53 protein-coding genes and 1 pseudogene (2 of these 54 only partly in view) are annotated in these 56518 nt (G+C 70.0%); 32 read left to right on the top strand and 22 right to left on the bottom strand.

Features of this window, described 5'->3' with window-relative positions:
- Both ACUZ2Y_RS15385 and glpX read right to left on the bottom strand, forming a co-directional pair.
- Positions 1–2606, bottom strand: the 5' portion of a protein-coding gene (locus ACUZ2Y_RS15385; protein ID WP_476319300.1) for a M14 family metallopeptidase. The gene continues 562 nt to the left of window position 1, outside the view; only the first 2606 of its 3168 coding nucleotides appear in the window; its start codon is at positions 2604–2606; the stop codon falls past the left edge of the window.
- Positions 2607–2750: 144 nt separating this feature from the next.
- Positions 2751–3815, bottom strand: coding sequence for a class II fructose-bisphosphatase (gene glpX, locus ACUZ2Y_RS15380; protein WP_476319298.1), 1065 nt, complete (start codon positions 3813–3815; stop codon positions 2751–2753).
- Between the two features lie 127 nt (positions 3816–3942).
- On the opposite strand from glpX, the gene ACUZ2Y_RS15375 reads away from it, so the two are divergent.
- A complete protein-coding gene (locus tag ACUZ2Y_RS15375) occupies positions 3943–4518 on the top strand; it encodes a DUF4245 domain-containing protein (RefSeq protein WP_476319296.1) in 576 nt (191 codons plus the stop codon).
- A gap of 144 nt (positions 4519–4662) precedes the next feature.
- Here the strand turns inward: ACUZ2Y_RS15375 and ACUZ2Y_RS15370 are convergent, their stop codons facing one another.
- The 4 genes from ACUZ2Y_RS15370 to ACUZ2Y_RS15355 are packed head-to-tail and all read right to left on the bottom strand — an operon-like array spanning position 4663 to position 7119.
- Positions 4663–4866, bottom strand: coding sequence for an exodeoxyribonuclease VII small subunit (locus ACUZ2Y_RS15370; protein WP_476319294.1), 204 nt, complete (start codon positions 4864–4866; stop codon positions 4663–4665).
- Entirely contained in the window at positions 4863–5285 is a 423-nt protein-coding gene (locus tag ACUZ2Y_RS15365; protein ID WP_476319292.1) for a sugar ABC transporter substrate-binding protein, read from the bottom strand. The genes ACUZ2Y_RS15370 and ACUZ2Y_RS15365 overlap by 4 nt, the downstream gene beginning before the upstream one ends.
- Positions 5286–5287: 2 nt before the next feature.
- Positions 5288–6532 carry an exodeoxyribonuclease VII large subunit gene (gene xseA / locus ACUZ2Y_RS15360; protein WP_476319290.1) on the bottom strand — a complete coding sequence of 415 codons (1245 nt, stop codon included), beginning with the start codon at positions 6530–6532 and terminating at the stop codon, positions 5288–5290.
- On the bottom strand, positions 6529–7119 hold the full coding sequence (locus ACUZ2Y_RS15355) for a lipid droplet-associated protein (RefSeq protein ID WP_476319288.1): 591 nt from the start codon (positions 7117–7119) through the stop codon (positions 6529–6531). The genes xseA and ACUZ2Y_RS15355 overlap by 4 nt, the downstream gene beginning before the upstream one ends.
- A 98-nt stretch (positions 7120–7217) precedes the next feature.
- Here ACUZ2Y_RS15355 and ACUZ2Y_RS15350 point away from each other — a divergent pair, with 98 nt between their 5' ends.
- On the top strand, positions 7218–8177 hold the full coding sequence (locus ACUZ2Y_RS15350; protein WP_476319286.1) for a 4-hydroxy-3-methylbut-2-enyl diphosphate reductase: 960 nt from the start codon (positions 7218–7220) through the stop codon (positions 8175–8177).
- Between the two features lie 249 nt (positions 8178–8426).
- Here the strand turns inward: ACUZ2Y_RS15350 and ACUZ2Y_RS15345 are convergent, their stop codons facing one another.
- Positions 8427–9362 (bottom strand): DUF6542 domain-containing protein, encoded by a 936-nt coding sequence (locus ACUZ2Y_RS15345; protein ID WP_476319283.1) that lies wholly within the window; start codon positions 9360–9362, stop codon positions 8427–8429.
- A 212-nt stretch (positions 9363–9574) separates the two neighbouring features.
- A complete protein-coding gene (gene rmuC / locus ACUZ2Y_RS15340) occupies positions 9575–10462 on the bottom strand; it encodes a DNA recombination protein RmuC (protein ID WP_476331855.1) in 888 nt (295 codons plus the stop codon).
- 194 nt (positions 10463–10656) lie between these two features.
- Between rmuC and ACUZ2Y_RS15335 the strand changes: the two genes are divergently transcribed.
- Together ACUZ2Y_RS15335 and ACUZ2Y_RS15330 are read left to right on the top strand one after the other, a co-directional pair.
- Positions 10657–11802, top strand: coding sequence for an exonuclease SbcCD subunit D (locus ACUZ2Y_RS15335; protein WP_476319281.1), 1146 nt, complete (start codon positions 10657–10659; stop codon positions 11800–11802).
- Positions 11799–14723 carry an AAA family ATPase gene (locus ACUZ2Y_RS15330; protein ID WP_476319279.1) on the top strand — a complete coding sequence of 975 codons (2925 nt, stop codon included), beginning with the start codon at positions 11799–11801 and terminating at the stop codon, positions 14721–14723. The genes ACUZ2Y_RS15335 and ACUZ2Y_RS15330 overlap by 4 nt, the downstream gene beginning before the upstream one ends.
- Here the strand turns inward: ACUZ2Y_RS15330 and ACUZ2Y_RS15325 are convergent.
- Entirely contained in the window at positions 14720–16213 is a 1494-nt protein-coding gene (locus ACUZ2Y_RS15325) for an AlkA N-terminal domain-containing protein (RefSeq protein ID WP_476319277.1), read from the bottom strand. The genes ACUZ2Y_RS15330 and ACUZ2Y_RS15325 overlap by 4 nt on opposite strands.
- A 124-nt stretch (positions 16214–16337) precedes the next feature.
- The gene (locus ACUZ2Y_RS15320) at positions 16338–19571 is read right to left on the bottom strand and encodes a S8 family serine peptidase (RefSeq protein WP_476319275.1); all 3234 of its coding nucleotides are present in this window, start codon (positions 19569–19571) and stop codon (positions 16338–16340) included.
- Positions 19572–19907: 336 nt separating this feature from the next.
- Here ACUZ2Y_RS15320 and ychF point away from each other — a divergent pair, with 336 nt between their 5' ends.
- The 6 genes from ychF to ACUZ2Y_RS15290 all read left to right on the top strand — a co-directional run bounded on the left by ychF (position 19908) and on the right by ACUZ2Y_RS15290 (position 23637).
- On the top strand, positions 19908–20987 hold the full coding sequence (gene ychF, locus ACUZ2Y_RS15315) for a redox-regulated ATPase YchF (RefSeq protein WP_476319273.1): 1080 nt from the start codon (positions 19908–19910) through the stop codon (positions 20985–20987).
- A gap of 61 nt (positions 20988–21048) precedes the next feature.
- A complete protein-coding gene (locus tag ACUZ2Y_RS15310; RefSeq protein WP_476319271.1) occupies positions 21049–21291 on the top strand; it encodes a type II toxin-antitoxin system Phd/YefM family antitoxin in 243 nt (80 codons plus the stop codon).
- A complete protein-coding gene (locus tag ACUZ2Y_RS15305) occupies positions 21288–21710 on the top strand; it encodes a PIN domain-containing protein (protein WP_476319269.1) in 423 nt (140 codons plus the stop codon). The genes ACUZ2Y_RS15310 and ACUZ2Y_RS15305 overlap by 4 nt, the downstream gene beginning before the upstream one ends.
- 58 nt (positions 21711–21768) lie before the next feature.
- Positions 21769–21903 (top strand): hypothetical protein, encoded by a 135-nt coding sequence (locus ACUZ2Y_RS15300; RefSeq protein WP_476319266.1) that lies wholly within the window; start codon positions 21769–21771, stop codon positions 21901–21903.
- Positions 21900–22289, top strand: a complete 390-nt coding sequence (locus tag ACUZ2Y_RS15295; protein WP_476319264.1) for a type II toxin-antitoxin system death-on-curing family toxin — start codon at positions 21900–21902, stop codon at positions 22287–22289. Before ACUZ2Y_RS15300 ends, ACUZ2Y_RS15295 begins: the two co-directional genes overlap by 4 nt.
- A 187-nt stretch (positions 22290–22476) precedes the next feature.
- Complete coding sequence (locus ACUZ2Y_RS15290) at positions 22477–23637, top strand: alkaline phosphatase PhoX (protein ID WP_476319262.1); 1161 nt, start codon at positions 22477–22479, stop codon at positions 23635–23637.
- 40 nt (positions 23638–23677) lie between these two features.
- Here ACUZ2Y_RS15290 and ACUZ2Y_RS15285 read toward each other — a convergent pair whose 3' ends face one another.
- Positions 23678–23974: a 4a-hydroxytetrahydrobiopterin dehydratase gene (locus ACUZ2Y_RS15285; protein ID WP_476319260.1), complete on the bottom strand. Its 297-nt coding sequence runs from the start codon at positions 23972–23974 to the stop codon at positions 23678–23680.
- A 192-nt stretch (positions 23975–24166) separates the two neighbouring features.
- Here ACUZ2Y_RS15285 and ACUZ2Y_RS15280 point away from each other — a divergent pair, with 192 nt between their 5' ends.
- The 3 genes from ACUZ2Y_RS15280 to ACUZ2Y_RS15270 are packed head-to-tail and all read left to right on the top strand — an operon-like array spanning position 24167 to position 27917.
- Entirely contained in the window at positions 24167–25201 is a 1035-nt protein-coding gene (locus tag ACUZ2Y_RS15280) for a thiamine ABC transporter substrate-binding protein (RefSeq protein WP_476319258.1), read from the top strand.
- Positions 25202–25236: 35 nt separating this feature from the next.
- Positions 25237–26796: an ABC transporter permease gene (locus ACUZ2Y_RS15275; protein ID WP_476331852.1), complete on the top strand. Its 1560-nt coding sequence runs from the start codon at positions 25237–25239 to the stop codon at positions 26794–26796.
- Positions 26793–27917 (top strand): ABC transporter ATP-binding protein, encoded by a 1125-nt coding sequence (locus tag ACUZ2Y_RS15270; protein ID WP_476331849.1) that lies wholly within the window; start codon positions 26793–26795, stop codon positions 27915–27917. The genes ACUZ2Y_RS15275 and ACUZ2Y_RS15270 overlap by 4 nt, the downstream gene beginning before the upstream one ends.
- On the opposite strand, the gene ACUZ2Y_RS15265 is transcribed toward ACUZ2Y_RS15270, so the two are convergent.
- Genes ACUZ2Y_RS15265 through ACUZ2Y_RS15255 form a run of 3 tightly spaced genes read right to left on the bottom strand, consistent with a single transcriptional unit; the run spans position 27901 to position 30865 of the window.
- Complete coding sequence (locus ACUZ2Y_RS15265; protein ID WP_476319255.1) at positions 27901–28770, bottom strand: ABC transporter permease subunit; 870 nt, start codon at positions 28768–28770, stop codon at positions 27901–27903. The two genes, ACUZ2Y_RS15270 and ACUZ2Y_RS15265, sit on opposite strands and share 17 nt — an antisense overlap.
- A complete protein-coding gene (locus ACUZ2Y_RS15260) occupies positions 28767–29759 on the bottom strand; it encodes an ABC transporter ATP-binding protein (RefSeq protein WP_476331846.1) in 993 nt (330 codons plus the stop codon). Before ACUZ2Y_RS15260 ends, ACUZ2Y_RS15265 begins: the two co-directional genes overlap by 4 nt.
- 20 nt (positions 29760–29779) lie before the next feature.
- Positions 29780–30865, bottom strand: a complete 1086-nt coding sequence (locus ACUZ2Y_RS15255) for a LolA family protein (RefSeq protein ID WP_476319253.1) — start codon at positions 30863–30865, stop codon at positions 29780–29782.
- A gap of 143 nt (positions 30866–31008) precedes the next feature.
- Between ACUZ2Y_RS15255 and ACUZ2Y_RS15250 the strand changes: the two genes are divergently transcribed.
- From ACUZ2Y_RS15250 to ACUZ2Y_RS15240, 3 genes are read left to right on the top strand one after another with little or no spacing between them, the layout of a single operon-like run.
- Positions 31009–31725, top strand: a complete 717-nt coding sequence (locus ACUZ2Y_RS15250; RefSeq protein WP_187224229.1) for a response regulator transcription factor — start codon at positions 31009–31011, stop codon at positions 31723–31725.
- Positions 31722–33050 carry a sensor histidine kinase gene (locus ACUZ2Y_RS15245; protein ID WP_476319250.1) on the top strand — a complete coding sequence of 443 codons (1329 nt, stop codon included), beginning with the start codon at positions 31722–31724 and terminating at the stop codon, positions 33048–33050. Before ACUZ2Y_RS15250 ends, ACUZ2Y_RS15245 begins: the two co-directional genes overlap by 4 nt.
- Positions 33047–33694, top strand: coding sequence for a (deoxy)nucleoside triphosphate pyrophosphohydrolase (locus tag ACUZ2Y_RS15240; RefSeq protein WP_476319248.1), 648 nt, complete (start codon positions 33047–33049; stop codon positions 33692–33694). The genes ACUZ2Y_RS15245 and ACUZ2Y_RS15240 overlap by 4 nt, the downstream gene beginning before the upstream one ends.
- 47 nt (positions 33695–33741) lie before the next feature.
- On the opposite strand, the gene trpS is transcribed toward ACUZ2Y_RS15240, so the two are convergent.
- Complete coding sequence (gene trpS, locus ACUZ2Y_RS15235; protein ID WP_476319246.1) at positions 33742–34701, bottom strand: tryptophan--tRNA ligase; 960 nt, start codon at positions 34699–34701, stop codon at positions 33742–33744.
- Positions 34702–34891: 190 nt separating this feature from the next.
- On the opposite strand from trpS, the gene ACUZ2Y_RS15230 reads away from it, so the two are divergent.
- Entirely contained in the window at positions 34892–35197 is a 306-nt protein-coding gene (locus ACUZ2Y_RS15230) for a YciI family protein (RefSeq protein WP_476319244.1), read from the top strand.
- Positions 35198–35204: 7 nt separating this feature from the next.
- Here the strand turns inward: ACUZ2Y_RS15230 and ACUZ2Y_RS15225 are convergent, their stop codons facing one another.
- Positions 35205–35378 (bottom strand): hypothetical protein, encoded by a 174-nt coding sequence (locus ACUZ2Y_RS15225; protein WP_476319242.1) that lies wholly within the window; start codon positions 35376–35378, stop codon positions 35205–35207.
- A 204-nt stretch (positions 35379–35582) separates the two neighbouring features.
- On the opposite strand from ACUZ2Y_RS15225, the gene typA reads away from it, so the two are divergent.
- The 10 genes from typA (at position 35583) to ACUZ2Y_RS15175 (ending at position 47741) form a co-directional block, all read left to right on the top strand.
- Positions 35583–37502: a translational GTPase TypA gene (gene typA / locus ACUZ2Y_RS15220; RefSeq protein WP_476319239.1), complete on the top strand. Its 1920-nt coding sequence runs from the start codon at positions 35583–35585 to the stop codon at positions 37500–37502.
- 138 nt (positions 37503–37640) lie between these two features.
- Positions 37641–39317: an ABC transporter family substrate-binding protein gene (locus tag ACUZ2Y_RS15215; RefSeq protein WP_476319236.1), complete on the top strand. Its 1677-nt coding sequence runs from the start codon at positions 37641–37643 to the stop codon at positions 39315–39317.
- A 227-nt stretch (positions 39318–39544) separates the two neighbouring features.
- Entirely contained in the window at positions 39545–41341 is a 1797-nt protein-coding gene (locus ACUZ2Y_RS15210; RefSeq protein ID WP_476319234.1) for an ABC transporter family substrate-binding protein, read from the top strand.
- Positions 41342–41488: 147 nt separating this feature from the next.
- Positions 41489–42487, top strand: coding sequence for an ABC transporter permease (locus tag ACUZ2Y_RS15205; protein WP_476319232.1), 999 nt, complete (start codon positions 41489–41491; stop codon positions 42485–42487).
- Positions 42480–43400 carry an ABC transporter permease gene (locus ACUZ2Y_RS15200; RefSeq protein WP_476319230.1) on the top strand — a complete coding sequence of 307 codons (921 nt, stop codon included), beginning with the start codon at positions 42480–42482 and terminating at the stop codon, positions 43398–43400. The genes ACUZ2Y_RS15205 and ACUZ2Y_RS15200 overlap by 8 nt, the downstream gene beginning before the upstream one ends.
- Positions 43400–44536 (top strand): ABC transporter ATP-binding protein, encoded by a 1137-nt coding sequence (locus ACUZ2Y_RS15195; protein WP_476319228.1) that lies wholly within the window; start codon positions 43400–43402, stop codon positions 44534–44536. The genes ACUZ2Y_RS15200 and ACUZ2Y_RS15195 overlap by 1 nt, the downstream gene beginning before the upstream one ends.
- Positions 44533–45525 (top strand): ABC transporter ATP-binding protein, encoded by a 993-nt coding sequence (locus ACUZ2Y_RS15190; RefSeq protein ID WP_476319226.1) that lies wholly within the window; start codon positions 44533–44535, stop codon positions 45523–45525. Before ACUZ2Y_RS15195 ends, ACUZ2Y_RS15190 begins: the two co-directional genes overlap by 4 nt.
- 116 nt (positions 45526–45641) lie before the next feature.
- Positions 45642–46514: an N-acetyl-1-D-myo-inositol-2-amino-2-deoxy-alpha-D-glucopyranoside deacetylase gene (gene mshB, locus ACUZ2Y_RS15185; protein WP_476319224.1), complete on the top strand. Its 873-nt coding sequence runs from the start codon at positions 45642–45644 to the stop codon at positions 46512–46514.
- Entirely contained in the window at positions 46511–46921 is a 411-nt protein-coding gene (locus ACUZ2Y_RS15180; protein WP_476319222.1) for a hypothetical protein, read from the top strand. Before mshB ends, ACUZ2Y_RS15180 begins: the two co-directional genes overlap by 4 nt.
- Positions 46914–47741: a hypothetical protein gene (locus tag ACUZ2Y_RS15175; protein WP_476319220.1), complete on the top strand. Its 828-nt coding sequence runs from the start codon at positions 46914–46916 to the stop codon at positions 47739–47741. Before ACUZ2Y_RS15180 ends, ACUZ2Y_RS15175 begins: the two co-directional genes overlap by 8 nt.
- Positions 47742–47757: 16 nt before the next feature.
- Here the strand turns inward: ACUZ2Y_RS15175 and ACUZ2Y_RS15170 are convergent.
- Both ACUZ2Y_RS15170 and ACUZ2Y_RS15165 read right to left on the bottom strand, forming a co-directional pair.
- Positions 47758–48024: pseudogene (locus ACUZ2Y_RS15170) on the bottom strand (zinc ribbon domain-containing protein); the annotation flags it as partial.
- A 315-nt stretch (positions 48025–48339) separates the two neighbouring features.
- Complete coding sequence (locus tag ACUZ2Y_RS15165) at positions 48340–49065, bottom strand: GNAT family N-acetyltransferase (RefSeq protein WP_476319218.1); 726 nt, start codon at positions 49063–49065, stop codon at positions 48340–48342.
- A gap of 66 nt (positions 49066–49131) precedes the next feature.
- Here ACUZ2Y_RS15165 and ACUZ2Y_RS15160 point away from each other — a divergent pair, with 66 nt between their 5' ends.
- The 3 genes from ACUZ2Y_RS15160 (at position 49132) to dapC (ending at position 51259) form a co-directional block, all read left to right on the top strand.
- Positions 49132–49722: a TIGR03086 family metal-binding protein gene (locus tag ACUZ2Y_RS15160; protein WP_476319215.1), complete on the top strand. Its 591-nt coding sequence runs from the start codon at positions 49132–49134 to the stop codon at positions 49720–49722.
- 125 nt (positions 49723–49847) lie between these two features.
- Positions 49848–50168, top strand: coding sequence for a ferredoxin (gene fdxA, locus ACUZ2Y_RS15155; RefSeq protein ID WP_476319213.1), 321 nt, complete (start codon positions 49848–49850; stop codon positions 50166–50168).
- Entirely contained in the window at positions 50165–51259 is a 1095-nt protein-coding gene (gene dapC / locus ACUZ2Y_RS15150; protein WP_476319211.1) for a succinyldiaminopimelate transaminase, read from the top strand. Before fdxA ends, dapC begins: the two co-directional genes overlap by 4 nt.
- Before the next feature lie 24 nt (positions 51260–51283).
- On the opposite strand, the gene ACUZ2Y_RS15145 is transcribed toward dapC, so the two are convergent.
- From ACUZ2Y_RS15145 to dapD, 3 genes are all read right to left on the bottom strand, one after another.
- The gene (locus ACUZ2Y_RS15145; RefSeq protein WP_476331843.1) at positions 51284–52540 is read right to left on the bottom strand and encodes a DUF2252 domain-containing protein; all 1257 of its coding nucleotides are present in this window, start codon (positions 52538–52540) and stop codon (positions 51284–51286) included.
- 263 nt (positions 52541–52803) lie between these two features.
- Entirely contained in the window at positions 52804–53739 is a 936-nt protein-coding gene (locus ACUZ2Y_RS15140; RefSeq protein ID WP_476319209.1) for a CHAD domain-containing protein, read from the bottom strand.
- A 13-nt stretch (positions 53740–53752) separates the two neighbouring features.
- A complete protein-coding gene (gene dapD / locus ACUZ2Y_RS15135) occupies positions 53753–54736 on the bottom strand; it encodes a 2,3,4,5-tetrahydropyridine-2,6-dicarboxylate N-succinyltransferase (RefSeq protein ID WP_476319206.1) in 984 nt (327 codons plus the stop codon).
- A gap of 44 nt (positions 54737–54780) precedes the next feature.
- Between dapD and dapE the strand changes: the two genes are divergently transcribed.
- Positions 54781–55848 carry a succinyl-diaminopimelate desuccinylase gene (gene dapE, locus ACUZ2Y_RS15130; protein WP_476319204.1) on the top strand — a complete coding sequence of 356 codons (1068 nt, stop codon included), beginning with the start codon at positions 54781–54783 and terminating at the stop codon, positions 55846–55848.
- Here the strand turns inward: dapE and ACUZ2Y_RS15125 are convergent.
- Positions 55838–56317 carry a hypothetical protein gene (locus ACUZ2Y_RS15125; RefSeq protein ID WP_476319202.1) on the bottom strand — a complete coding sequence of 160 codons (480 nt, stop codon included), beginning with the start codon at positions 56315–56317 and terminating at the stop codon, positions 55838–55840. The two genes, dapE and ACUZ2Y_RS15125, sit on opposite strands and share 11 nt — an antisense overlap.
- A gap of 46 nt (positions 56318–56363) precedes the next feature.
- Here ACUZ2Y_RS15125 and ACUZ2Y_RS15120 point away from each other — a divergent pair, with 46 nt between their 5' ends.
- On the top strand, positions 56364–56518 hold the start of the coding sequence (locus ACUZ2Y_RS15120) for an LOG family protein (protein ID WP_476319200.1). 628 nt of this gene lie beyond the right edge of the window; only the first 155 of its 783 coding nucleotides appear in the window; the start codon lies at positions 56364–56366; its stop codon lies beyond the right edge, outside the window.

Here is a 56518-nt window from a genome sequence, read left to right as displayed (position 1 = left end):
GTGGTGTGGCCGTTCTGGTCTGGCAGCGTCGTCCAGTTGTCCTGTCCGACCGTGTGCGCTTCGACGATCAGGTAGTCGAAGTCCAGTTCGAGGTTGTAGCTCGTCCAGAACGACAGCGTCGCGCCGCCCGCGGGCACCGTGATCGTGCGCGACAGGCGCTTGTACGCCTCATCGGCCCGATCCGACCACATGAACGACTGACCGCTGTGCGGGTCGAACGGGCCCGCGAGGCCACTCACGTACTCGGCCGCGGGCCAGCTCTCCAGGTGCGGGAAGCTGCCCTGCGGGTCGGTCACCTTGAGGAAGTCGCCGGTCGTGATGAACGACGAGTTGCTCGTCTGGTTCTGCGCGCTGTCGGCGCCGTTGATCGTCATCGCCAGACCGGCGAGCGGATCGTCGATCCCGTTGACGGCGAACGGATCCCCTGTGTCGGGGTCGCTGCCGCCGCCGGGCGTGGTGATCGCCGCACCGAAGAAGTACTCGATCGGGTCGCCCTGCGAGTTGCCGGACCCGGACAGCGCGAGGCAGCGTGCCGCCACGGCCGGGTCCGAGCTGCACTGCCGGTTCTCGAACGGGTCGTAGAGCTGCGTGCCCAGGGCTTGCGTGTACTGCTGGCCCGCACGCTGGCCGGTGTAGAGCACGCGCCCGCCCTGGTTGACGAAGTCACGCACTTCGAGCAACTCCTGCATCGCCAGCCGTGACGCGTTGCCCGGGCCCCACCCGGGCTCGCGGGTCACGACGTCGTCACCCGTGTACCAGACGACGGCGTCGTAGTGACTGAGCACGCCGAGGTTGTCGGGTGCGGTGCGGCTGCGGGCGTCGACGTCGTAGACATCGAAGGCGACGCCGTTGGCGGTCAGCGCGTCGGTGTAGAAGGACAGGTACTGCGGCGCGGTGACGCCCGGCTTCGCCGGAGACGCACCCGTGTAGTCCTCGGCCGCGACGATCAGGACTCTGCGGTCGCTGTTGGACGCCACCTGATAGGTGAACGAGTCGCTGACCTGCCCGCCGCCCTCGAACCACACCCGGACGCTGTCACCGGGCGACGCGCCCGTGACTTGCCCGCTGACGACGTGGAAATGGGTGGCGTTGCCCGGCCCGTAGCGCTCGCCACCGGTCCACTCCGACGTCGGCTTCGACTGCACCGCGCCAGTGCCGATCTGGTACTTGAGCGTGACGGCGCCAAGGTTGCGCTTGGCCAGCACGCGAACCTCCTGCGGGTCGCCGTAGGAGACCGAGAAGCGGAAGTCGAACAGTGACTGCTGGCCGTTCTGCGGGTCGATGTCGTCCTGGTCGAGGTAGAACGGCTCGACCTCGATGCCGACCGGCGAGACCGGGTCGGCGGGGTTGCGCGCGGACCGCGCGAGGCCCAGGTGGAAGGGGAGCGTCTTCAGGAACTCCGCCTGGATGAGTGCCTCGTCGTCCGGGAACACGAAGCCCGCGCCTGGGACGCCCTCGCCGAGCTCCGGCGTGTAGGCGACGGTGCCGCCATTCGTGTCGGCGTAGTCGGTCGTCTCGCCGTTGGTGACGTACAGCGTGTCGGCCGACTGGCCGGGGTTGAAGCCCGCGATGGCGGGATTGGCGTCGGTGCCGCCGAGCGCGACATAGAGCGGGTTGTCGGCGTCGAGCGTGCCGACCTGCCAGCCCTGCGGGTACAGCAGCCACTCGCCGAAGGAGTGGATGTTCGACTGGAATCGCGGCTTGACCTTGGTGATCAGCCCCTGCATCGCGCGTGTCTCGGGCTCGGATGCCGCGCTCGGACCGCGATAGGTCTCGTCGGCCGGGTTCGGCGACGATCCCTCGTTGTCGTAGCCCCAGTGCTCGTCGAAGTTGCGGTTCGGGTCGACGCCGTCACCGATGGTGATCTGCCCGTCGTTGTTGTTGTCACGCGCGTTCTTGCGCCACAGGCGTTCGTGATCGAACGAGTACTGGTAGCCGTCCGGGTTCGCGACGACCACGAACCACAGCTCGGTGCTCCGGAGCACCGACTTGATCTCTTCGTCGTCGGCCCGCCAGCGGTCGATGTAGTGGTGGAGCAGGCGGCGGTTCACCTCGGCGCTGATCCACTCGCGCGCGTGCTGCAGCGATGAATAGAGCACCGCCGGTCGGGAGCCGTCGGTCACGCCGCGCGCGCCCTGCGTGAGCTTCAGCGCGATGATGTCGCGACCCTGATGCGTCCGCCCGAGCGTGACGAGCTTGACCAGCTGGGGATTCGCGCGCGCCACCGCGACGAGTTCGTCCCTGATGCCGCCGGGTTCATCCCAGGAGCGCCACACGGTGTAGCCGTTCGCTGCCTGTGCGGCGGCCTGCTCGCTGACCGTCTGGCCCCGCCCGTTCCGTTTGAGGGAGACCTGCACGCCGGAGGCGGCCAGCTTGTCGCGCTGGTCCTCGGTCAGCACGACATCGGCCCGCACACCCGACTGCGTCCGCCGCAGGGCGGCGAGCTCAAGCCCGGGGGCGACCTCCGAGATCGTGTCGGCCTGCCCTTCGACCGTGTACATCTCGAGTGCCGGATTCGAGGGCCGCGCGACCGCGGCGGGCGGCGCCAAGGCGAAGGTGAGGGTGAACGTGGCCAGTGCGATCATCACGCGACGCGTCGAGCGCATGATGCGCCTCCCCGGTGGGGTTCGAAGACGGCTTCCTGCGCCTTGTCAATCGCCCCTGGTCAGACGTTCGTTGCACCCATTCGGCCGGGGTGACACTCCGCATCCGGTGGTGCCCGCTCCGCCGTCGGAGCGGGCACCCGGGACTTATGGGAGTGGCGGGAGTTCCTGGTCGTCGTCCTCCGCCGAGCGGTCGAAGTCGACCGACGCGTACTCGCGCAGCTTGGTCAGCCGGTGGAAGCCGTCGATCATCCGGACCGTGCCGGACTTCGAGCGCATCACGATTGACTGCGTGGTGCAGCCGCCCGCCCGGTAGTGCACACCGCGCAGCAGGTCGCCGTCGGTGACGCCGGTGGCGCAGAAGAACACGTTGTCGCCGCCGACCAGGTCGTCGGTGAGCAGCACACGGTCGAGGTCGTGGCCCGCGGCGATGGCCTTCTCCCGCTCGGCGTCGTCCTTCGGCCACAGCTTGCCCTGGATCGCGCCGCCCATGCACTTGAGCGCGGCGGCGGCGATGATGCCCTCGGGGGTGCCGCCGATGCCGAGCAGCATGTCGACGCCGGTGTTCGGCCGGGCCGCGGAGATGGCGCCCGCGACGTCACCGTCGGAGATGAAGTGGATGCGCGCGCCCGCCTCGCGGACCTCGTGCACCAGGGCGTCGTGGCGCGGGCGGTCGAGGATGCAGACCGTCACGTCGGACACGTCGCTGTGCTTTGCCTTCGCGACCCGGCGGATGTTCTCCGCGACCGGCGCGGTGATGTCGACGACGTCGGCCGCCTCGGGGCCGACCGCCAGCTTCTCCATGTAGAAGACCGCCGACGGGTCGAACATGGCGCCGCGCTCGGCGACCGCGAGGACCGCGAGGGCGTTCGGCATGCCCTTGGCCATCAGGGTGGTTCCGTCGATCGGGTCGACCGCGACGTCGCAGTCGGGGCCGTCGCCGTTGCCGACCAGCTCACCGTTGTAGAGCATGGGCGCTTCGTCCTTCTCGCCCTCGCCGATGACCACGATGCCGCGCATGGACACGGTGTGCACGAGCTTGCGCATGGCGTCGACCGCGGCCTGGTCGCCGCCGATCTTGTCGCCCCGGCCGACCCAGCGGCCTGCCGCCATCGCGGCGGCCTCGGTGACCCGGACCAGCTCCATCGCGAGGTTGCGGTCGGGTGCTTCCCGGCGGCGCGCGGGGGTAGCGCTGGTGGTCGAGGTGGTCATTCTGCCTCCCGGATCGGCGCGGCCTGCGGTGTGAGACCACCTCGCATCCTCCCAGATCGGAGGGGCCGGGGCGGAATCACCAGGGGCGTGCCTCTCGTCACGACGCGCCGCCTGCGACGATGGGGCGGTGGCTCCTCCCCAGCGCCCCGACCGGGCATCGCACACCCTGCGCGACATGCTGTTGTCGCTGCTTGCCCTGTTGTTGATCATCGGGTCGCTGCTCGTGTTCAACCGCGGCTGCTCGTTCAGCCCCGGCCCGCCGGAGGCCGACCCGGCCACGGCCCCCACGGTCGACGCCGCCGTCGACCTGACCCGCTACGCCCGCACGGCCGACTTCGCCATCCGGCTCCCAGCCGTCCCGGGCGAGTGGCGGGCGAACTCGACCAGCTCCGGTCCGGTCGACCCGGTCTCGGTGGTCGTCCGGGTGGGATGGATCACCCCCGGCCACTTCGTCCAGCTCAGCCAGTCCAGCGCCGCGCCCGCGGAGGTTGTGCGGGTCGAGACCGGCCAGGAGTCGGCGCCTACGGGACAGATTGAGGCGGGCGGCCGGTCGTGGCAGGTCTACCCAGGCCGCCGCGACGAACGCGCCTGGACGACGGAGCTTGACGGGGTGACCCTGATGATCACCGGCAACGGCACTGACGACGACTTCCGCACCCTCGCCACCGCCGTCCTCAAAGCCGCGCCGCTGCCTCGGTCGTAGCGACCGTCGCGAGTAAGAGCTCCGGTGAGTTCATGTCTCGCAACCCGCGTCTTGGTATTTCAGTTGGCGGCGGATCTCAGCGAAGCCGGCGTCGGCCAGGTGCCGATTCGGGTCGCGCGCAGCGGATTTCGCGCTGCAACGCCGTCAGTCGGATTCGGCCTCGACGGCGGCCAGGGCGGTCTCGACACGTTCGCGGGCGCCTGCCAGGTGCCGGTCGCAGATCTTGGCCAAGGCCTCACCGCGTTCCCACAGGGTCAGTGAGTCCTCAAGGGACAGTCCGCCCGCTTCCAGCTTCGCCACGACGGACGCCAACTCGTCGCGGGCCTGTTCGTATCCGGGCTCGGTCACCTTGCTGGGCTCCTCATTCGGTTGTGCGCGCGCACCAGGGCGGTGGCGACCGCCTGGTCGAAGCCGACGAAGGCCTCGGCGAAGTCTGCACCATCGTGGTCGGCCACCGCCTCCTCGATGCGGGTGCGGGCCCGATCGATGCGTCCACGGTGGCACGCGCCGTCGCCGTTCCACCACGCGGCGCCCGCGTAGGTCGACGTGGCGTCGGCGAGTTCGCGGAGTCTGCCGGGCAGCGACCGGCCCGCCGTGTCGCAGCCCGCGAGCAGGGCGGTCCAGCACTCGGCGGCCGCGGCGTCGGCGCGGGTGGCCGACGGGTGCAGCGCCGGAAGGCCCGAAGCGGTGGCGACGGTGAGCGGCAGGAACGACGGTTCCCGGTACGACACAGGGAGAACCGTCCTCGGCCGGTCGGTCTCGCTCACGGCTACCTCCCTTCGGCGGGCGCGTCCCGATCGCCGGTGACGACCGCGTGCAGTGCGCCGTCCGCGACCCGGATCCGCAGACGGGTGCCCTCCGGAGCGTCCTCGATGGAGCGGAGAACCCGGGGAGTCCCGTCGGTATCGGTGAGCTGGACGACCGCATACCCGCGAGCAAGCGTGGCGGCTGGCCCCAGGGTCGTCAAGCGGGCCCGTGTCGCGGCGAGCGCCGACTGCTCCGCGGCGAGCCTGCCCAGCAGCGCGCGCCTGCCGCGTTCGGCGAGCGCGTCGACCTGCTCCGCGCGCCTGGCCAGCGGAGTCAGCGGGTCGGCGAGCACCGGCCTGCTGCGCAGCGAGTCGAGCAGGCGGCGTTCGCGGTCCACCCACCCGTGCAGGGCGCGGCGGGCGCGATCACGCAGATGGCGTATCCGCGTGGACTCCTCCGCGACGTCGGGAACCACCCGTTTGCCCGCGTCGGTCGGCGTCGAGCAGCGCAGGTCCGCGACGTGGTCGAGCAGCGGGGTGTCCGGCTCGTGGCCGATCGCGCTGATCACCGGTGTGCGGCAGCCGGACACCGCGCGGCACAGCGTCTCATCGGAGAACGGCAGCAGATCCTCCACCGAGCCGCCGCCGCGGGCGATCACGATGACCTCGACGTCCGGGTCTTTGTCCAAAACGGACAGTGCGTCGAGGATCTGTGGCACGGCCAACGCCCCTTGCACCGCGACGTTCTCCACCCGGAAATCGACGGCGGGCCAGCGGGCCTTCGCGTTCACCAGCACGTCGCGCTCGGCGGCGGACGCGCGACCGGTGATCAGGCCGATCTTGCGCGGCAGGAACGGGGTGCGCTTCTTGCGCTTCGGGTCGAAGAGCCCCTCGGCGGCCAGCAGCTTGCGCAACCGCTCGATGCGCGCGAGCAACTCGCCGATACCGACCGCGCGGATCTCGTCCGCGCGCAGGCTCAGCGTGCCGCGGTTCATGAAGAACGTCGGCTTCGCGTGCACGACCACGCGCGTGCCGTCGGTCAGCGGCGGCTCATGCAGGCGCAGCAAACCGGTCGGGCAGGTGACGGTCATGGACACGTCGGCCGCCGGGTCGCGCAGCGTCAGGAAGGCCGTGCCGGTGCCCGGGCGGGCCGAGATCTGGGTGAGCTGGCCCTCGACCCACACGGTGCCCAGCCGGTTGATCCACTCGGAGATCTTGCGGGCGACCGTGCGGACCGGCCACGGCTCTTCGGCTGTCGACCCCGTCACGTGTGGTCGCGCACCGTCGCGATGCGGCGGGTGAGCATGCCGACGAACGACGGCCGGTTCTCACTCGCCCGCTCGTAGGCCAGCGCCTCTTCGAGGTCGGCCACCGAGAACGCCCGCAGCCGGGCGCGCAGCTGCGGCAGCGACAGGTCGTCGTAGTTCGGGATGGACGCCGGGGGAGACACGGCCGCGGTGATCGCCTGCTCCTCCTGCTCCCACGGGTCCGCCGCGGCGGGATCGTCGGGCACCTCGACGTCGGCCTGCTCGGCGACGGGCTCGTCGTCGATGTCATCGAGATCGTCGTCGGTGACCCGGTCGAACGCGGGGCGGCTCAGGTCGTAGTTGTCGACGTCCTCGTCGAAGGTCGCCCACTCCGGCGCCTCCTCGACCGGGCGCAGCGCGGCCAGGGCCTCATCGCCCTTGATGGCCAACTCGGTGACGTGCTGCTGCACCCGCATCGTCGCCTGCAGGGCCTGGCTGACCACGGTCACCGGCAGGCCCGCGATCTGGGTGGGCAGCTCGCGGGCACGCTCGACCGCGGTGGCCGCGAGCCCGGCCGCGAGGCGCAACGGCAGGGGGAGAGACTTCATGGTCCTAGCCTGCCCGAATCCGGCGGATCTGCACAGCGAGGAGCGGTCGAGACACGGGCCACATCCGGGCCCGGCGGCACGCCCGTACCCTAGGAGCCATGAGTGCTCCGACCAAACGTGTCCTACTTGCCAAGCCGCGCGGCTACTGCGCCGGGGTGGACCGTGCGGTCATCACCGTCGAGAAGGCGCTGGAGACCTACGGCCCGCCGGTGTACGTCCGCAAGGAGATCGTGCACAACCGCTACGTCGTGGAGACCCTGCGCGAACGCGGCGCGATCTTCGTCGACGAAGCCGACGAGGTGCCAGAGGGCGCGCTCGTCGTGTTCTCCGCGCACGGTGTGTCCCCGGCGGTCCACGAGCAGTCGGCCGCGCGAAACCTGCGCACCATCGACGCGACCTGCCCGCTGGTGACCAAGGTCCACTTCGAGGCCAAGCGCTTCGCGAAGGAGGACTACGACATCCTCCTGATCGGCCACGAGGGCCACGAGGAAGTCGAGGGCACCGCGGGCGAGGCCCCAGAACACGTGCAGCTCGTCGACGGCCCGGAGGACGTGGACAAGGTCGTCGTGCGCGACCCGTCGAAGGTCATCTGGCTGTCGCAGACCACGCTGTCGGTCGACGAGACAATGGAACGCGTCGACCAGCTCCGCGAGCGGTTCCCCGACTTGCAGAACCCGCCGAGCGACGACATCTGCTACGCCACCCAGAACCGTCAGGTCGCGGTCAAGGCGATGGCCCCGGAGTGCGACCTGGTGCTGGTCGTGGGCTCGACGAACTCGTCGAACTCGAAGCGGCTCGTTGAGGTGGCGTTGCTGGCCGGGGCGCGGGCGTCCTACTTGGTCGACTACGCGCACGAGGTGGACGAGGCCTGGCTGGAGGGCGTCACCACGGTGGGCGTGACCAGCGGGGCGTCGGTGCCGGACAACCTGGTGATGGACCTGCTGGCGTGGCTGGCCGAGCGTGGGTATGGCGAGGTCGAAGAGGTGACGACGGCGAACGAGAAGATCGCTTTCGCGCTGCCGCCTGAGCTGCGCAAGGACCTCAAGCCGGCGAAGTGAGCTAGGCCTGGCGGCAGGCGGTTCCCGGTTGGGGGCCGCCTGCCGCCTTGTTCTGACACCACTGCCCGAGAGTCGAGGCGGCCACGACGCGGGTGGGAAGTGGGTGGATCAGGAGTTCGGTCTCGATCTTGCCCCGGCTCGCCCCGACCACGCCCCCCGACGCCCCGGCCTCGATCTTGGTCCCTAGTGCGGACCGGGGCGATCTCGACACCGTTTCCTGGCGTTCGGTGGGGACGGGACTCCGGGTGATCAGCGCTCGGTGGGGCGGGGGCGGCGTGGGGGCTGGCGGTTGGGGTCGGGGCGTGGGGGTTTGCGGTCGGGCTGGCCTTCGCGGGGTTTGCCGGTGTCGCGGGCGCGGTTGGGGTCGCGGGTGCCTCGGGCACGGGGCTCTTCGCGTGGGGGGCGGCCTGCTGCTTCGTCCCTGGCCGGTCGTCGCGGACGGTCGTCGCGAGCGGCTCGGTCCTCGCGGGCGGGCTTGTCGGCCGCGGGTCGGGCCGGCTTGCGTTCGTCGCGGGTGGGGCGGGCGCCTCGGGGTGAGTCCTCGCGTGAGGGGCGAGCGCGGTCTTCGCGGGCGGGGCGGCGGGGTGGCCGGGCGGCTTCCTCGTCGCGGGCGGGGCGGGGGCGGCGCGGTGGGGCCGCGAACAGGTCCTCGTCGTCGAGGGGCGGTTCCGGGCGTGGGCGGCGGGCGACGGCGGGCTTCGGGTCGTCGTCCTCGTCGGTGCTGCTCGGGTCGCGCTGGAGGAACATGCGGCCCACACCGATCGCCACGACGACGGCGGTGGTGATGCCCATCGTCGGGAAGTTGCTGGTCAGCGGCCCTACCACGGAGAACAGCAGGCTCTTGAGCCCATCACCGGGCGGGTCCGACGCCAACGTGAGCAGGGTGCCGAGCGCGGTCACGGCGAACACCAGGGGCGGCTGCACCATCGGCCCGAACAGGTTGGCGCGGCGCACCAGACAGATCGCCGCGACGCAGCCCAGGACGTAGGCGCCCTGATAGAGCTTGCCGAGGGTGTCTTGGATCTGCACGTCGATCACGGCGGCCAGCAGGGCCAGCCCGAACGCCAACAGCACAGCGGCCCACCAGGGCAGTCCACGTGAACTGCCGAAGATCGGGCGCTCATCCCACGCGGGCTCGGCGTGGTCATCATCAAGATCGCCGCGGCGATCGCTAGTCGCGGTCACGTCGGTACACGTTAGTCCGTCGGTGTGGGATGGCTGTCATCGTTCGCCCAATAGTGGCCAAGCATGACACCGCGAGTACGCCGTTCGGCTCAACGCGGGCGGGTTGGAAGCCCGTTCGGGGGACCGTCGGGCTTACCTGATGCTCGCCCCCTTCCGTAGCCGGATGAAGACCGCGGGCTGCCGTTCGCCGGGCCGGGCGTCGCTCAACCAGTTCAGTCGAGGGGTAAGCCCTCGGGCACCTCGTGCCCGTTCACCACCGCTTCCTCGGTCCGCCGGATGGCTGGGATCGGCGTCGGGCTCGCGGAGGCGTCGGTCAAAGGGGTGACAGCGGTCCGGAACTGTTCCAGCGCGTCCAGTTCGCGCCGCCGTGCGGAGAGGAAGCGTTGGAGGTGGGTGCTGGACAGGTTGACCGCGTCGACCGCCATGCCCGCGGACCGGTGGGCGGAGGCGGCTCGGGCGCGGACGGTGGCGACGTCGTCGGCGATCGCGCGTTCGGTGGCGGCGAAGAGGGCGGCGGAGGCGATCACGGCGAAGCCGGTGGGTCCGCACAGGAACACGCGGCGGTCCAGCAGCCAGCGCAGGAGGGTGGGGTCGGTGTCCAGGGCCGCGACGACGGCGGCGTCGGACGGGACGAACATGATCGTGCCGTAGATCGCGTCCGCCCACCGCTGGTAGCCCTTGCTCGCCAGTTCGGCCGCGCGGGAGCGGATGTTGCGGACGTGCACGCGCAGGGCGTCGAGACGTTCCTCGGCGTCGTCGGTGTCGACGGCCTCGGCCCAGCAGGCGAGGCTCATCTTCGAGTCGACCGGGACCCGGCGCTCGTCGCCCACCAGCAGCAGCAGGTCGGGACGTGCCGCGCCGCCGCCCGCCACGTCGGTCTGGACGGTGAAATGGATGCCCTCGCGCAGCCCTAAGGCGCGCGCGGTCTCCACGAGGACCTGTTCGCCCAGTTCCCCGCGGCCGCTGATCGACGCGAACGCCACCTCGTAGCGCCGTAACGCGGCCTGGTGCGAGTCGGTCCGGCGCCGCTCGGCCTCGACTTCGGCGCGGGCGGCGTCGGTTCGGCGGACGCTGTCGGAGTACAGCCGCCAGAACAGCATCGCGGCGGCGGCGAGCAGCAGGACGAGCACCGCGGCGACGGTGCCGAGCACGGCGGTCACGGTTTGTCCTCTCCGGTAGGAAACGGCGTGCAGGAAGATCTTTACCTCATACCACCGACAGAACCAGCGTCGAACGAGCGTTCGACCGGCGTGGCTCCCCCGATCGGGGGCATCGGGGCTCTAACTTGGCGGGCATGCGGGTGCTGCACACCTCCGACTGGCATGTGGGCCGCACATTTCACGGCCGAGACCTGCTCGCCGAGCAGGAGACGGTGCTCACCGGCCTGGCCGACATCGTGACCGACGACCGGGTCGACGTGGTCGTGGTGTCCGGCGACCTCTACGACCGCGCTGTCCCCTCCGCCGAGGCTGTCGGCGTCTGCGGTCGCGCGCTGCGCCGGATCGCCGAGGCGGGCGCGCGCATCATCGTCACCCCGGGCAACCACGACTCCGGACCCCGGCTCGGCGCGTTCGGCGAGTTCGCGGCGGCGGGCGGGCTCTACCTCCGCACCGCGGTCTCCGATCTGGACCGGCCGGTGGTGATCGACGACCACCATGGCCCGGTCGCGTTCTACGGAATCCCCTACCTGGAACCGGAAGTCGCCCGCCAAGGCCTCGGCCTGCCCGACCTGCGCACCCACGCCGACGTCCTCGCCGAAGCCATGCGCCGGGTCCGCGACGATCTCGGGCGGCGACCGCGAACGCGTTCCGTGGTCCTCGCGCACGCCTTCGTCACTGGCGGCGAGGTCAGCGACTCCGAGCGGACGATCGCGGTCGGCGGTGTCCCGCACGTGCCGGGTGGGGTGTTCACCGGCGTCGACTACGCCGCCCTAGGCCACCTGCACGGCCCGCAAACGCTTGCGAACCACCTGCGCTACTCCGGCAGCCCCATGGCCTACTCGTTCTCCGAGGCCCGCCACCACAAGTCCGTTTGGCTGGTCGACCTGCACCAGGACGGCCTCGCCGACGTCGAGCGCCGCGCGCTGCCGGTCCCGCGCGAGCTGGCCGTGATCAGCGGCGAGCTGGCCGACGTCCTGGTGGACCCGGCGAACGCGGTCCATGAGGACAAGTTCCTCTCCGTCGAGCTCACCGACCAGGTCCGCCCCCTCGACGCCATGCGCAGGCTGCAGGCCCGGTTCCCGCACGCCGTGCACCTCGAATGGCGGCCCGCGGGCGGCCACCAGCGGCCCCAGCGCTACCCGGAGCTGTCGCAGCGCCGCGACGACGCCGAGGTCGCCTGCTGCTTCGTCACCGACACCAGAGGCGCCGAGCCCACCGAGACCGAGCGCGGACTGCTGCGCGAGGCGCTGGCCGCCGTCGCCGGGAAGGAGCCGGAGTGAGGCTGCACCGGCTGGAAGTCACCGCGTTCGGCCCCTACCCCGGCCATGAGGTCGTCGACTTCGACGTGCTCGGCGCCGACGGCCTGTTCCTGCTCCACGGCGACACCGGCGCGGGCAAGACGACGCTGCTCGACGCGGTCGCGTTCGCGCTGTTCGGCGCTGTCCCAGGCGTTCGCGACCAGGCCAAGCGCCTGCGCTGCGACAACGCCGACCCGGACGTGCACACCGAGGTCGTGCTGGAGCTGACCGTGCAGTCGCACCGGATGCGCATCGTGCGCAGCCCGGAGTACCCGCGGCCGAAGCGGCGCGGCGGCGGGATGACCAAGCAGCAGGCACGTGCTGTGCTGACCTGGGTGTTCGCCTCGCCGAGCGGCTACCCGGCCGAGGGTGTGTCCCGGATCGACGAGGTCGCGCGCACGGTCCAGGGCTTGCTGGGGATGACCAAGGAGCAGTTCTTCCAAGTCGTCCTGTTGCCGCAGAACGACTTCGCGACTTTCCTGCGCGCCGACACCGGTGAGCGCGAGAAGCTGCTGGAGAGGCTGTTCGGCACTGAGCACTTCCAGCGCGTCGAGGACTGGTTCAAGGATCACCGCGCCCAGCGCCGCCGTGAGCTGGACGCCGCGAGCGTGTCGGTGGACGCGCTTGTCGCCCGCATCGCCCAGGAATCCGGCGACGAGCCCGAGGAGCCGAACGAGGAGTGGCTGTCGGGGCTCACCGCCGCACTGGCGACGGCCACCGACGAAGCCCTTGCGGCGCAACAGGAAGCCAACCAGCGACGGGAGGCCGCCGAGGACACTCTCGGCGAGGGGTGTGCCGCGGCGGAGCGGGTGCGCCAGGTTCGGGAAGCGACCGACGCACTGGCCGAGTTGGCCCGCGACGACCGCGCGGCCTGGCGGGCCGAACTGGCCGCCGCCCGCCGCGCGGTACCGGTCGTGGCCGTCGCCGACGAGCTGCACCGGGCCGATAACGCGGCGTCGGCGGCTGAGCGCGCGGAACGTCGATACGTTGGTGTCGCTGAGGAACTCGGCTATACGGGCACCGACGCCCGGGCCGACGCGACGGCGCTCCGAGAGGAAGCAGGCGCTCTGGCCGGCCTGGTCGAGGAGTCCGACCGGCAGCGTCAGGACCAGGCGCGCGTCGCCGAACTGGAAGACCTGTTCGCCGCCGCCGAACGCGAATCCGCGGACCTGGCGAACCGCATCGCCGAACTGCCCGCGCAGATCACGGAGACCCGGGAGCAGCTGGCCGTATCGGCCGCGGCCCGCGCATCCCTCGACGGGCTCAGGGCGCGACGGGACGAGACCGCCACCGCGGTCCGACACGCGAAAGCCTTGCCCACGGCGGAATCCGACTTGGCAGCGGCAGTCGAGACCAACGCGAAGGCTGTTGAAGACCACCAGAACGCCCGTGAGCACCTGCTGGACCTGCGGCAGCGCAGGCTCGACGGGATGGCCGCCGAGCTCGCCGCGGGCTTGGCGCCGGGGGAGTCGTGCCCGGTGTGCGGATCGGCGGAGCACCCGACGCCCGCCCACGCGGTCGGCAGGCTGGTCACCGCCGACGACGAGCGGGCCGCGCAGGCCGAGGAACAGCGCGGGCTGAAGGCGCGGGAGCAGGCCGCTGCCGCGTTCAAGCAGGCGCAGCACGTCGTCGACGGGCTGCGCGAACGCCTCACCGGCTGGACCGACCCGGAAGCCGACGACACCCGAGCCGGGGCCGAGCTGGGCAGGGCAGTGACGTCGGCGGGCCGCCATGACCGGATCAGCCGGACGCTGCTCGACCTCGAAGCCGAAGCCGAGCGCGTTCGATCCAGGATCGCCACGCTGCAACAGGAAACCGTGGCGTGCGACACCGAACGCGCCGCACTCGTTGCCGCCGTGGAGGAACGCGGCCTTCGACTCGACATCGCCAAGGGCGCTTTCCCGAGCGTGGTCGACCGCCGCCGGCACATCGCCGAACTGGCGCAGGCGCTCGACGCGCTGTCCGATGCGCGGGCCCATGCCGTGACAGCCCGAACGCGGGTGGCCGAGCAGCGCGTGATCCTGGTCGACGCGGTGGCCAAGGCGGGCTTCGCGGACGTGACGGAAGCACTCGACGCTGCCCGCGCGGAGAACGTCATCGCCAAGCTGGCGCAGCAGATCGGCGAGGCGGACCAGCAGGAAGCCCGGTTCCGTGGGGTTTTGGACGACCTGGCAGGCACCGATCTGAGTGAGGAAGTCGACCTCACGACGCTGCTTGCCCAAGCGCGAACCGCCCGCGAGAACGCGGAGAACGCAGTGGCTTCAGTACGAGCGGCTGCCCGCCGGGCCGACGAGGTGGCGAAGCTGGCGGACCGCCTGCGCACGGTGTGGGCGGACTTGGCGCCGATGCGTGCGGAGTTCGAGGAACTGGACGCGTTGACCGACGTGGTCAACGGGCGTGGGCAGAACACCAGCCGGATGTCGTTGCGGTCCTACGTGCTGGCCGCGCGGCTGGCCGAGGTCGCGGTGGCGGCGAGCGAGCGGCTGCGGCGGATGACTCAGGGGCGTTTCTGCTTCGTGCACAGCGATGCGGCTGGGTCGCATGGCAAGCGGGGTGGGTTGGGGCTCGACGTGCTTGACGACTTCTCCGGGCAGACTCGGTCCACGAAGACGTTGTCCGGTGGCGAATCCTTTGTGGCCTCGTTGTCGTTGGCGCTTGGGCTTGCTGATGTCGTGGCCGCGGAGACTGGTGGGGCTTTGTTGGACACGTTGTTCGTTGATGAGGGGTTCGGCATGCTTGACGCGCCGACTCTTGATGATGTCATGGGGATTTTGGACGAGCTTCGGGCTGGTGGGCGGGTTGTGGGGTTGGTGTCGCATGTGGAGGAATTGCGGCAGCGGATTCCGGTGCGGTTGCGGGTTCGGAAGTCTCGTACTGGTTCTACGTTGGAGATGACTGCCTAGAGTTGTTCCTGTTTGGGTGGTTCGCCTTGATTTCCTGGCGACGCGGCAGTGCGCCAGAGGTGCATGCCTGCGTAGGAGCGCCAAGGTTGCCAGGCGCGGCCGTGGTCGGCGAGGGCCTCGGCGGTGGGTGGCAGGCCGAGGGCGGCGGCGCCGTTGCGTTGGGCGATGTCTTGTGGCAGTAGGACATCCGGGTCTCCCAGCAACCGCATGGAGACGTAGCCCGCGGTCCATGGCCCGATTCCGGTGAACATTCGCAGCCGGGTCCGCAGTGCGTCCGCGTCGACGCCGACGTGGAGGTCCAGGTCGCCAGTCGCGATCGCTTCGCATACCGCGCGGATTGTCTGGGTGCGGCGAGTGGGGCCTGACAGGACCTCGCCCGCGTGTTCGGCGATCGCTTCCGCTGTGGGGAACAGGGTGGTCAGGTCGCCGTCGGGGGTCGTGAGGCGTTCGCCCAGCGCATCGGTCAGGCGCTGGGTGGCGGTGCGTGCGGCGGCGATGCTGACTTGTTGGCCCAGAAGGGCTCGCACGACCGTCTCCACACCGTCGACGCTGCCGGGGACGCGGATGCCGGGGGTGCGGGCTACCGAGTCCGCCAGTGCCGGGTCGGCGCTGAGAATTTCGTCTATGGCAAGAGGATCGGCGTCCAAGTCCAGGAGCCTGCGCAGTCGGGCGACTGCCGAGCCGAGGTCGCGCATGTCTGTCAGGCGAAGGGTGCATTCGACGTGCCCGGACCCCTGCCGCATCGACGCTGTCGCGGGGCCGTTGGCCAGTCGCAAGGTTCGGGAGTATCCGGCGGCCGAAGCCGACTCCAGGCCCGGGACTGCCCGTGCGGCAAGGAAACCGAGCACACCCGCCGCGTCGAACGGTTCGCGTACGGCCAGTCGCAGGGTGACTCGGCCCGGTGTCGGCTGAGCTCGCCGCGCGGACCGCTTCGCCGCCATGCGCAGTTGGGTCGGCGTCGTGGCGAAGACGGTGCGGATGGTGTCGTTGAACTGGCGGACGCTGGCGAAGCCCGCCGCGAAAGCGATGTCCGCCACCGACAGGGTGGTCGTCTCGATGAGCAGCCGGGCCGAGTGGGCGCGGTGGGCCCGGGCCAGCGCGAGCGGACCCGCGCCGAGTTCGGTGGTCAGGACCCGGGTCAGGTGTCGCTCGGAGTAGCCGAGCCTGCGGGCCAGGCCGGTGACCCCGTCACGCTCGACGACGCCGTCGGAGATCAGCCGCATCGCCCGGCCCGCCAGGTCGGCGCGCAGGTTCCACTCGGGGGAGCCGGGCACCGCGTCGGGCAGGCAGCGGCGGCAAGCGCGGTAGCCGGCGATCTGCGCGGCGGCGGCCGTGGAGAAGAACTCGACGTTGCGCCGCTTCGGTGTCGAGGCCGGGCATGAGGGCCTGCAATAGATCCCGGTCGTGCGGACGGCGAGGATGAACTGGCCGTCGAACCGTGAGTCGCGGGCGGTGACGGCGCGGTACCGCTGTTCGGGATCTTTCAGCACCACACCATGCTGCCGGCGCGGCGGGAACCCCGTCTGGCAGAAATCAGACACGTCGGTGGCCCCGCGAAAAGCGAAAGCGGGGACCTGCGTGCCGGCAGGTCCCCGCTTCGCTGTCGATCAGGTGTTACGAGACGGCCTGGACCACGACGTCACCGGCACCGACGAGAACGTTCGCGTCAGTGCGCACCTCGACGCTGCCGAGGAGCACGCGGCCCGCGGCGGGCGCCGCGTTGGCGGTCACCGTCGCCGGAGCGGTCCACTGTGCGCCCGCGGCGCGGGTGGCGTTGGCGTCGGTCACCGCGATGGCGCCGAACGCCGGGTTCGCGAACACGTCCAGGTAGTTGAACGTGGTCGTGCCCGCGGGAACCGCGTAGCCCTGCACGAGGACGACCCACTGCCCGGCGGCCGGGTTGGTGACCCGGACCTCTTCCTCGGAGTCACCGTCGGCCGACTGGCCCGCGACGACACAGGAACCGCTGGTGCAGTTGAGCAGGAACAGGTCGAGGTCGGCGCCCGCGTCGGACGTGGAGCCGATCTTGACCCGCAGCGAGGTCGATCCCGGCGTGACCGTGATCGGGTACTGCTGCTCCTCCTGGTCGGCGATGCTCGGCGTGGCCTGCTTGGCGCTGCCCAGCGAGGTGCCCACCGCGCGGCCGTTGAACGCCCCGAGGAGGTTCTTCAGCGTGTACGTGCGGTCGATCGCGACACCCGTGGTGGCGGTCGGGATCACGTCCGGGTTGGGCGTGACCGAGGCGCCGAGCACGGACGCGGTCAGGGTGAACGGGGCGTAGGCGGCGTCGGACGTACGACGAGCCTCGACCACGACCTCCCAGACACCGGCCTGCGGGTTGGCCATCGAGCGGCTGGTGGGGCTGCCCGCGGCACAGCTGCCGCCCGGGACGACCGGCGGGTTGTAGCAGCTCAGCGACGAGTTGGCCTCGCTGCCGACGCCGTACGGGTGGAAGCGCAGGAAGCGGATCTGGCCCGCGCCCGCGGTGCTGCCGCCGCCCTGCAGGTCGACCTTGAAGGCGGGGGTGCCGGGCGCGACGTTGAAGAAGAAGCTCTTCGACTCGTTGCGTCCGAGCTGGCCGCCCTTGACGACGGTGAAGTTGTTCTCGGCGGTGAACTGCTCGGCCGCGACGACGGCGTTCATCGTCTGCAGCTCGATGCCCGAGGTCATCGGGCTGTCCAGGTTCAGGATCGCCGAGTGCATGCCGGTCGAGGTCGGCTTGATGGCGACCTTGAACTTGACCGCGCTGTTCTTGGGCAGCGTGACCGAGTTCGCCGACGTGAACGTGCCGTCGTTGCCGTTCCACTTCACCTTGTAGGTGACCGGGGAGTCCGAGCCGGTGGTGCGGGTGAAGGTGTACTCGCGGGTGTAGCTGTCGCCCGCCTTGACGCCTTCACGGTCGTTGATGCCGACGCCGACGCCCGGGGTCTTGAGGAACTGCGACAGGGCGGTGCGGACCGGGACGGACGCGGTGATGTCCGTGCGGCTCGGGTTGGACTTGAGGACCGTCCACGCCTTCTCGGTGTCGATCAGGCCGGTGCCCTGCTCGTAGGCGCCCAGGTTGGCCAGGTAGCGCGCCGACGACTGGAAGGCGGTGCGGATCTGGTCGGCCTTGTGCGAGACGCCCTTGGCCTTGGCCGCGCTCACCAGCAGCGCGGCGGAACCGGCGGCCTGCGGGGAGGCCATCGAGGTGCCGTTGAACATCGCGTAGCCCGGAGGAAGGGCGTAGGTGCCCGCGACGGGCCCGCCCGCCTGCCAGGTAGGCACGGTGGAGATCGCCGAACCGGGGGCGACGATGTTCGGCTTGAAACCGCCGTGCTCGGCCGGGCCGCGCGAGGAGAAGCCGTGCAGCGACTCGGCGACACCGAGGTCGGAGCCGTAGTTGCTCTGCCAGGTCGCCTTGGTGATGTACGAGCCGACGGAGAGCACCTTCGAGGCGACCGACGGGTCGCCGACCGTGTTCGAGCCCGCGCCGGAGTTGCCCGCGGAGATGAACATCTGAACGTTGTAGGTGTCGATGATGCGGTCGTAGAGCTCAGCGCGGGCGTTGTTGCCGTCGTTGAGCGCCGGGAGGCCGCCGACCGACATGTTGATCACGTCGACCTTGGCGTCGCGGGCCGCGTAGATCATCGACTCGATCATCGCGGTGTTGGTGCAGCCGGTGACGAACAGGCAGACCCGCAGCGAGACGATCTTCGCGCCGGGGGCGGCGCCGTTCATCGTGCCGCCGAAGAGGCGGTTGCCCGCGACGATGCCCGCCACGTGCGAACCGTGCGCGCCGGAGACGATGCCGATGTTGACGGCGTCGTTGGCGGGGTTGGTCTGCACGACGAACTTCATCGACTCGCGCACCGGGGTGGCGGGCTTGTCCGTGCCGAAGGTGCCGATGTCGTACTTGACCTTGTAGTCGGTCATCGCGGCGTTGTTCGCGAAGGACTTGTCCTGGTCGGTGTCGACCCAGACGGTCCCGGTGGCCGGGATCCAGGCCACACCGAACTTGCCGTTGCTGCCCGCCGGGTTGCCATCGCGGTTGACGTCGCTGCCGACCTCGCCGCCCAGGCGCGCGTCGCGCTCGTTGAACTCGGCGAAGCGGACCTCGGCCTCAGCCGGGAGACCCACGCTCGCGCCGGTGACCTTGTTGGTCATCAGCAGCCAGGTCGGGTCGTTGTCGGCGTTGACGCCGTTGACGAACTTCGGGTCCGTCGAGGTGACCCAGTCGGTGATCTTGCGCTCACCGGTGCTGGTGGTGTTCAGCGACGCGTGGTCGAGGTCAACACCGCTGTCCACGATCGCGACGGTCGTGCCGCGGCCGTCCCAGGTGGGGTGCTCGCTGACGAACTGGGCCGCGTTGGTGTCCGTCGTCGGCATGTAGGGGTTGGCCATCGGCGTCGAGGGCCCGGGGGCGGGCTGCGGCGTCGGGTCCACGTAGCCGGTCGGCCGCGGGTCGGGAAGCGGAGTGTTCTCCTCGAGGTCCAGGGCGCGGACGCCGGACAGCTCGGAGATCTTCTTCACCTGGTCGGTGGCGATCTCGGCCCGGACGTACCCGAGCTCGTCGGCGCGGTAGTCGACCTTCACGCCCGCCTGCTCGAGCTGGTGGACCTTGCCCGCGCCGTCGCCCTTCTTGGTGGCGATGAGGACAGTGACGGTCTTCTTGCCCTCGCGCTCGGCGGCGGTGAGCAGTTCCTGGTCGTGCTTGTCGAGGCCACCAGGGGCTTCTTCGGCCGGACCCTGGGGGGTCGGGGCCGCGCCGGCACTCGGGACAGTGGCCAGCATGGTGCCAACGACCGCGGTAGCGGCCGCCAAGCCGAGGGCGATCCGGCCACGCCGGCGCCATTCGGGTTGAATCATCCGACTTCCTTCTTCCTCAGCAGGGTGAGCTGGGTGGCGCCTGGACTCCGGTAGGCGGAGGACAGCAGGGCGCTCACGGAGTGTTGTTGAGGCCCCCCGCCCTGACTAGCGTCCATATGGGCTAATCCTCACCAATTAGGCTGGACACATTGCACAGGTTGTGCGTCTATCGCCCGCAGTGGTCACTCCGTTACCCAGCTAATAGCCTCTGACGTGCGTACATCTGTCCCACGACGTTCACCAGTGAGTAACTGGCGGGCTGGGAAGAGTTCGTAACTATTTGGTGCACGGGCGGCGGCGTTAATGTCCCCGAATGGTGTCCGTAGACTGCCACGCGTGAGTTTGACCCTCGGGATCGTCGGCCTGCCCAACGTCGGCAAGTCCACCCTATTCAACGCCCTGACGAACAACGACGTGCTCGCCGCGAACTACCCGTTCGCGACCATCGAGCCCAATGTCGGCATCGTCGCCCTGCCCGACCCTCGCCTGCAGAAGCTGGCGGAGATCTTCGGCAGCGAGCGCATCGTGCCCGCGGTGGTGTCGTTCGTCGACATCGCGGGCATCGTGAAGGGCGCGTCGGAGGGAGCGGGGCTCGGCAACAAGTTCCTCGCGAACATCCGCGAGGCCAACGCGATCTGCCAGGTCATCCGCGTGTTCGACGACCCCGATGTGGTGCACGTCGACGGCAAGGTCGATCCGCTGTCGGACATCGAGACGATCAACACCGAGCTGATCCTCGCCGACCTGCAGACCCTCGACAAGGCGGTCGTGCGGCTGGAGAAGGAGGCCCGCGTCCGCAAGGAGGCGCGCCCCGCGGCGGAGGCGGCGCTCAAGGCCAAGGAAATCCTCGACAGCGGCCGCACCCTGTTCGCCGCGCAGTCCGATGTGGACATCTCACTGCTGCGTGAGCTGAGCCTGCTCACCACCAAGCCGTTCCTCTATGTGTTCAACGCCGACGAGGGCGTACTGACGGACACCGCCCGCCGCGAGGAACTGACCAAACTGGTCGCCCCCGCCGACGCGGTTTTCTTGGACGCGAAGGTCGAGGCGGAACTGCTGGAGCTCGACGACGAGTCCACTTTGGAGCTGCTGGAGTCGGTCGGCCAGACCGAACCCGGCCTCAACGCCCTCGCCCGGGCCGGCTTCCACACCCTGGGCCTGCAGACCTACCTGACCGCAGGCCCCAAAGAGGCCCGCGCGTGGACGATCCCGCAGGGCGCCACGGCACCGCAGGCGGCGGGCGTCATCCACACCGACTTCGAGCGCGGCTTCATCAAGGCCGAGGTCGTCTCGTTCGCCGACTTGGTCGAGACGGGTTCGATGGCGGCGGCGAAGGCGGCGGGCAAGGTCCGCATCGAGGGCAAGGACTACGTGATGTCCGACGGCGACGTGGTCGAGTTCCGCTTCAACGTCTGAGTTGGTCCGCTGCTTGACAACCCGGGTAATGTAGGTACGTAGCTACATGGAGGTGGTTGTCATGGCGGTCATCACTGCGCGCGAATTCAACCAAGACGTCAGCGCCGCCAAGCGGGCAGCTTCGAGCGAGCCCGTTGTGATCACGGATCGCGGTGAGCCGTCGCATGTGCTGCTGTCGATCGAAGAATATCGACGACTCGTGGCCGACGAGCGAAGCATCGTCGACTGGCTGAGCATGGAAGACGATGACATCGACTTTGAGCCGGAGCGGTTGGACGTCGCGTTGAAGGCCGCGGACCTGTGAGCTTTTTACTGGACACGAATGTCGTCAGCGAGCTGCGCAAGTCTGAGCGTTTGGCGGATCCGGCCGTTCGATCATGGGCACGATCTCGGCGCACCAGTGAGCTATGGCTCAGCGTCATCACGGTAATGGAGATCGAAATCGGAATCACTCGCCTGGAGAGGCGAGATCCCGCGAGCGGCAAGAAGCTGCGTGCTTGGCTGGAGAATGATGTGCTGGAAGGGTTCTCGGGGAGAATCCTTCCAGTGGATATGGGTGTCGCACGGCGTGCCGCCGCGATGCGTGTCCCCGATCCACGGCCGGAACGGGACACCTTGATCGCGGCCACCGCGCTGGAGCACAGCCTTATCGTGGTCACCCGCAATGTCGCCGACTTCTCGATCATGGGTGGCGACATCGTGAATCCGTGGTCGGCCACTTGACGTTGTTCAACGTGTAAACCGGTCGTCGGTGTGTTCGTGCCGGAGGTAGCTTCCCGGCATGGACACCACACCGCCGAGCGAGCCCACGCCCACATCGGCTGAGGCCGACGAGGAGCGCGAAGCCCGACTCCGCGCGCTGTCGCGAGCGGGCCGGGAGCGCTACGCCTCGCTGCTGGACCGGTTGTCGAAATGACCGTCGACTATCTCACCGTCGAGGATCTGCTGTCGGTCGCGACGGATCTGAACGCCGATCAGGTCCGCGACCTCGGCCTCCTGGAGTCCGCCGCGCACCGCCCGCGAACCGCGGTGATGGGCGAGGACGCCTACGGCTCCGTGCATGAGAAGGCCGCCGTGCTCCTGCAATCGGTCGTGCGCAACCACGCACTGATCGACGGCAACAAGCGTCTGTCCTGGATGGCGGCGTTCGTCTTCCTCGGGCTGAACGGGCTCGACCTCGACGCCCCGGAAGACGATGCCTACGGCTTGGTCATCGCCGCGTCCACCGGCTCGATCGACCACAGCGAGATCGCCGCACACCTGGCCCAATGGACTCGATCCGACTCGATCAGAGGGCTCTAGCGCGGACTCGGGCCGGTGCTGCCGACGCGCTCCTCAAATCGGAACCGAAGAACCGACGCGACAGTCGTCCTCCCGCCCTTCGCTCCACGGGCACCGCCTAGACGTCTCAACGTCACCCGATCCAGCTACTTTGCTCGACGCACGGAAACCGTGCCGACACGCACAGTGACACGATCGGAGACTGACCGTGGAACGTCGTAACTTCCTCCGCGCGGCCGTCGTCGGTGGCGCCGCCACCGTCTTCGGCGGCGCTGCCTGGGCGCCCGCCTTCGCCGCTCCCGCCCAGCCTGGGCCGAGTCCGTATGGCGCGCTGCAGGCGGCGGACGCCAACGGGATCATGCTGCCCTCCGGGTTCACCAGCCGGGTGGTCGCCCGTTCGGGGCAGAAGGTGGCGGGCACCAACTACACCTGGCACCCCGCCCCGGACGGCGGGCACGTCTTCGCCGACGGCACCGGATGGATCTACGTCTCCAACAGTGAGGTGTCCAGCACCGGCGGTGTCGGGGCGATCAAGTTCAACTCCAGCGGCTCGATCACCGGCGCGTACCGGACGCTGTCCAACACCAACGTCAACTGCGCGGGCGGCGCGACGCCGTGGAACACCTGGCTGTCCTGTGAGGAGGTGACCGCCGGCCGTGTCTTCGAGACCGACCCGTGGGGTGTCAACCCGGCCGTGGTGCGGCCCGCCATGGGCATCTTCAAGCACGAGGCGTGCGCCGCGGACGCCGACCACGGCTACATCTACATGACCGAGGACGTCAGCGACGGCTGCTTCTACCGTTTCCGCCCGAACACCTGGGGCAACCTCTCCAGCGGCACCCTGCAGGTCATGAAGGGCACCAACTCCCAGACCAGCGGTGCTGTCACCTGGGCGAACGTGCCTGACCCCGACGGCAGCCCGACCGCCACCCGCAACCAGGTGTCCGGCGCGAAGCGGTTCAACGGCGGCGAGGGCTGCGTCTACGCGGCAGGCACCTGCTGGTTCACCACCAAGGGTGACAACCGCGTCTGGGCTTACAACGCCAACAATTCGACCATCGAACTCGCCTACGACGACTCGCTGGTCACCGGTGGCACCGCGCCGCTGACCGGGGTCGACAACATCACCCGCGCCACCAGCGGCGAGCTGTTCGTCGCCGAGGACGGCGGCAACCTGGAGATCTGCGTGATCACGCCGAGCGACATCGTGGCGCCGTTCCTGCGGGTCACCGGCCAGAGCAGCTCCGAGATCACCGGACCGGCGTTCACCCCGAACGGGCAGCGCATGTACTTCTCGTCGCAGCGCGGCACCAGCGGGTCGAGCAGCGGCGGCATCACCTACGAGATCACCGGACCGTTCAACACCTGAGCGTGACACCCGGTGCGGCGGCCGACCCGCCGCACCGGGGTCAGTCCCGGATGGCGTCGATGATGCCGTCGATCTCCTCGGCGAGGCCGACGTCCAGGGCCGTGACCGCGTTCTCCGAGTGCGTGCTGCACCGGAAGGTCAGCGTGGCCCAGCGGATGTCGATGTCCGGGTGGTGGTTGTTGTTCTCGGCGACCTCGGCGACCCGGTTCACCACCTGGATGGCCTGCGAGAACCCGTTCAGCTCGACCTCGCGCACGAGCGCACCGTCGCGGAACGTCCAGTCCGGCAGCGTCTCGAGGGCGATGTCAAGTTCCTGCTCACTCAATGGTTGGGGCATGACCCCCATAGTGGCCCGAACCCGGGGCGTACGCTCGTCACCGCCACGGGAGTCCCGGGAAGCGAGTTCGCCGCAAGCGCCGCCCAGGACTGAGAGGAGGGGCGTGCCCTCGACCGTCCACACCTGATCCGGGTCATGCCGGCGCAGGGAGGTTCTCGTGGCGTGTCCACGCCCCGAGGAGGAAACAGATCCATGCGCAGGCTCTTCACCCTGACCGCCGTCGCGTTGTCCGTGGCCATGACCGCGAGCTGCTCGCTGTTCGGCTCCGATGCCACCGACGGCAAGGTCGTCCTGGTCACCCATGACTCGTTCGAGTACGACCAAGCCGTGTTCGACAAGTTCAAGGCCGACACCGGCATCACCGTCGAGGTCCGCAAGAGCGGCGACGCCGGCGCGCTGACCAACCAGCTGGTGCTCACCAAGGCCAGCCCGCTGGGTGACGTGGCGTTCGGTGTGGACAACACCTTCGCCTCCCGCGCCCTCGATGAGGGCGTCTTCGCCGAGTACCGCAGCCCGGAGGCCGACAAGGGCCCGCAGCGCTACGCCGTCGACGACACCGGCAGGCTCACCGCGGTCGACTTCGGCGACGTGTGCGTCAACGTCGACCCGGCCGCGCTGGCCGCCGCGAACGTCCCCGCGCCTGCCTCGCTGGAGGACTTGGCCGACCCCAAGTACAAGGACCTGCTGGTCGTCGAGGACCCGGCGACGTCCTCGCCTGGTCTGGCGTTCCTGCTGGCGACGGTCTCGCAGTACGGCCAGAAGGACTTCCAGGGCTACTGGTCGCGACTCAAGGCCAACGGAGTCAAGGTCGTGAGCGGCTGGGAAGAGGCCTACACCCAGGAGTTCTCGGGCTCGTCGGGCAAGGGCAAGCGACCGCTGGTCGTCTCCTACGCGTCGTCGCCGTCGGCCGAACTCGACGACAAAGGCAAGCCGCGCACGGCCGCGCTGCTCGACACTTGCTTCAAGCAGGTCGAGTACGCGGGTGTGCTGACCGGCGCGAAGAACACCGAGGGCGCCCGCAAGGTGGTGGATCTGCTGCTGTCGGCGGACTTCCAGAGCAAGGTGCCCGACAAGATGTACGTCTACCCGACGCGGGAGGGCGTGGAGTTGCCCGCCGCGTGGGCGGCGACCCCGCCCGCGGTGAACGCGAGCACGCTGCCCGCGCCGGACATCGCGGCCAACCGGGAGCGGTGGATCGAACAGTGGCGCGCGGCCGTTCGCGGCTGAGACTGCCCGACGGCACCGGCCCGGCACTGATCGGGCTGGTGCCGTTGGGCTTTCTGGCGGTGTTCTTCCTCTGGCCCGTGGCCGCGATCATCCAGCGCGGCCTCGGGTCCAGCGGGGTGGGCCGGGTCCTCGGCTCGCCGGACACGTGGTCGGTGGTGCTGTTCACCGTCGCCCAGGCGGCGGCTTCCACGGTGGTCGCGGTCGTCGCCGCGATGCCGGTGGCGTTCTTGTTGGCCCGCTGCGCTTTGCCGGGCATCGCGGTGGTGCGGGCCGCGATCCTGGTGCCGTTCGTGCTGCCGACCGTGGTCGTGGGGCTGGCTTTCCGTTCGCTGATGCCCGACGGCGGTGTGCTCTCGATCGTGCTGGCCAACGCCTTCTTCAACGTCGCCGTGGTCGCCCGGACCGTTGCCGGACTCTGGTCGCACCTGGACCGACGGGCCGAGGACGCCGCCCGCGCGCTCGGCGCGTCGCCGCTGCGGGCCTTCACCTCGGTGACCCTGCCCGCGCTGCGGCCCGCGATCGGTTCGGCTGCCGCGATTGTGTTCTTGTTCTGTGCCACCAGTTTCGGCGTGGTGCTGCTGCTCGGTGGAGCCCGGTACCGCACGCTGGAGACGGAGATCTACCTGCGGACGGTCGACTTGCTCGACTTGTCCGGCGCCGCGGCGCTGTCGCTGATCCAGATCACCGCCGTCGTCTCGGTCCTGGTGCTCGCGGCCTTCGCGCGCCGCCGCCGGGAGACCGCGATGGCGTTGCGCGCCCGCACGGAGACCACCCGGCGACCCCGCGGCGGTGAATGGTGGGTGGCGGGCGCGGCCTATGCCGTGGTGGCGTCGCTGATGGTGCCGATCGTCGCACTGGTCGTCCGTTCACTGTCCACATCGGACGGTTGGGGTCTGGACGGCTACCGGGCGCTGTCCGGCACGGGTTTCCGCGGATCGCTGCAGATCTCCGGCATCGACGCCGCGATAAACTCGCTGCGCGCGGCGACGGACGCGACGCTGCTGGCCCTGGTGCTCGGCGTGTCCGCGTCGGTGGTGCTGGTGTCGCTGGGTCGAAGCCGCGCCCACCCGGGTTTCGTCGACACACTCGACACGGCCTTGATGTTGCCGCTCGGCGTGTCCGCGGTGACCGTCGGCTTCGGCTACCTGATCACCCTCGACGCCCTCCCCGGGGACCTGCGGACATCGGCGGCGTTGGTGCCGCTGGCGCAGGCGATCGTGGTGACACCATTGGTGATCCGGATGATCCTGCCGGTCCTGCGCTCGGTCGACCCGCGCCTGCGACAGGCGGCGGGCTCACTCGGCGCCGGCCCATGGCGGGTGTGGCGCGAAGTCGACATCCCGCTGGCGGGCCGGTCTCTGCTCGCCGCCGCCGCGTTCGGTTTCGTCGTCGCCCTAGGGGAATTCGGCGCGACGAGCTTCCTCGCGCGCCCGGATTCGGCGACGCTTCCGGTGGTGATCGGGAGACTGATCTCGCGCCCGGGGGAGCTGAACAACCAGATGGCCTACGCGGCCTGCACGATGCTGATGGTGGTGACGGTCGCGGTGGTGCTGCTGGTGGAACGCCTGCGAGTCCGTTCGGTGGGGGAGTTCTGATGCTCAAGGTCGACCGGCTGGACGTGGCCTACGGTCCCATTCTCGCGGTGTCTGAGGTGGACTTGGAGATCGCCGACGGTGAAGTGGTGGCGCTGCTGGGGCCATCCGGCTGCGGCAAATCCACCCTGCTGCGAGCGATCGCCGGCCTGGAGCGCCCAACCAAGGGCACGATCTCCTGGAACGGCAACGACCTCGCGGGAATCCCCATCCACCGCAGAGGATTCGGCCTAGTCTTCCAAGACGGCCAACTCTTCCCCCACCGCGACGTCGCGGGCAACGTCTCTTTCGGACTTCGCATGCGGGCCACACAACAACCCCCACCCACCCTGGGGGGCGGCCCCGTGGCCAGTCTATCGGCGAGGGGTGTCGAAAAGGAGGGTCGGCGGGGTGGGCTGTGGATAACTGGCCGGGGCGGCGAAAGCCTGGGGACAACTGCCCGGGTCGACGAGATGTTGAGGTTGGTTGGGCTCAGCGGTTACGGCAGCCGCCGCGTCACCGAGCTGTCCGGTGGTGAACAGCAACGGGTCGCGCTCGCCCGGGCGTTGGCGCCCCACCCGAGGCTGCTGCTCCTCGACGAACCACTGTCCGCTTTGGACCGTGCGCTGCGCGAGCAGCTCGCCATCGACCTCGCGCGGCTCCTCAGGGAATCCGGCAGCACGGCGCTCGTCGTCACCCACGACCACGACGAGGCCTTCACCCTCGCCGACCGGGTCGCCGTCATGCGCGCCGGTCGGATCGTGCAGGTCGGCAAGCCCGACGAGGTGTGGCGCCGCCCGGTCGACGAGGCCACCGCGCGGTTCCTCGGCTGCGACCTCTTCCTCGACGCCACCGCCAAGAACGGCGTCCTGACCTGCGAGTTCGGCGCCGCCCCCGTCCCATGGGCGCCCGACGGCCCGGTGATAGCGGGCCTGCGCCCCGCCGCCCTGCGGGTGGGGGACGGGCCGACCGAGGTGACCGTCACCGCCCGCGTCCACCGGCGCGACCACGTGCGGCTGGTCGTCGACACCAGCGGACGCCAGGTGGACGCCGTCGCCGGGATCGCGGACGCACCCGAGGTCGGCGCCCGGGTGCGGTTGGTCCTCGACCCCGACGGTGTCGCGGTGCTCAGCCGTCGCGGCTGAGCATCCGCGAGAGTGCCAGCGAGTAGCCGATCACGATGTAACAGCCCGCCCGCAGCACGCCTTCCGTCAGCGTCCCGGTCGGCAGCGGGTCGCGGATGACCTCGGGGATGCCCATCCAGCTGGTCGTCATCAGCACCGGGTCCAGCCAGTCCAGCGCCGGGATCGCGCTCAGCACCCCGGACAGGATGACCACGCCCAGCGCGACCACGACCACGATCAACGGGTGCTCGGTCCACGCCGACACCGCCAGCGCGACCGCGGCCAGCGCCCAGACCTGCACCGTCACCAGCAGCACCGTCAGCAGGATGCGCCCCAGGGCCTCGCCCAGCGGCAGCGTCGTGCCCGACATGGTCATCATCCCGTCGCCACCGAGCAGGATGACTCCGGCGATCGTCCCCGTGAGCGCCATCAGCGCCACCACGAACAGCGTCACCGTGGCGACACCGAACGCCTTCACCGCCAGCAGCCGCGGCCTGCTCACCGGGGCCAGCAGCAGCGTGCGCATCGTGCCGCTCGCCGCCTCACCCGCCAGCGCGTCGGCGGCGAGCATGGCGCCGGTCAGCGGCAGCAGCATGTTCAGGCCGATGACCAGCGCGAACACCGGCAGCAGCAGGCCGTTGCCGTCCACCAGCCCGGCCAGGCCCTCATCGACCGAGTTGCCGCTGTTCGCGCTCTGGTCTGCCGCGATCCAGATGCCGATGCCCGCGATCACCGGGACCAAGGCCAGCAGGCCGACCAAGATCAGTGTGCGCGGCCTGCGCAGGACCATCCGCAGCTCCGAGCGCAGCAGCCTGCCCAGCGGGGCGCGCTGGGCGTCGGGGCGCTGGATCTCGCCGAGCGTCATGGCGGTCATCGTGCTTCCTCCGGAATCGGGAGGGCCAAGTCGAACTCGGCGTCCTCGGCCGCGGCGCCGTCCTCGGTCAGGCGGGCGAACAGGTCCTCCAGGCCGGTGCGGTCGCGCCGGACCTCGTGCACCGGCACACCCGCGCGCACCAGCGTCTCCACGACGGCGGGCGCGGTGGTGGCGGTCAGGTCGGCGCGGACGCCGTCCGGGACGGCCCGAGCCGGAATCCGGTTGTCGCGCAAGGCATCCACGGCGAGCGTGATCTCCGGTGTGGTGACCAGCAGGCCCGCGTTGCCGGAGTCGAGCAGCTCCGCCAGCTCGCCCTGGGCGACGACGGTGCCCTGGTTGAGCACGGCGACGTGCGTGCAGGTCGCCTCGACCTCGGCCAGCAGGTGCGACGACACCAGCACGGTGGTGCCCGCGGCGTGCAGGTCGGCGATGACCGCACGCACCTCGCGGGTGCCCGCCGGGTCGAGCCCGTTGGTCGGCTCGTCGAGGATGACGAAGCGGCGGGGGACCAGCAGCGCGGCGGCCAGGCCGAGGCGCTGCTTCATCCCGAGCGAATACCCCTTGTAGCGCCGGTTCGCCGCGCCGGTCAGACCGACCCGCTCCAGCGATTCGCTGACGGCGGCGGGAATCCGGCTGCTGTGCAGGTGCGGTTCGGCCGCCGCCAGCCGCAGCAGGTTCTCCCGGCCGGAGAGGAACGAGTGGAAGCCGGGGCTCTCGACGAGCGCGCCGACCTCGGGCAGCGCGGCCGCCGCGCCGTCGGGCAGGCGGTGGCCGAGCAACTCGACCTCGCCCGCCGTCGGCATGACCAGGCCGAGCAGCATGCGGATGGTGGTGGTCTTGCCTGATCCGTTGGGGCCGAGCATCCCCAACACCGCGCCCATCGGGACGTCGAGGTCGACGTGGTCCACCGCGACCGTGCCGCGGTAGACCTTGCGCAGACCCCTGGTCCGGGCGGCGAGCGGGATGGCCGCGGCGTGAGCCGCGACCATCCCAAGCCCGGTTTCGCCGGTCACTTCGCCCCGAGGGCGTCGACCAGCACCTGCTGCGGCACGGCGCCCAGCGCGGCGCGGCCGTCGGTCGTCACCAGGAGCGTGCCGACCTTGGAGCTGATGACGTACCCGGTGCCGAACGGTCCGGAGACCTCCTTGCCGAACTGCTTGAGCAGCCGCGTCGGGTCGGTGGTGCCACGGTCATCGGTCTTGACCTCGCCATTGAGCAGCCCCGCGGGCACCTTGCCGACCAGGACGGTGTCCCAGCCCTCGCCCACGGACTTGCCGTCAATGCTCGCGAACAGGTCGTCGTGCTCCTTCATCTCGGCCTCGGACGGCTTGTGGTCGCCCGGCTTCGACTCGGTCACCTTCGCGCCCGCGGGCGGGGTGTAGGTGAACAGCGAAGCGTCCTGCGCGCCGGTTTCGAAGTCGGTGAACCCGATCCGCACGGCGGGCTCGGCCTGCCCGTTGGCCAGGACCTCCAGCCGCAGCGGGAGCCGGGTCTCGGAGTCGACCGCCACCCGGACCTCGCGCAGCAGCGTGCGCTCGGTCGGCTTCGGGGTGAGGACGAGCTGGTAGACCGGCCGGTCGGCGACACGCGCGGTGCCGTCGACGGTGATCGTGCTGTCCTTGCCCATCAGCGCGATGAACTCGCGAGCCGCGGTGGACGGGTCGGCCAGCTTGTGTTCCGGCGCCTTCGTCTCGTGCGTCCCGGCCACCATCTTCTGCACCGACCGGTCGGCCGAGTTCCAGATCCAGGTGGTGGTGCCGTCGTGCACGATGGTGCGCTCCGACTCGCCCTGGCTGATCGACACCCGCGCGCGGCCTTCGCCGTCGGTGTAGACGTGCGCGGCCTCCCCACCCGAACGCGCCTGCGGCAGACCCGGGATCGGGAGGCCGAGGTCGCTGGTGAACTCGACGGCCCCCGACATCGCCGGGATCTTCTCGGTCTTGATGACCGACTCGACCAGCGCCTCCGGACTGATCTCCGGCAGCGCGGGCGGCTGTTCGCCCGCGCCGGCGGGCGTGGCGAGCAGGATCAGCCCGACCACCCCCGTGGCCGTCCCCGCGGCCGCGACGGTCAGCGCCGTCCTCTTCCTGTCCATGCTGTTCTCCCCTGGTCCGGGTTGTGTTCCCGCACCACTGAGACTGCACCCGGCGAGCTGAGATGGCGCTGAGAGCGGACCGGTCGCTGAGAACCCGCTGAGAGTGACGCTGCGAATCCGGCGGGGACGGCCATGATGACAGGGTGAAACCTCGGGTTCTGGTGGTTGACGACGAGCTCGGCGTGCGCCGGGCGCTGCAGCGCGGGCTCACCGCCGAGGGCATGGACGTGGTGGTGGCCGCCGACGGGCCCAGCGCGCTGCGGATCGCGCTCACCGGGACGTTCGACGTGATCCTGCTCGACATCATGCTCCCGGGCCTGTCCGGCTACCGGGTGCTGGAGCGGCTGCGCGCCGAAGGTGTCGGGACCCCCGTGCTGCTGGTGTCGGCGAAGGACGGGGAGGTCGACCAGGCCGACGGCCTCGACCTCGGCGCCGACGGCTACCTGGTCAAGCCGTTCTCGTTCGTCGTGCTGGTCGCCCAGGTGCGCGCGGTCCTGCGGCGCACCGCCGAGGACGCCTCCGGTCGCAAGGTTCGCCTGGGCGATCTGGAGATCGACCGCGGCAGCCGCGAGGTCCGCTTCCGCGGCGAGCCGGTGGCGCTGAGCCCCCGTGAGTTCGCCGTCCTCGACGTGCTGGCCGGCCGGGCGGGCGCGGTCGTCACCAAGGACGACCTGCTGCGCGCGGTCTGGGGCGACGAGCAGGCCGCCACCCGCAACGCCGTCGAGGTCTACGTCGGCTACCTGCGCCGCAAACTCGACGCGGCGGGCGCCGACGGCATCGTGCGCACCGTGCGCGGCCACGGCTACCTGGCCTCCACCAGCGAGATCGACGACGTGCTCGACCCGGTCCGGCCCAGGTGAGAGACCCGCGCGGCCTCTGGCTCCGGCGGACGATCCGGTTCCGCGTCACCACGGTCACCACCGTCGTGACGCTGGCCGTGCTGCTGGGACTGGCCGCGGTGACGAGCAAGATGATCGGCCCGCTGCTGGTCAGCTCGGCCGACGCGGAACTCTCGACGTCGCTGTCGGCGGCGAAGACGCGGGTCGAGCGCGGGGAGCCCGCGGCGATGTCGCCCACTCTCCAGGTTCGGGTGCTCGACACGGCCGGGACGCCCGTCGACGGCGGACCGCCGGTGACTCTCGACCCGGAGGACGTGCGGGTCCTCAAAGCGGGCACCCCGGTGCTGCGCGACAACGACACACCGCCGGCGCGTTGGCTCGGGACCGTGGCCACCGCACCCGACGGCAGCCAGCGGCTGGTCGTCGCGGGGACCGGCATCGTCGGCTACGAAGCCGCCCACCACCGAGCCCTGAAATGGCTGCTGATCGCCGCCCTGATCGTCGCCGCCGCCGTGGCCGCGACGACCTGGGTCGCCGTGCGCACCTCACTTCGCCCGGTGGAACGCATGCGCAGCGCCGCGGGCAGGCTCGGCGTCGGCCGCAGACTCCCGATCCCCGAGGCCCACGACGAACTGCGCTCCCTAGCGGGTGCCCTCAACGCCCTCCTCGCCCGCCGCGACGAGGCCACCGACCGCCTCCGCCGCTTCACCGGCGACGCCGCGCACGAGCTGCGTTCCCCGGTGGCGTCCATCCGCGTGCAGGCCGAGGTCGCGGTAACCCACCCCGACCCGGACCTGTCCCAGGAGGTCCTCAGCGACGTCGTCCGGGAAGCGGAGCGCCTGTCGTCGCTGGTGGACGGCCTGTTGACACTGGCCCGCTCGGACGCGGGGGAGGTCCCACCCGCCGAGCCGGTCGACTTGGCGCTCGCCGCCGCCGACGCGGCCACCCGCTGCCGCGGCGACGGTCCCGCCATCCAGCTGCACGTGCCGCCCGCCCCGTGCTGGGTGCTCGCCGCACCGTCCGAAGTGGACTTGGTACTCGACAACCTGCTCCGCAACGCGCTTCGGCACGCCCGAGCGCAGGTGACGGTCACCGTTCTGGTCGCCAGCAAGGCGATCCGCCTTGTGGTTGACGATGACGGCCATGGCATACCGGAGGAACACCGGACCCGCGTGTTCGACCGCTTCTACCGAATCCAGGACGACCGGGCCCGCAGCAGCGGTGGCACCGGCTTGGGCTTGGCCCTGGTCGCGGAGGTCGTGCGCAGGCGCGGGGGAGCGGTGCGGGTGAGCGAGTCCCCGGAGGGCGGCGCCCGCTTCCAGGTCAGCTGGCGGGTCGCCCGATGAGGGCACTGTCCGCCGCGTTCGGCGCGGAGGGGGTGCTGGATCCGTCGAGGCCGGGGCTGGTCGGGGTCGGTGACGAGGTCCGGATCGGGTGGTCCCGGATGCGGATCGTGGAACTCGGCGTGGAAGGTCTGCGCGCGGTTCGGGTGGGTGGGCTTCCCGCGCCACCGCTGGAGATCCCGTCCTCTGGCGGCGCATGGCCTCGGGTCACCGCGCGGGTACACGCGAAGGCGGCGGCGCTGCGGGGCGCGCGGGTCGTGGTCGGGGCGGCCATTGTGCGTGATGGCCGATTGCTGGCACAGCAACGGTCCTACCCGGCGGAGGCGGCGGGCTTGTGGGAACTGCCCGGCGGCCGCGTCGAGCCGGGTGAGTCCGATGTGGACGCTGTGCGGCGGGAATGCTTGGAGGAGTTGGGAATCGACGTCACACCGACGGTTCCGGTGGGCCCGGACGTGATGCTCCGGGACGACCTGGTTTTGCGTGTCTACGGCGCGTCCCTCGACCGGGGAGAGCCGCATCCGCATGACCACCAGGCGGTGGCGTGGCTGACCGAGGGGACGTTGGACACCGTCACCTGGCTGCCCGCCGACCGAGTCCTGGTCCCGACGCTTCGGACGTATCTTCGCGGACTTCGCGGAAACCCGTGATGGGCGGGCGGTGGGTAGCCGGAGACTCCGCCTACCCACCCGACTCCTCAAGCCACTCCGGCGAGCCGCAACGCGGAGGTCAACCGGTGTGCGCCGCGTTCGGCGGCTCGTTCCGCGCCCGCCTTGCGGATGCGGTCGAGTTCTTCCTGATCCGCCAACAGATCCATCGCCCCCTTGCGGATCGGCCGCAGTTCCTCGATCACCGCCTCCGCCACCGCCTCCTTGACCTCCCCGTACGACCCGAACGTGAAATCGCGCGGGGGAGTCCCGGTGCACGCCGACAGGATCTCCAGCAGGTTCGCCAACCCCGGCTGGTCATCCGGCGAGTACGTCACCCGGTCCAGCCCGTCCGTCACCGCCCGCCGGATCTTGCGGCGGATCAGGTCCGGCTCGTCCAGGATGAAGACGCTGCCGATTGTGTCCTGTGTGGACTTCGACATCTTCCGGGTCGGGTCGGCCAGGTCGCGCACGCGGGCCGCGGTGCGCGGCATGACCGCCGACGGCACGGTGAACACCTCCCCGTACGTCGAGTTGAAGCGGCGGGCCAGACTTCGGGCCAGCTCCACGTGCTGGGCTTGGTCGTCGCCGACCGGGACCTCCGAGGCGCCCTGCAGGAGGATGTCGGCGGCCATCAGGACCGGGTAGGTGAGCAGCCCGAGCCGCACCATTCCTTGGCCGTCCGACTTCTGCTTGAACTGCGTCATCCGCGCCGCCTCGCCGTACGAGCAGGTGCACTCCAGCACCCAGCTCAGCGCCCCCAGCTCACGCACGAGGTCGGACTGGACGAAGACCTGTTCCGGTGAGATCCCCGCCGCCACAAGGACCGCCAGCAACTCGCGGGAGAGCACGCGCAGCCGCGCCGGGTTGTAGGACACCGTCATCGCGTGCAGGTCGCTGACGAAGTAGAGGTCGCCCGGGCGGCCCTCGGTCGCCCAGCGGCCGATGGCGCCCAGGTGGTTGCCGATGTGGGCGTGGCCGGACGGGGTGATGGCGGACAGGCGGGTCATTCCGGGTCTCCTCGGGTCAGTCGCCACCCGACCGGAAACCAAAAGGCCGCCCGATCGGGCGGCCTGGTCGTTGCTCAACGCAGGGGTCAGGGCCGCCGGTCGGCGGTCCACCACTTGGTCACGTTGAGAGTTCGCATTGATACCACGTTAACGGTCTGCGGGGGGCCTGGCAAAGGTTTACCTTTAGGTCATGTACGTCGTATTGATCACTTACACAGCTCCGCTGCAAGAGATCGACTACGTGCTCCCGGACCACACCACGTGGGTCGGCAAGCAGTACGAGGCCGGTTACTTCCTGGCCTCGGGGCGTCGGGACCCGCGCACCGGCAAGGTGATCATCGTCCGGCCGATGAACCGGGACAAACTCAAGGCGTTGCTGGCCACCGACCCGTTCTCGCTGCGCGGCATGGCGCACTACGAGGTGATCGCGTTCGACGCGACCCGGACTTGTCGTGAGCTGGCGCCGTACAACGAGGCGATCATGGAGCACCTCTGAGAAAGCCTCAAGCGGCCTTCTTCATCTCGGCCTTGACCCGCTTAAGGGCCAGGACCGGGCACTTCTTGCACGCCGACTTGGAGCGGCAGCACTTCTTCTTGACCTTGCCCTTTTTCATCAGCTTCTTGACCAGGTCCGCAGGTGTAGCGCCTTTGCCCGCACCCATATCGCGACGTCCCATCGGTCGGCTGAACGTGCTGCTTAGGTTAGGTTAACCTCTCCAATTTGGCGCGTGGTGCTGCTCACACCAAAGGACCAGCTATCCTGGGGTAGCCATCAGCAGCCTTTTCGGCTGCGCGGCTGCCCCCTTCAGCGTTGACTGCGATTGCGGGCTGCCCTAAACGCCCGAGCCTAAAACGCCCGAGAAGGAACCAGGAGCACGCGCGTGCCCACAGCGACCGCCAGCGCCGAGTTGGCCTCCGCCGACCTCCGTCGCAACGATCTCCGCAACATCGCGATCGTCGCGCACGTCGACCACGGAAAGACGACGCTGGTCGACGCCATGCTGCGTCAGTCCGGCGCCTTCGAGGCCCGGGCCGAACTCGTCGACCGCGTCATGGACTCCGGTGAGCTCGAACGCGAAAAGGGCATCACCATCCTGGCGAAGAACACCGCCGTGCGTCGCCAGACGCCGGACGGCCCCATCGTCATCAACGTCGTCGACACCCCCGGCCACGCCGACTTCGGCGGCGAGGTCGAACGCGGCCTGGCCATGGTCGACGGTGTCGTCCTGCTGGTCGACGCCAGCGAGGGCCCGCTGCCCCAGACCCGCTTCGTGCTTCGCAAGGCGCTGGCCTCCGGTCTGCCCGTCGTGCTCGTGGTGAACAAGGTCGACCGGCCCGACGCCCGCATCGCCGAGGTCGTCGAGGAGACCCACGACCTGCTGCTCGACCTGGCCTCGGAGCTCGACGACCTGGACGAGTCCGTGCTGGACCTCCCCGTCGTCTACGCCTCCGCGCGCGCCGGTCGGGCCAGCCTGAACCAGCCCGAGGACGGCGGCCTGCCCGACAGCGAGAACCTCGACCCGCTGTTCGACCTGCTGATGGCCAAGATCCCCGCGCCGAAGGCCGACATCGACTCGCCGCTGCGCGCGCTGGTGACCAACCTCGACGCGTCGAGCTTCCTCGGCCGGATCGCGCTGTGCCGCATCCACGCGGGCAAGATCCGCAAGGGTCAGACCGTGGCGTGGCTGCGTGAGGACGGCTCGGTCTCCAACGTCCGCATCACCGAGCTGCTGGTCACCGAGGCCCTCGACCGCGTCCCCGCCGAAGAGGCGAGCGCGGGCGAGCTGGTCGCCATCGCCGGCATCCCGGACATCACCATCGGCGACACGCTGGCCGACATCGACAACCCGGTGGCGCTGCCCCGGCTGACCGTCGACGAGCCCGCCATCTCGATGACCATCGGCTGCAACACCTCTCCCCTGCAGGGACGCAGCGGCGGCAGCAAGCTCACCGCCCGCGTGCTCAAGGCCCGCCTCGACAGCGAGCTGGTCGGCAACGTCAGCATCCGCGTGCTCAACACCGAGCGGCCCGACACCTGGGAGGTGCAGGGCCGTGGTGAGCTGGCCCTGGCCATCCTGGTCGAGCAGATTCGCCGCGAGGGCTTCGAGCTGACCGTCGGCAAGCCCGAGGTCGTCACCCGCCAGATCGACGGCAAGCTCCACGAGCCGTTCGAGCGCCTGACGGTCGACGCCCCCGAGGAGTACCTGGGCGCCATCACCCAGCTGCTGGCCAACCGCAAGGGCCGCCTGGAGCACATGGGCGGACACGGCAGCGGCCGCATCAAGGTCGAGTACGTCGTCCCGTCGCGTGGCCTCATCGGCTTCCGCACGGACTTCCTGACCGAGACCCGCGGCACCGGCATCGCCAACGCCATCTTCGAGGGCTACGCCCCGTGGGCCGGTGAGATCCGCAGCCGCCACTCGGGTTCGTTGGTCGCCGACCGCCAGGGCCCGGTCACCGCGTACGCGATGCTCCAGCTCGCCGACCGCGGCACGTTCTTCGTCGAGCCGGGCGCCGACGTCTACGAGGGCATGGTCGTGGGCGAGAACCCGCGCGCCGAGGACCTCGACGTCAACGTCACCAAGGAGAAGAAGCTCACCAACATGCGCTCCTCCTCCGCCGACGTGATGGAGACGCTGGCCCGGCCGCGCAAGCTGAGCCTGGAAGAGGCCCTGGAGTTCTGCAACAACGACGAGTGCGTCGAGGTCACCCCGGACTTCGTCCGGGTGCGCAAGACCATCCTCGACGCCACCACCCGCGGCCGGACTCGCTCGCGCGAGAAGGCCCGCGACGCGAAGTAGTAGCCGATCTCACACAGGCGGCGTCGGGAACTCCCGGCGCCGCTTGTGCGTCTTCCGGTTGGCTGGGCCGAACCGGTGACTGATGAGCCGGTCGACCATGGCACCATGGCCGACCAGCTCACTGTGGGAGGAGCAGGGGTGCGCAAGAGCAGGTGGGTGCTGGCCGCGTCGGCGGCCGTCGTGTGCCTGACGTCCTGCACGAACGCGCCGCCGCCGCCGCTGGTGACCACCGAGGTGGCGCAGACGGCCCCCACGCGGCCGGTCAACCCCGGCGAGGCCGTGGTCGGCGTGGACAGCGTCGCCGGCGGGCTGAACCCGCACAAGCTGTCCGACCAGTCCATGGTCACCACCGCGCTGGCGCAGGCCATGCTGCCGTCGGTGTTCCGCACCGGCCCGGACGGCACGCCCCAGCTCGACCAGACGCTCATGCTTTCCGCGCAGGTCACCAACACCGAGCCGTACACCGTCACGTACCGGCTGCGGCCCGAGGCGTCGTGGTCGGACGCGGCGCCCATCGCCGCCGAGGACTTCGTCTACCTCTGGGAGCAACTGCGCGAGGAGCCCGGGGTCATCGACGGCGTCGGCTACCGGCTGATCTCCAACATCTCCGCCCGCGAGGCGGGCCGGGTCGTCGAGGTCACCTTCGCCAAGCCCTACCCGGGCTGGCGCTCACTGTTCTCCTCGCTACTGCCCGCGCACCTGGTCAAGGACAGCCCGGGCGGCTGGGCGAACGTGCTGGACGACAACTACCCGGTGACCGGCGGCCCGTTCTCGCTGCGGCTGCTCGACCGGGTGCGCGGCGAGGTCATCCTGGAGCGCAACGACCGCTACTGGGACCCGCCCGCCGCGCTCGACCGGATCGTCCTGCGCCGCGGCGACCTCAACGGCATCACGGGCGCTCTGCGCACCGCGCACAACCAGTTGGCCCTCACGGCGCTGGGCGCCCAAGGCGTCACGCAGGTGGCCGGTCTGGGCGCCACCGTGACCCACAAGACGGTCGCGCGGCCGTCGGTGGCCACCGTGCTGCTGCGCCCGGTCAGCCCCGCCATGGCCGACGTGCGGGTCCGCTCCGCGATCGCCGCCATCATCGACCGGGGCGCGGTGGTCACAGCGGGCACCGACGGCGGCCCGCAGTCCGCGCTCACGGCCAACGCCCAAGTCCTCGCGCCCGGAACTCCCGGCTACACCGCGACCGGGCCGAACACCGGACCGGATCCCGCGCTCGCCGAGCGCCTCCTCACCGAGGCAGGCTACTTCAAGACCGCGGGCACCTGGACGTCGCCGAACGCGGTGCTCAACCTGGTCATCGCGGTGCCCGTGGAACGTCCGGCGTATGCCGCGATGGCCGCGGAACTGCGCAGGCAGCTCACCGCCGCCGGTGTCACCGTCGAGGTGGTCTCCCCGCCGGGCACGGAGCTGTTCACCACCCTCCCTACCGCGGCGACCGCCAAGGACCCGGTGGACCTGGTCATCGCCCCGCTGCCGGTGAGCCAGGACCCGGCGACCGCGCTCGCGACCCGCTTCGGCTGTGCGCCGGCGCCGGATGAGGCGCCCGGGCCGATCGCGGCGAACCCGGTCGGCTTTTGCGACCCGACCGTCCAGGCCACCATCGACTCGGCCGTCACCGGCGAGGTGCCGCTCTCCGACGCGCTCGCGGCACTGGAGCCCGTGCTGTGGAACCGGGCCCTGACTTTGCCGCTGTACCAAGAGGCCGACGATCTGATCGTCCGGGCGGATATGATCGGCGTCACCACAGGACCGCCGCTGGCAGGACCATTCGCCAGCGCGGCGGGTTGGCGGCGGGCGGCCAAGTAGCCCACTGCGGGTCACCGGTTTTCCGCTCTCAGTGAGTGATGATAACGGTCACCTACCGTGCTACCGGCTGGTTGTCACCCTTTGGTCACGATCGCCCTCCCACCGGTGACCGATGCCTTTCTCGTTCCTACCGTGCCCGGGAGTGCGCCCACCAATCAAACGTTGGGGGCGAGAAGAAGGCCGCGCCTCGCCAGACCGGCGCAGGCGCGGATCGGGTAGGAGGGCAAGTGCCAGTGAAGAGGTCCACTCTGTCGGCGGCGGCCGCGGTGGTCGGGGCGTCGCTCGTCCTGAGCGGCTGCGCCGGGTCGGCCACCGAGGACGGCGGCGGCACCGGACCGACCGGCGACATCGCCGCCATGGCCATCGCCAAGGGCGAGTCGGGTGCCAACTACACCTCCCCCGAAGTGCCGGTGACTGACGCGAGCTACATCGTCTCGACCGACAACCCGTTCACCGCGTACAACAACGTCACGGCGGACGCCAACAACTCCTACAACACCTTCGCGCTGACCAAGGTGCTCTCCGGCTCCCACCTGCTCGACGGCAACAACAAGGTCCTGCTGAACAAGGACGTGATGGAGTCCGTCGACGTCATCAGCAAGGTGCCCCAGGTCGTGTCGTGGAAGATCAAGGAAGGTGTGACCTGGTCCGACGGCGAGCCGTGGGACTGTGACGACTTCCACCTCGCCTGGATCAGCCAGACCGGCAAGATCAAGAACAACCAGGGCAAGGACATCTTCACCGCCGCGGGCACCAACGGCTATGAGCTGATCGAGAAGGTGCAGTGCCCGACCCCGCTCGAGGTGGTCGCCACCTTCGAGAACACCTACCCCGACTACAAGAGCCTCTTCGGCATGTCGACCGACATCCTCCCGGCGCACATCCTGGAGCAGGCCACCGGCGTCGCCGACATCACCAAGGTGTCGCTGACCAGCGACAAGGCCACGCTCAACAAGGTCGCCGAGTTCTGGAAGACGAAGTGGAACGGCTTCGACGCGGCCCTCATGCCGGCCTCGGGCCCGTACAAGATCACCAGCTTCGAGCAGAACAACTCCATCACCCTGGAGCGCAACGAGCGCTGGAAGGGCATGCCCGGGGGACCGGCGAAGCTGGTGCTGCGCGGCATCTCCGACCAGGTCGCCCAGGCCCAGGCGCTGGAGAACGGCGAGGTCGACGTCAACTCGATGGCCCAGCCCGACGCGAACGCCGCCGAGCGGCTGCGCGGCCTGCGCTCCCAGGGCGTGCGGTTCGGCGCGGCCAACGGCCTGGCCTTCGAGCACCTCGACCTCAACTTCAAGAACAAGTGGCTCAGCGACCAGGCCGTGCGCAAGGCGTTCATGCTGTGCGTCAACCGCGAGGAGCTGACCGAGAAGCTCATCCGGCCGGTCCTGGAGACGGCCAAGCCGCTGGGCAGCCTCACGTTCTTCCAGGGCGAGGACGGCTACACCGACAACTACGCCGCCTACCAGGGCGACGCCGCCGCGGCGAAGGCGGCGCTCGAAGCCGCCGGGTACACCTTCGGCGCCGACGGGTTCGCCGCCAAGGGCGGCGAAAAGGTGTCACTCAAGATCAGCCACACCGACATCCCGCGCCGCAAGCAGACCGTGCAGCTGATCATGTCGCAGTGCAAGGCGGCGGGCCTGGAGATCATCGACGACACCGACCCGAACTTCCTCGACACCCGGGTCAGCCAGGGCGACTACGACATCGCGCTGTTCGCCTGGTCCGCGGCGCCGTTCAAGTCGACGCAGAAGTCGATCTACTCGACCGACGGCGGCCAGAACTGGTCGGGCTACGCCAACCCGAAGGTCGACGCCGCCTTCAAGAACGCGAGCAGCAACCTCGACGAGGACGCCGCCCGCCGCGGCTACGCCGAGGCCGACAAGCTGATCGCCGAGGACAACTACTCTCTGCCTCTCTACCAACTGCCGAACATGTGGGCGTGGAAGGGAATCGACAAGGTCTACTTCCAGTCGTTCAACGGCGCTCTCTGGAACGCCAACGAGTGGGTCAAGACCTCGTAAGCCGATCAGCCGCCCAGCGCGGCTCGCACCACCGGAGGGACCGGACCGCGGTCCGGTCCCTCCGCCCGGGCACCCGGACGGCGCACGACGCCAGGATCCGGGGTCGAGCGGCCACCCCCGCCGCCCGGGCGCCACCAAGGAGTTACCGTGTTGCGCTACATCGTTCGACGGCTGCTGATCTCGGCCCCGATCCTGCTGGTCGGCAGCATGCTGGCGTTCTTCATGGTCGCCGCGGCGGGCAACCCGGCCGCCGAGATGCGGGGCAGGCCGGGGGTCACCGAGGCCCAGGTCAAGGCCATGGAAGCGAGCATGGGCCTCGACCAGCCGATCATCGTGCGCTACTGGAACTGGCTCGTCGACTTCCTCGGCGGCGACTGGGGGCAGAGCATCGCGCTCGGCCAGGCCAAGGTCGACGTGTTCGACTCGACCATGCGGGCGCTGTGGATCACCGTGCGGCTGGTCGTCGGCGCGGAGATCCTGGCCATCGTGCTGGGCGTGACGGTCGGCGTGCTCGCCGCTGTGAAGCAGTACTCGATCTTCGACTACCTCGCCACGTCGAGCGCGTTCCTGATGTTCTCCATGCCGGTGTTCTGCGTCGCGGTGATCCTCAAGAGCTACGGCATCCAGTTCAACAACGTCCTTGAGAGCATGGGCATGGACCGGTGGCTGAGCACGGTCAGCCCGGCCAGCGGCGGGTTCCAGGGCGACTTCGGCGAGCAGGTCTTCCAGTACACCGGCACGTACCTGCTGCCGACGCTGACCCTGACGCTGATCAGCTTCGCCGCGTACAGCCGGTTCCAGCGGGCGTCGATGCTCGAGACCCTGCACTCGGACTACGTGCGCACCGCGCGGGCCAAGGGGATCTCCCAGCGCCGGGTGATCTTCCGGCACGCGTTCCGCAACGCGATGATCCCGGTGGTGACCCTGTTCTCGCTGAACTCCGCGGCGCTGCTGTCCGGGGCGATCGTCACCGAGACGGTGTTCGGCTGGCGGGGCATGGGGCACCTGCTGGTGCAGTCGATCCGGTCGTTCGACCCGTACATGCTCATGGGCTGGCTGATGGTCACCGCCACGCTCGTCGTGCTGTTCAACCTGGCTGCCGACATCCTGTACGGCATCCTCGACCCGAGGATCCGCCTTGCCTAGCGACCTGCCCCTCCCGGTCCTCCCGGCGGTCACGCACGGGCCCAGCGAGTTCGACGCCACCAAGGCGCGCAAGCAGAGCACGATGGTCCTGCGCCGGTTCTTCCGGCACCGGCTCGCCGTCGCCAGCCTGGCGGTGTTCCTGCTGGTCGTCGCGTTCGGCTTCCTCGGCCCCCTGTTCTGGACCGTCGCCGTGGACGACACCCGCAGCCGGGGCTACCTCCCGCCGAGCCCGGCGCACCCACTGGGCACCATCCAGGCGGGCAACGACATGCTCGCCCAGCTCATCCGCGGCACCCGGCTCTCGGTGCAGATCGCGCTGGTCGTCGCGGTCGGCTCGACAGTCGTCGGAGTCATCCTCGGCGCGCTCGCCGGCTACCTGCGCGGGTTCGTCGACGGCGCGATCAGCCGGTTCACCGACCTCATGCTGATCATCCCGCAGATCGCGGTCGCGGCGATCCTGGTCCGCGCGCTCGACGGCAGCTGGTACATGGTCGCGGTCATCCTCGCCGCGTTCGGCTGGATGCAGGTCGCGCGGATCACCCGCGGCGAGACGATGTCGCTGGCCCAGCGGGAGTTCGTCGAGGCCGCGCGGGCGGCAGGCGCGGGAACCCGGTGGATCATCTTCCGGCACCTGGTGCCCAACATGATCGGCAGCATCACGGTCAACGCCACCCTGGCCGTCGCCACCGCGGTGCTCGCGGAGACGGCCTTGTCGTTCATCGGGCTCGGCGTGCAGTCCCCGGACACCTCGCTCGGCCTGATCATCAGCGAGAACTACTCGCAGATCACCCTGCGGCCCTGGCTGTTCTGGGGTCCCTTCGTCGTCATCGTCCTGCTCTCCCTCGCGGTGAACTTCATCGGCGACGGGCTGCGCGACGCGTTCGACCCCAGACAGACGAAGGTGCGTGCCTGATGGCCCCCGTCCGCACCGACCCGGTGCTCGCCGTCGACGACCTCTCCGTCACGTTCCCGACCGAGGACGGCGACGTCCGCGCGGTCCGGTCGGTGTCGTACGCGCTGCGCCCGCGCGAGGTCCTCGGCATCGTCGGCGAGTCCGGCTCCGGCAAGTCGGTCTCGTCGATGGCGATCATGGGCCTGCTTCCGCGCAACGCCAAGGTGACCGGGTCGATCCGCTACCGCGACCGCGAGCTGGTCGGGCTGTCGGACAAGCAGCTGCGGACCGTGCGCAACAACGGCGTGGGGATGATCTTCCAGGACCCGATGACCTCGCTGAACCCGGTGTTCACCATCGGCTGGCAGCTCGCCGAGGCCTACCGCGCGCACCACACCGTCTCCCGCAAAGCCGCGTGGGCCAAGGCGGTCGACGCGCTGGCGCTGGTCGGCATCCCGCAGCCCGCCCGCCGCGCCACGCAGTACCCGCACGAGTTCTCCGGCGGCATGCGCCAGCGTGTGGTCATCGCGATGGCGATCATCAACGACCCGGACGTGATCATCGCCGACGAGCCGACCACCGCGCTCGACGTCACCGTGCAGGCGCAGATCCTGGAGACGCTGCTGCGTATCCGCGACGAGACGGACGCGGCCATCGTGATGATCACCCACGACCTGGGGGTCGTGGCGGGCATGGTCGACCGGGTGCAGGTCATGTACGGCGGCACCGTCGTCGAGTCGGCGCCCGTCGACGGCCTGTTCGAATACCCGAGGATGCCCTACACCGTCGGCCTTCTCGGCTCGCTGCCCAACCCGGCGGTGCTGGGCAGGCGGCTGACCCCGATCAAGGGAACACCGCCGTCGCTGATCAACCTGCCGACCGGCTGCGCGTTCTCCCCACGCTGCCCGCTGGTGATCGACGCCTGCCACACGGACGAACCCGCCCTGACCCCCGCCGACGGGCGCGACCACTTCACCCGCTGCCACCGCTGGCAGCACCTGGCAGGCCTGCGCAGGCCGCAGGAGCTCTTCGCGCACGACGAGATCGGCGTGCTGGAGAACCCGGCCGCGCTGACCGCGGCCGACCACGACATCCCCGTCGCCGAGGACCTCGCGGTCGTCGAGCGCAGGCTGCGCGGCGAAAGGCCGACCTCATGACCACGCCCCTGCTGCAGGTCCGCGACCTGGTCAAGTCGTTCCCCGTGCGCGGCGGCGGCATCATCCCGCGCACCGTCGGGCAGGTGCAGGCGGTCGCCGGGGTGACCTTCGCGGTGCGCCGCGGCGAGACGCTCGGCCTGGTCGGCGAGTCGGGCTGCGGCAAGTCCACCACCGGCCGGGCCATCCTGCAGCTGCACCGGCCCACCTCCGGTTCCGTGGTCTTCGACGGCCACGAGCTGACCACGATGCGACCCGGTCGGCTGCGCGCCCTGCGCCGGGACATGCAGATCGTCTTCCAGGACCCGTACGCCTCGCTCGACCCGCGCTGGCAGGTCAACGACATCGTCGCCGAGCCCCTGCGCGTGCACGGGACCGACAGCGCCAAGGGCACCCAGCGCCGCGTCGACGAGCTGCTGGAGCTGGTCGGGCTCAACCCCGAGCACCGCAACCGGTACCCGCACGAGTTCTCCGGCGGGCAGCGCCAGCGCATCGGCATCGCCCGCGCGCTCGCGCTGGACCCGAAGCTGATCGTGCTCGACGAGCCGGTGTCCGCGCTCGACGTCTCCGTGCAGGCGGGGGTGGTGAACCTGCTGGAGGAACTGCAGCGCAGGCTCGGCCTCGCGTACCTGTTCGTCGCCCACGACCTGTCGGTCATCCGGCACATCTCGCACCGGGTGGCGGTGATGTACCTGGGCAAGATCGTCGAGATCGGCGACCGGGAGGCGATCTACAACCGGGCCACCCACCCGTACACCCAGGCCCTGCTCTCGGCGGTGCCGGTGCCGGACCCGAAGCGGGAGCGGCGGCGCAAGCGGATCGTGCTCACCGGCGACGTGCCGAACCCGGCCGACCCGCCGTCGGGCTGCCGCTTCCGCACCCGGTGCTGGAAAGCCCAGGAGATCTGCGCGGTCGAGGAGCCCCGGCTGGTCCGGCACGGCGCCACGTTCTCCGCTTGCCACTTCGCCGAGGAGCGCGGGACCTTGGCGTAGTAAGGTTCGACGGTCGGGGGACTCCAAGTTGTGACTCCCGCGTCGGCCATTCGACGTCGGTGCGTGGTGGACAAGCCCGCACCCTCGTCGCCCTACTTGCGCATAGGCTGAATCCGATGTTGACAGCCCCACCACGACTGTTGCTCGTCCACGCCCACCCAGACGACGAGAGCCTGTGGACCGGCGGGACCATCGCCCGCTACGCCGCCGCGGGCGTCCAGGTCACCTTGGTCACCTGCACCCTCGGTGAAGAGGGCGAGATCATCCCCGGCTCGCTGGGCCAGCTCGCCGCCGACGCCGCCGACCAGCTCGGCGGGTACCGGGTCGGTGAGCTGCGGACCGCGTGCGCCGCGCTCGGCGTGTCCGACCACCGCTACCTCGGCGGCATGGGCCGCTGGCGCGACTCGGGCATGGCGGGGGTCGAGGCGAACCACCACCCGCGGGCCTTCGCCACCGGCGACATCGCCGAGCAGACCGAGGCACTGGCCGCGATCCTCGCCGACGTCCGGCCGCAGGTCGTGATCACCTACGGCCCCGACGGCGGCTACGGCCACCCCGACCACGTCCGGGCCCACGAGATCACCGTCGCCGCCGCGAAGGGCGCCCCGGACGTGCTGCGGATGTACTACGCCGTGGTGTCCAAGCAGGCCACCGAGGCCGGGCTCAAGGCCCTCGCCGCGGTCAGCGACCTGCCGTTCACGCTGCCCGCGCAGGGCGAGCTGCCGGTCGTGGACGACTCGGAGATCACCACCCGGGTCAACATCGCGGGCCACCTCCCCGCGAAGCTGCGCGCCCTGCAGGCGCACGCCACGCAGATCTGCGTCTGGCAGGGGACCGACGGCACCCACAGCTACGCGCTGTCCAACGGGCTCGCCCAGCCGGTCGTCGACGAGGAGTTCTACGTGCTCGCCGACGACGCCACCGACGACGCCGACAGCGACCTGTTCGGCGGCCTCGCGCCGGTCGAGCACGTGGGCGCCGACCGGTGACCCCCGGCGAGCGTCTGCGCTACGGCGGCCTGCTGCTGCTCAGCGTGGTGCTCGCGGTCGTCGAGCTGTTCTTCCTGCCGCTGCGGCTCGACGGCCGGGTGCTGCCGAACCTGGCGTCGATCCCGTTCCCGGTCACCGTGCTGCTCGCCGCGTTCACCATGCCGTGGCTGGTCGTCGCCGCGTCCCGGTTCTCGTCGCGGACAGCGGTCGCGGCGGGCCCGCTGTTCGCCTGGTTGGGGACACTTCTGGCGTTTCTGCTCGTCGCCCCGGGTGGCGACCGGATCGTGTTGGCGGACTGGCGTACCCTCCTGCTGCTCGCGGCCGGGGCCTTCCCGGCGGCGGTGAAGATCGGCGACGTGATGGCGAAGGCGACAATCGAGCGGGCGAAGGGGAACAACCGTGGGTGAGGTCATCACCGACAAGCAGGTCGTCAACGTCCTGCGCCCGTTTGTCCGGGCGACGACCCCGATGCTCGACGCGCTGCGCGAGTCCGACCCCCTGGGCCTGGTCCGGCGGGTGCTGCCGAAGTCGGGTGAACTGAGCGCCGCCGACATCGAGGACGGCAAGCAGCTTGAGAAGGTCGACCGGAACCTGCTGGAGAAACTGGTCGACGGCCTGGAAAGCGTGAAGGTCCCCGGCACCGCGGCCTGGGACGCGATGTCGGTGGACGACCGCGACAGCTGGTGGGTCAACCGCGTCGGCAGGTTCACGGTCCTGCTGGCCTCGATCCCCGGCCTCGGCGGAGCCTTGGCCGACCGCCTCCCCATCCAAAACGCACTCGCGACAGCGGGCCAGGGCCTGCTCCTGTCCGCGATCGCCTCGGAACACGGCCACGACTCACAGGCCGACCGGGTCAGGCTGATCGCCAAGATCCTCTTCGACCGCGACATCGACCCACAACTGGCCGCGGGCCACGGCGATGACCTGACGGACGAACAAGAGGACGCCGCCGCCGCGGAACTGACCGAGGACCTCCGGGAAAGCTCGGAAAAGCACGGAAAGATCACCGTAAAAGCCGCCGGTCGCACCCTCTGGCGCTTCGGCCGCACCCTGGTCGCCCTGGGCGATGAACTGGACAAACGACCGCAGGGCCGCTTCTACCACAAGGCCATCGGCCTTCTGCCCGTCATCGGCATGGCCGCCGACTACTTCGGCGAACGCTCAGCCCTCAAGCGCGCCGCGAAAAAAGCCCGCAAATGGCTCGCCACCCAAACCCGTTGCGAGTGAGGGAACTCTGGTGAGTTCATGTCTCGCAGCCCGCCGTTGCCAGTGGGCGGTCCCCGTCTTGTCCACCGGAGTGGTGCGGGGTTGACGTTTCACAGCCACCTGCCGAGCTGGGCTCGGTCTTCTGGTCGGCTCCACGTCCGTTTACCGTCTCCCGGCCACTCCGGGCGACGTACTGCTTGAGGTTGATCGCGGCGTTGAGATCCCGGTCGATGACCAGGCCGCAGTCCTCGCAGGTGAAGATGCGTGTGGCCAGGGACAGTTTGGGTTTCACCGTCCGGCAGGCCGAACACGTCCGGTCACAAGCGCGTCCAACACCCCGACCCGGCGATCACAGGCGGCCACCGACACCGCCAGAACCTCGAACCCGAATCACATTGATCGATCACACAGCTCCACGACGACGACCGTAGCGGCAGGGTCCGACAAGAACCGGGGGGAGCCTCTGACAACGACGCCCGATCTCAAGTTCATCGACACGCACTACCGCTCCCTCACCGGACAATGGTTGGCAACCCCTAACCGCGAGTCGCCCGTTCCGGCAAGTGAGTTCGATATTGGCGTATCGCGAATGTCGAACTCACTTGCCGGAAGGGGCGACTCACTTGCTGGAAGGGGCGACTCGCGGGATCCAGTAGCGGTAGCGGTGGGACTCGGTGTAGCCGAGCGTCGCGTACAGCGCCTGGGCCGGCTCGTTGTCGACGGCCACCTGGAGGACCCGGTGGCCGGTGTCCGCCCACTCGTCGAGGGCCGCCAGTAGCGCGCTGCCGAGTCCCTGCCCGCGGTACTCCGTCGCCACCTCCACCACGGACACATGCAGGTAGTCGCGCACGACGCAGCCCCTGGCCGCGCCGACGAGCCCGCCGTCGCGGTGGATCGACGCGAAGCCGACCCGCGGCCCGGATGTCAGCAGGTGCCGCTGCGCGTGCGTGGGTTCGCCGCCGACGACCAGTTCGAACCACCCTTCCGGCGGGGTGTTCGCGACTTCGGTCGCCGGGCCGGATACCGCCCGCGTGCTGATCAACACCGACGACTCGGCGCCCTTGGGGTGGGCCAGGTTGATCGACCAGCCCGCCGCGGCCACCGCTGCCTCGGTGTCCGAGCCGACGATCACCTGCACGCACGGCCGGATCTCCTGCTCCTCGGCGAAGCCGGCCACCACTTGAAGTGCCTGTGCCACAGGAATTCCCGGGTCGCCCACGGCGAGCGCGCTGTTCGCCCGGCCGGTGTACCCGCCGCAGGCGCGCAGGCGCCAGTCACCCAGCGGCTTCTCGACCAGCGGCGGCCAGGCGTCGGCGCACAGCGCCTCCAGGGAACTCGCGTCCATCCGTGCAGTGTCGTCGAGAATGCTGATGTTCAGCACGACATGTGGTGAAAGCGGCAGACTGTGCGCATGAGTTCGGGACTGATCGACCTGTTGCCCTCCGCCGACCGCGTCGCGGCCCTGCTGCCGCACGTCCACGACTCGGCGCTCGACCGGCCATCGCCGTGCACCAAGTACCGCGTCCGCGAGGTCCTCGGCCATCTCGACGGCCTGACCAGCGCCTTCCGGGCCGCGGCGGACAAGGAATTGGGGCCGCTCACCGACGCCGACCCAGGTTCGGCGACACCCGTCCTCGCGCCGGGTTGGCGGGAGCGGTTGCCCGAACAGCTCGACGCCCTCGTCGCGTCCTGGCGCAGGCCCGACGCGTGGGAGGGCCCGACCCGGGCGGGCAGCATCGATCTCCCCGGGGACGTCGCGGGCATCGTCGCGCTCAACGAGATCACCCTGCACGGCTGGGACCTCGCCGCCGCCACCGGCCAGGGCTACCGCGTCGACGACGAGACCGCCGAAATCCTGCTCGGTTTCGTGACGCAGTTCACCGACGACAACCGCGGCAGCGCCTTCGGGCCCGCGGTGGCGGTGGCCGACGACGCCCCCCTGTTCGACCGGGTGCTGGCACTGAGCGGCCGGGATCCGGCCTGGTCGGCCCCGAAATCGTGATCGGGGATCCTGCAGTGTGAGCAAGTTGGCACCGGGTAGGTGCGCACGTGCCCGGGGAGAGATACTGACGGTCGGCACGCAGTTCCCGGTGCGTGCTGAACACCATGAAGGAGCAGGAGACCGCAGTGACCTACGTGATCGCCGAACCCTGCGTCGACGTGTTCGACAAGGCATGTATCGAGGAATGCCCCGTCGACTGCATCTACGAGGGCGACCGGATGCTCTACATCCACCCCGACGAGTGCGTGGACTGCGGCGCGTGCGAACCGGTCTGCCCGGTCGAGGCCATCTACTACGAGGACGACGTGCCCGACCAGTGGTCGGCCTACACCAAGGCCAACGTCGACTTCTTCGATGACCTGGGCTCGCCTGGCGGCGCGTCCAAGACCGGCAAGGTCAGCGCTGACCCGGACTGGATCAAGGCGCTGCCCCCGCAGGGCGAGTGAATCCCGCCTTTCCGGAGCTGCCGGATTTCCCCTGGGATTCCCTGGCCGACCACGCCGCCCGCGCTCGCGCGCACCCGGACGGCGTGGTCGACCTGTCCGTCGGCACCCCGGTCGACCCGGTCGCCCCGCTGATCCAGGCGGCGCTCACCTCGGTCGCCGAGGTCCCCGGCTACCCGACGACCCACGGCATCGCGGCCCTGCGGGACGCGGCAGTGGCCGCCCTGGCTCGCAGGCACGGTGTCACCGGGCTCGACCCGGCCGCCGTGCTGCCCACGATCGGCTCGAAAGAGCTGGTCGCGTGGCTGCCGACGCTGCTTGGCGCCCGGGGCCGCACGGTCGTCATCCCGGAGTTGGCATACCCGACCTACGAGGTCGGCGCGCTGCTCGCTGGCGCGAACATCGTCCGGTCGGACGGTCTGGTGGCCCTCGGGCCTGCCGCGCCCGCGCTGATCTGGCTGAACTCGCCGTCTAATCCGACTGGGCGGGTGCTTCCGGTGGAGCACCTGCGCAAGGTGGTCGACTGGGCGCGCGAGCGCGGGACGATCGTGGTCTCGGACGAGTGTTATCTGGCTTTGGGGTGGACCGCCGATCCGGTGTCGGTGCTGCATCCTGATGTGTGCGGCGGCGATGTGACCGGGTTGTTGGCGGTGCATTCGCTGTCGAAGTCTTCGAGTCTGGCTGGGTATCGGGCGGGCTTCGTGACTGGTGATCCGGCTCTGGTGGCTGGGCTGCTGGAAACGCGCAAGCATGCGGGGATGATCGTCCCGCTGCCGGTTCAGCACGCGATGGTGGCGGCGTTGTCGGATGACACCCATGTGGCTGAGCAGAAGGCTCGCTTCGGCCGCCGTCGAGATGTCTTGCGGCCTGCTTTGCAGAGCGCGGGGTTCACCATCTCGCACTCGGAAGCCGGTCTTTATCTGTGGTCCACTCGCGGGGAGTCCGCTTGGGACACGGTGTCCTGGCTGGCCGAGCGGGGGATTCTCGTTGCTCCTGGCACTTTCTACGGCCCCACGGGCGGGAACCACGTCCGCATCGCGCTGACCGCCACCGACGAGCGCATCGCGGCTGCCGCTGAGCGGCTGACGGGCTGAGCCCACGGGGCGGGTTCGGCAGGCTCAGTCGGCGGTCGCTTGGACTCCGCGGATTTCCCCGCCGCGGAAAGCGTCCACAAAAGAGCGGTGGTCCTGGCGGGTTTGTTCGGCGTAGCGCATGGCGAATTCGATGATGGATTCGGTGAAATCGTCCGCGCGGTCGCCGATTGCTGATGCGATGGCCTCTTCGCTTTGAAATTCGACCAGGGTCTGCTCGGAGTCCTCATCCGACACGCAGTGCATCTTCGCGGTGGCGCGGCCGAGATACGTCAGGACCGGGAGCATGTCGGCGGGTTCGGTCAGTTCCGACCAGTCCAGGTCGGAGGTGTACGGGGACAGTTCCGCGACCACGAAACCGGTGCCGTCGATTTCGGTGTGGCCTAGCCAGGGATCGGCGTGTGCCTGGAGCGCGCGCTGTGAGACGGCGGTGCGGTGGCCGTGGTGGTGGAAGTACCCACGGATTCGTTCGTCGTCGACTATTCGGCTTGGTGCGGCGACGTTCGCTTGTTTCACCGACAGCACGACGTCGTTCTCCAGGGCCTGGGTGCGGCCCTCGACCAGCACGTTGTACGCGGGCAGGCCTGCTGAGCCGATGCCGAAGCCGCTGCGGCCCACCACGTCCTTGACCCGGTAGGTGATGCTGCCGCCCGCCCGCTTGCCGGTGGGGATGGTGTCGAGGTAGCGGTCGAAGGCCTGTTCCACCTTGGCCCGCTCGTCGTCGTCGAGCTCTCGCGTGCCGGGGCCGATTCGGAACCGCCGGTCGAAGTCCTGGACGGCGGTCAGCCGGTCGAGCAGTTCCACCCGGGTGGCCAGTCGGGCCCGCAGCAGGACGTCGTGGAGGACGCCCTCGGTGCTGTCGAGGTGGAGGCTGAACATCTCGTCGCCCGGCTTGTCGGCGAAGGTGCGGACCTGGGCAACGTAAGCGTCGGTGTACGTGCGGACGAGGTTGGTGATCGTGTCGTCGGACAGTGCCTTCGTCCAGCCCATCAGGGCCAGGCTGGCGGCGAACCGGCGCACGTCCCAGGTGAAGCAGCCGAGGTACGCCTCGTCGAAGTCGTTGACGTCGAACACGAGGGTGCCCGAGTCGTCCATGTATGTCCCGAAGTTCTCCGCGTGCAGGTCGCCCTGGATCCAGACCCGGCTGGTCCGGTCGTCGGACCACTCGTCGGGTTCGTCGGCCATGTCGGCGTAGAAGAGGCACGCGCTGCCCCGGTAGAACGCGAACGGCTCGGCGGCCATCTTGCGGAACTTGTGTCGGAACGCGCCCGGGTCGGCGGCCATCAGGTCGGCGAACGCGTCCTGCAGCACTTGCACGATCCGCGCTCGGCGCTGTCGGTCGTCGGGTGCCTCGGCCACAGTGGCCTCCTGTCCTCGGGCGCCCGACTGGCCCGCATCCCCGGAGTTAAAGGTCTTGGAGGCGTGGCGTGAGAAGGTGCGGTCTGGTGGTGGCCGTGGTCGAGTGCCGCCACGGTCCCTTTGGGTGACGGAGCGTGGGTAGCCGGTGTGGCTACGGCGACTGTAGCCACCCGAGGCGCCGGGGGGAATCAGCCGAGTGCGGCCTTGGCCATCTCGTCGACCTTGTCCAGTGCGTCGCGCCAGCGGGTGCGGCGGTCGGCCTTGCGGGTGCGCTCGCGTTCGACGAGGCGTCCCGCCACGAAGATCACCTGGGGATCGGTGTGCTCGCTGACCAGGCGGCGGATGGTTTCCTCGGCGATCACGGCGTCCTGGTGGTCGCCCAGCAGGTCCTGGAACTCCTTGGTCGCCGCGACCAGGGAGCGCACTCGCTTCTTCTCCGTCACCGCCGCCATCTCGGCGGCGTAGCGGAGGCGTTTGCCCTGGATTCGCAGGGAATGCAGGTCGTCGTCGATCGGGTCCTCGCCGATCGCGTCGGCGGCCTTCATCAGCTTCTTGTGCGGCTTCCTGATCACCTCGATCAGGGCGGTTTCCTTCTCCACCTCGGCCCCGGGCAGCGGCGCGGACATCGCTGCGGTCGCCAGCGACCGCAGGGCCGACTGGAAGCGCTTGCTCCGAAGGGTCGCCAGCATCCGCCTGCGGGCCGCCGCGCGGTCGGTGACCAGGCCCTTCAGCAGCGACTCGACCGCAGCCTGCTCGTCCTCGTCGAAGCCCGCGGCCTGGGAGCGCAGGTGGTCGAGTTGGACGTCGAAGTCGCGGACCGCCCCCAGGGAGCCGCCCAGCCACTTCAGCTCGCCCTGCAGCTTGTCGGCGTCCGGCACGGTGCCGTGGTCGGCCTTGATCGCCGCCCGGGCCCGCCGGACGGCCACCCGCAGGGCGTGGACGTGTTCCGGGTCGGTCCCGACCCGGGCGCCCTCGGTGTGCGCGAGCAGCTCACGCGCCTGCTCGTCGAGTCGGGCGCGGATGTGCGACGCCGCCGGGTCCTTGTGTCCCGCGGTCAGCGGCTCCTCGGGTAGCCCGAGGTCAACGGAACTCTGCGGCATCGACATCTCAGTCATCCCGGTCATCCAAGCAGAGTAATCAGTCGTTCGCGTGGAGTGCGGCGTTGAGCTCGACACCCGTGCCCGAGCGGTTGACGACCTCGACCGCGCCGTTCGTCGAGTTGCGGCGGAACAGCAGCCCCGACTCGCCGGACAGCTCGCGGGCCTTGACCAGCTTGCCGTTGGGCAGCGCGACCTTGGTGCCCGCGGTGACGTAGAGGCCCGCCTCGACCACGCAGTCGTCGCCCAGGGAGATGCCGACGCCCGCGTTGGCGCCCAGCAGGCAGCGCTCGCCGAGGCTGATGGTCTCCTTGCCGCCACCCGAGAGCGTGCCCATGATCGACGCGCCGCCGCCGACATCGGAGCCGTCACCCACGACGACTCCGGCGGAGATACGGCCCTCGACCATCGACGCGCCCAGCGTGCCCGCGTTGAAGTTGACGAAGCCCTCGTGCATGACGGTCGTGCCGGTGGCCAGGTGCGCGCCGAGGCGGACCCGGTCTGCCTCGGCGATGCGCACGCCCGACGGCATGACGTAGTCGACCATCCGCGGGAACTTGTCCACCCCGAACACGGTGACCTGTCCGCGCGAGCGCAGCCGCAGCCGGGTGCTCTCGAAGCCCTCGACCGGGCACGGCCCGTGGTTGGTCCACACGACGTTGGCGAGCAGGCCGAAGATGCCGTCGAGGTTCTGCCCGTGCGGGCGGACCAGCCGGGCCGAGAGCAGGTGCAGCCGCAGGTAGGCGTCGTGCGCGTCGGCGGGCGGGCGCTCCAGGTCGTCGATCACGGTGAGGACCGCGACCACCTCGACGCCGCGAGCGGCGTCCGGGCCGATCAGCGCGGAAACGCCTGCGCCGAGTTCCTCGGTGGCCTCGTCCGCGGAAAGCCTGCGCGTGCCCGCGTCCTGGGTCGCCCCGAGCTTCGGGTGCGGGAACCAGGTGTCGAGCACCGTTCCGTCGGTGGTGACGGTCGCCAGACCGAAGCCGTGCGCACCCTTGGTCTCTGCTGCCTCTGCGCTACTCACGGGCACAACGGTAGCCAATCCGGCGGAAGGTAGCGTTGCCGACCGTGACCGTTGAGCTGGATCTCACCGCAGACCCCATCGACCTGACCGCCGCCCTCGTCGACATCCCCAGCGTCTCGGGCGACGAGGACGCCATCGCCGACGCGGTCGAGCGAGCCTTGAAGACCCAGGCGCCGCACCTCGAGATCGTCCGGCTGGGCAACAACGTGCTGGCCCGCACCACCCTGGGCAGGCCGTCGCGGGTGGTCTTCGCCGGCCACCTCGACACGGTCCCGGTCAACGCGAACCTGCCGTCGCAGCGGGTCGACGGCATCCTGCACGGCCTCGGCACGGTCGACATGAAGGGCGGCGACGCGGTCATGCTGCACCTCGCCGCGACCGTCACCGAACCCACCCACGACCTGACGTTCCTGTTCTACGAGTGCGAGGAGATCGAGGCCGCCCGCAACGGCCTCGGCCGGGTCGAGCGGGAACTGCCCGAGTGGATGGCGGGCGACCTCGCGGTCGTGTGCGAACCGTCCAACGCGATCGTCGAGGCGGGCTGCCAGGGCACGATGCGCCTCGAGGTGCGGACGACCGGCAAGCGCGCGCACACCGCCCGCGCGTGGATGGGCGTCAACGCCATCCACGCCCTCGGCGACGTCCTGGACGCCCTGGCCAGGTATGAGACCAGGACTGTCGACATTGACGGCTGCACCTACCGCGAAGGCCTGCAGGCGGTACACATCAGCGGCGGTGTCTCCGGCAACGTCGTCCCCGACGCGGCCCTGCTGCGGATCAACTTCCGCTTCGCCCCCGACCGCACGGTCGCCGAGGCCGAGGCCCATCTGCGCGAGGTGTTCGCCGGCTTCGAGGTCGAGGTGGTCGACAGCGCGGCGGGCGCCCTGCCCGGCCTGAGCGCTCCCGCGGCCCGCGACCTGATGGCCGCCGCCGGCGGGGACCCGGTGGGCAAGCTCGGCTGGACGGATGTCGCCCGCTTCGCCGCGCGGGGCATTCCGGCGGTCAACTTCGGCCCCGGCGACCCGCTACTGGCTCACACCCAGCAGGAAAACGTCCCGGTAGAGCAGATCACCCGCTGTACCGATGTCCTGCGCAAGCTCATCACCGGCTAGCGCTGATCCGGGCCCCGTTGACGAGCGTCAACGCGACGGCGCACAGCAGGGTGACCCAGGCGGCGGCTGACCACGCCGAGTCCTTACCGGGCAGCGAGGCGTTGCACCAGATCATGGCAGGCACCAGCAGCACCCCAGCCGCGAGCTGAACCCACCGCGCGACCTTGCCCGGCGCCGCCATGGCCATCGCCAACGAACCGACCGCCACCACGGCCAGCAGGGCCACAACGGCGAACGCGGGCCAGCCGAGCAGCGCCCACAGGCCCCACAGCGAGTACGCGGTGACGTCGGACTTCGTCTCCAGGACGAACCACGTCGACGCGGTCAGCGCGACCAGGGCGCCCGCCGGCGCGGCGACCGCCACGCAGCGGCCGATGTCGGTCCGGTCGTGCTTGGCGTTCTCCTCAAGTTCCTCCACCCGAGACCGCAGGGACTTGAGCAGGGTGTCGACGTTGCCGGTGTCCGTCACTGGCTGCCTCCTTCGGGTGACCGCGGACCACCCTAGACTCGATGACGTGACTCTTGACGCACATCAGATCCCCGCCGACGACGAGCACCCGAGGGAGCGACAGCGCGGGCCGGTCACGCTGCGCCGCGGGCAGAGCGACGAGGCGACCACCACCGACCAGCGGCTGCTCGACTCGCGCGGCCCCAGCGCATGGGTCCACAC

It is taken from the genome of Actinokineospora sp. UV203, from assembly GCF_056323665.1.
This window is presented reverse-complemented; position numbering and strand designations above follow the sequence as displayed.

What these genes read in the sequence shown, in the direction of transcription:
- ACUZ2Y_RS15225 (WP_476319242.1), bottom strand. Translation starts at nt 35,378, where the DNA reads ATGGGACGTCGCGATATGGGTGCGGGCAAAGGCGCTACACCTGCGGAC.
- ACUZ2Y_RS15280 (WP_476319258.1), top strand. Translation starts at nt 24,167, where the DNA reads ATGCGCAGGCTCTTCACCCTGACCGCCGTCGCGTTGTCCGTGGCCATG.
- ACUZ2Y_RS15320 (WP_476319275.1), bottom strand. Translation starts at nt 19,571, where the DNA reads ATGATTCAACCCGAATGGCGCCGGCGTGGCCGGATCGCCCTCGGCTTG.
- ACUZ2Y_RS15255 (WP_476319253.1), bottom strand. Translation starts at nt 30,865, where the DNA reads ATGGACAGGAAGAGGACGGCGCTGACCGTCGCGGCCGCGGGGACGGCC.
- ACUZ2Y_RS15285 (WP_476319260.1), bottom strand. Translation starts at nt 23,974, where the DNA reads ATGCCCCAACCATTGAGTGAGCAGGAACTTGACATCGCCCTCGAGACG.
- ACUZ2Y_RS15355 (WP_476319288.1), bottom strand. Translation starts at nt 7,119, where the DNA reads ATGAAGTCTCTCCCCCTGCCGTTGCGCCTCGCGGCCGGGCTCGCGGCC.
- ACUZ2Y_RS15350 (WP_476319286.1), top strand. Translation starts at nt 7,218, where the DNA reads ATGAGTGCTCCGACCAAACGTGTCCTACTTGCCAAGCCGCGCGGCTAC.
- ACUZ2Y_RS15160 (WP_476319215.1), top strand. Translation starts at nt 49,132, where the DNA reads ATGAGTTCGGGACTGATCGACCTGTTGCCCTCCGCCGACCGCGTCGCG.
- ACUZ2Y_RS15300 (WP_476319266.1), top strand. Translation starts at nt 21,769, where the DNA reads ATGGACACCACACCGCCGAGCGAGCCCACGCCCACATCGGCTGAGGCC.
- ACUZ2Y_RS15140 (WP_476319209.1), bottom strand. Translation starts at nt 53,739, where the DNA reads ATGACCGGGATGACTGAGATGTCGATGCCGCAGAGTTCCGTTGACCTC.
- ACUZ2Y_RS15145 (WP_476331843.1), bottom strand. Translation starts at nt 52,540, where the DNA reads ATGGCCGCCGACCCGGGCGCGTTCCGACACAAGTTCCGCAAGATGGCC.
- ACUZ2Y_RS15190 (WP_476319226.1), top strand. Translation starts at nt 44,533, where the DNA reads ATGACCACGCCCCTGCTGCAGGTCCGCGACCTGGTCAAGTCGTTCCCC.
- ACUZ2Y_RS15165 (WP_476319218.1), bottom strand. Translation starts at nt 49,065, where the DNA reads ATGGACGCGAGTTCCCTGGAGGCGCTGTGCGCCGACGCCTGGCCGCCG.
- ACUZ2Y_RS15195 (WP_476319228.1), top strand. Translation starts at nt 43,400, where the DNA reads ATGGCCCCCGTCCGCACCGACCCGGTGCTCGCCGTCGACGACCTCTCC.
- rmuC (WP_476331855.1), bottom strand. Translation starts at nt 10,462, where the DNA reads ATGCTGTTCTGGCGGCTGTACTCCGACAGCGTCCGCCGAACCGACGCC.
- glpX (WP_476319298.1), bottom strand. Translation starts at nt 3,815, where the DNA reads ATGACCACCTCGACCACCAGCGCTACCCCCGCGCGCCGCCGGGAAGCA.
- ACUZ2Y_RS15265 (WP_476319255.1), bottom strand. Translation starts at nt 28,770, where the DNA reads ATGACCGCCATGACGCTCGGCGAGATCCAGCGCCCCGACGCCCAGCGC.
- ACUZ2Y_RS15230 (WP_476319244.1), top strand. Translation starts at nt 34,892, where the DNA reads ATGTACGTCGTATTGATCACTTACACAGCTCCGCTGCAAGAGATCGAC.
- ACUZ2Y_RS15240 (WP_476319248.1), top strand. Translation starts at nt 33,047, where the DNA reads ATGAGGGCACTGTCCGCCGCGTTCGGCGCGGAGGGGGTGCTGGATCCG.
- trpS (WP_476319246.1), bottom strand. Translation starts at nt 34,701, where the DNA reads ATGACCCGCCTGTCCGCCATCACCCCGTCCGGCCACGCCCACATCGGC.
- ACUZ2Y_RS15335 (WP_476319281.1), top strand. Translation starts at nt 10,657, where the DNA reads ATGCGGGTGCTGCACACCTCCGACTGGCATGTGGGCCGCACATTTCAC.
- ACUZ2Y_RS15295 (WP_476319264.1), top strand. Translation starts at nt 21,900, where the DNA reads ATGACCGTCGACTATCTCACCGTCGAGGATCTGCTGTCGGTCGCGACG.
- ACUZ2Y_RS15310 (WP_476319271.1), top strand. Translation starts at nt 21,049, where the DNA reads ATGGCGGTCATCACTGCGCGCGAATTCAACCAAGACGTCAGCGCCGCC.
- mshB (WP_476319224.1), top strand. Translation starts at nt 45,642, where the DNA reads ATGTTGACAGCCCCACCACGACTGTTGCTCGTCCACGCCCACCCAGAC.
- ACUZ2Y_RS15260 (WP_476331846.1), bottom strand. Translation starts at nt 29,759, where the DNA reads ATGGTCGCGGCTCACGCCGCGGCCATCCCGCTCGCCGCCCGGACCAGG.